Genomic DNA, 40,467 nt, shown 5'->3' with positions numbered 1-40,467 from the left:
GCGCGCGGTCTGCTCCGCAGACACGACGCGCCGCCGCTACGCGGCGGGTGATCCCGCGCTCCGCGCGGGATGCCGGCGGACTCCGTCCGCCGAACGGGCCCACTCCGTGGTCCCGTTGGCCCGGCTGTCGCCGGGCCTGTTCCGTACCGGCCTGCTCCGCAGTCCAGTACGGAACCTGACGCGCGCTCCGCGTGCGTCAGGGCCGGCAGCAGGAAGGGGGTGGGTGAGTCGCGTGCCGTTGCTCCATCAGCCGTCGCACTACCTAGCGGTGGAGCATCCCGACCCCAGAACCTGATGGACCGTCAACCTTGCAACTTCCGACCGAAGCGGTCATGCCCTCGTTCGCTCGCTTCCGGACGCTTCCTGTCCTAGTGTGTGCGTCACTTTCATAGCGGGCTGAGTTTTGGGATGATGACAGGGTGCCTCTCCTCCGAGTCGCCCCTTCTGGCTTGACCGGTGTAAGCGTCTGTCAGTAATCCAGTAATGCGCCCGATGAACGGTTTCCGGCGGCTGCAGGACAAGAACGCGGGTGCCTTGGAGGAGGACTATGTCAGCAGGCACGCCTTCCGGGCTGATGTAGGCCCCCTGGCCGTCGAAGAGGCGGAAACAGCGGATCGCTGGGTCGCCGGGGCCGAGGTAGGGGTTGCCGCTGGTCGCCGCATCGACCCAGGACCGCGCTGGGCGAGCCCCAGCGACCAGGCCTTGTCCGGGGTCTCCGACGAGCCGATCGGCCAGGAGGGTGTGCAACTGTCCATCCGATCCCATATTGCATCAGTGATCACTAAACTCCAGGTCGGTGCTGCGGCGGCAGAGCAGCAGCGGCGGCGCGCAGCGGGGGCAGGGTCTGGAAGTCGATCTCCCCGCGCGTCTGGATGCGCGCGAACGTGCCGTCGATCGTTCGCCTACCCGGACAGTCCGGAGTGGGCGACGCACGCGCGGGCGCTCGGGGCGGCTGCCCACATGGCCGGCCTGGACCCGCAGGCCGCGCTGGCGCTCGCCGCCTGGCTGGAGGCGACGGCCTCGGTTGCGGACCAGGCCGAAGAGGTCGGAGGCGGTCCGGTTGCGGTGCCGCTTGCAGATACGGCGGTCCGGTTCGCTCGCGTCTACCTGCGGACGACGGCCCCGTAGCGTGGGTGGGGGTCTAGGTCCGTCTTCATACGGATCTTGCCCAGAGCTGGAACGACACATAAAACTGACCGCTGCCTCGTAGGAAGAGGCGGTCTTTTCGTATCTGGTATCTCTTTTTGCCTGCCGATGGGGGCCAGCGTGTCATGGGGCGCCGACGTTGTCTCGGGGAGATCCTGGGGGGCACTGGTGATTGCCGGGGGCAGCCAATGAGAAGGGTCCGGTGATGCGGGAGTCGTCGCAGGGCGTTACGGTCGTGGCTCTCCTGGCGGATCCGGACGCGCCGACGGCGATCGCGCAGCACATGGCCCGGACACTTCCTGCTCGGCTCGCCGACAGATCGGGCCAGGGGCGGCGGTTCGATGTGGAGGTGGTCAGTGAGCCCTTCACCGCAGGGACCGAGGACGTGTCCACGTTGATGTGCCGGATCATGGAGCGCGGGCGGGCGGAGAACTGGGACGTCGTCGTGGCCCTCACCGACCTTCCGCTGCACTCGCACGGGCACAAGCTCGTTGTGGATCTGAGTCATGAACACGGCTTGGCGCTGCTGTCCCTTCCTCCGCTGGGAGGCCTGCGTCTTCAGACGAGAGCCATGCGGGCGGTGGAAGAAAGCGTGCTCAGCTTGGCCAGTCCGCGAGCCGCTGAGCAGCCTCGCCGGCCTCAGCCGCTGGGACGCTTCGTGAGTCGCTTTGCGCCGATTCACCCGGGCCCGATCGGTGAGGAGGAGACCGCTGATCTGCGGTACGTCGTCAGCGGGCCGCGCGGTTACCTGAGGGTGCTCGGCGGTATGGTCCGCGCCAATCGGCCGTGGCGGTTGGTGCCGGGCCTGTCGAAAGCCCTGGCGGCCGCACTGGCCACGGGAGCCATCGCCACCGTGAACTCCACCATCTGGAGCCTGTCCGAGGCCCTGAGCACGCCGCGTCTCGTGATCGCTATGGTGGGGTCTGTCACGCTCATGATCGGCTGGCTGATCGTGGATGCGCACCTGTGGCATCGATCAACAGACGCATCGGCGGAGGAGAAGAAGAGGACGAGCCTCTACAACGCCTCGACGGTCATGACCGTGGGGATCGGGGTGATCGTCTGCTACGGCGGCTTGATCGTCATCAATATGGTGTCGGCGCTGTTCATTCTCAACGACCGCGTGTTCGCCTCCATGACGCGATCCCCGCTGCACGCCACGGAGTACTGGACATTGTCCTGGCTCGTCACTTCGATCGCCACCGTGGGCGGCGCGCTGGGATCGGGCGTCGAGAGTGACGAGGCGATCCGGGCAGCCGCCTTCTCCAAGCGCGAACAGGAACGTCGTGACACGCTCCACGACGACCACGGTGACCAGCCCCCGAAGTAAACCGACACCAATGCAATGGTTCCCGGGTGTGCCTGCCTGCCGGCACCGCCGCTCACCGCTGGCGGGCTGCCCGGTGGTACCGGCTGCACGCGGCGGTCGTTCAGACCAGCCCACGCCCGTTGAACTAGGTAGTTCGCTGGAATGAGCTGATCGAACGGTACGCAATTGTTTCGCGTCGGGGCCGGCGGGGACCCGCACCGCACGCCGTCGGAGCGCCGAAGCTCCGCCCGGCGGGCCGACGGCCCACACCACCGTTCCACCTGATCCGGGGGGACGGACCGCAGAGGCGTGCCGCAGCCACAAACTCCGTCGTAGCACTTTCGAGAGTCAGGCTCTACGTGCCGTCTCGTCATCGCCGTGCCGCAGTCATGCCGCGGCACCGAGGGAAGTCGTCATGAAAGCAGCGGTATACGAAGGACCGCGAACGGTCACAGTGAAGAACGTACCGGACGCGAAGATCGAGCATCCCTGCGACATCATCGTCAAGATCACCGCTACCAACATCTGCGGTTCGGACCTGCACATGTACGAGGGCCGCACCTCGTTCGAGTCCGGCCGCACCCTGGGGCACGAGAACCTGGGGCAGGTGGTGGAGGTCGGACCGGCCGTCCGTAAGGTGCAGGTCGGTGAGTATGTGGTCCTGCCCTTCAACATCGCCTGCGGCTTCTGCAAGCAGTGCGAGCAGGGTCTGACCAATTACTGCCTGACCATGCAGCCAGAACCCGCCCTCGCGGGAGCTGCCTACGGATTCGCCGAGATGGGCCCCTACCAGGGCGGCCAGGCGGAACTGCTGCGCGTGCCCTACGGCGATTTCAACGCGCTGCGCCTGGGCGAGGACGCCGCCGAGCGGCAGACCGACTATGTGATGCTCGCCGACATCTTCCCAACCGGCTACCACGCCACCGAGATGGCCCACGTCAAGCCGGGCGACCAGACCATCGTCTTCGGGGCCGGTCCTGTCGGGCTGATGGCGACCTACTCCGCTCTCCTCAAGGGTGCCGGCCGGGTATGGACGGCCGACCACCAGCCCGACCGGCTGCGCATGGCGGAGGAGATCGGGGCCATCCCGATCAACACCGCCGAGCAGGACCCGGCGGAGGTCGTCAAGGAGGCCACCCTCGGGCTGGGGGCCGACAACGGCTGCGAGTGCGTGGGCTATCAGGCGCACGACCCCCAGGGACACGAGGACGCCAGCCTGACGCTCAATGGCCTGATCGACTCGGTCAGGTTCACCGGCCACATCGGCGTGGTGGGCGTGTTCCTGCCCCAGGACCCCGGCGGCGCGGAGGCGCAGGGTGAGCTGGAGGCCCAGGGCAAGGTCCCGATCGACTTCGGAATGATGTGGTTCAAGGGCCAGCACATGGGGACCGGGCAGGCGCCGGTAAAGAAGTACAACCGGGCGCTGCGGGACCTGATCGCCGGCGGGAAGGCGAAGCCGAGCTTCGTCGTGTCCCATGAGCTCAGCCTGGACGAGGCGCCCACCGCCTACGAGCACTTCGACGCCCGTGACGAGGGCTGGACCAAGGTGGTCCTGCATCCCAACGGGCACGGCAACGGCCACAAACAGTAAAGGCCCTCTGAGCCGCCGTCCGCCCGCTGTCCCGGGCATAGCCATTCCGCGAACGGCGTCCGGCCCGGCAGGGCGGACGGCGGACCCGCTTGACGGCGCGCGTTTTTCGGCTGGCCGGATCTGCATCCGCTTGTGAAGTAATGCCGTGGATGCGCTGGTGATGACACTCGTCGAGCCCATAGCGCGCGTCACGTTCACGCTGGCACCGGGCGGCAGCCCTGATCAGCCTCTCACTGAGGGGATGAGGACGATGGCATACGAACTTCGCGGGCGGAAGGTCGCGATCCTGGCCGCCGACGGCGTCGAGCGCATCGAACTCGAGCAGCCGCGCGGCGCCCTCCGCGTTCGACCCGAAGAGGCTTACTGCGGCCCCCGGAGACATCATCGAGTTGGTCACCAACAAGCTGTCCCCGCACAACGTCGTCTTCGAGGCCTCGGGTATCCCCAACCGGGACAAGACGATGGCTTCCTCGCTCAGCTGCACCAAGCTGATGCTGAACCCGGGTGAGACGCAGACCACGCAGACTCCTGCGGACGCACCGGAGGCGAGTGCCACTTCTACTGCGCGCCCCACCGTGGTGCCGGCGAGGCAGGCAAGCTCATCGTTCAGGCCTGGACCGAAGAGGCCTGAATCTCCTCGTGTGCAGAAGGGCCCGTCTGACCGGCACACGGTCGACGGGCCCACCGGCGACGGCTACTTCGACACGCGCGAGCATGGCGCGGACGACCAGCAACTGCGCAGCTCCTCGGTGCCGGCCAGCCAGCGGCTGATCGCCAGCGCGGTGGGCCGGCCCTGCCGTCCAGAGCGGACCTGCCACCGTCCGCGACGAACCCGTCAGCGACGTCCGCCACGAGCCCCACACCGTCGTCCGTGACAAGCCAGGCGGAGTCGCCGAGCGCGTCCCCCGCGCCCGCACCTCGGACACGTCCGGACCCGCGAGCCCCAGCAGCTCGAGCCAGCCGACCGCACCGCAACACAGCAGCCCGCCGCCTGAGCCCCAGGCTCCGACGGTGACCATCCAGCAGCCGGCTGGGGGCTCCAAACTGCGGCGCGGCTGCCAGGAGGCGTTCGCCGGTACCGCCCGAACGCGCCCGGGCGACCAGCTCATCACCGATCCGCAGGCCACCACCTGGCAGATCACCGGACCGCACGGACCGGTGACGCTCGGCGCCGGCCCATCCGGCAACTTCACGGTCCCGATGCTGGCGGACGGGACGTACCCGCTCGTCTTCACTGCCACCGATCCAGCCAGCGGACTGACCGGCATGGCGTAGATCTCGATCCACATCGTCGGCTGCCTCCGCTGGTGCTGTGACCGCATAGGTTCGCCGGGTGGGGTCACAGCACTGGGCACCTCCCGACCTACGAGATCAGCTTGGAAAGGCTCTGTCGGGATCACCATGTGACTCGCGAGGATGAACGGGGGCGTGGCCACCGGCAAAGCAGGGTGCCGCCCACAACCGGCGTAAGAAGCCCGAGAACCGGTCACGCCAGCCCTTCGACCTGCCACTTCACGTTGCGGAGGCTCGGCGCGGTGCACACTGCTCCGCACACATCGGCATCCGGCTGTCGCGCGTCTGCATCGCACGTGACAGTGATGTACTGAACATGTCACAGGACTCGTACCGGAACGTGCCGCCGCTTCCCCCAGCGCCTCAACGGATGGGATGTTTTCCAGCCGGAGCAGCCCGTATCGGGCCGCAGGGAGGGAACGGGGTGGACACCTTGACGCGCCAACAACACCGCACCGGTATCGGCAGAACCGTCGCAGGGGCTCGGACATTTGGCAGAGTCGGCGGAAACAGCACAACGCGGGGCCGCCGGGTGGCCGTGACCGCCGCGGCGCTTGCCATGGCCGTACCGCTGACCCTCGGCGCCGCAGAAGACGCGGGGGCGGCGGGGGAACACCCGATCGTCTTCGCCCGCTACACGGCGGCAGCGCCCATCGAAGACCTCTACGCGATCTCCTCCAGCGGCGGCACGCCCGTCAAGCTCACCCATACCCCCACCGTCAGCGACGTGATGCCCAGCTGGTCCCCGGACGGCAAGCGGGTGGCTTTCGTGCGCTATGGATCCGGTGGCGCCATCGACGGCGTCTGGACGATGAAGACCACCGGCGGCGACCTGAAGGCCGTACCCGGCACCAAAGGCGCCTCCGACCCGGCCTGGTCCCCGGACGGCAAGCGGATCGCCTACGCCAAGCCGGTCGGCACCCAGCGCGAGATCTATGTGGCTGACATCGACGGCACCCCCGCCACCCGGCTCACCCACACCACGGCGGACGACCTCCATCCGACATGGTCCCCGGACGGCAAGTACCTGGCGTTCAACCGCGCGGACGCCAGCGGACACAGCAGGGTGATGCGGATCCGGCTGTCCACCCTGGCCCAGACGGCCATCACCGCATCCGGCTCCCACGATTGGACGCCCGACTGGTCGCACCGCAACCGGATCGCCTTCAGCCGCGTGGACTCCTCGGGCTTCGCCCACCTCTACCTCGTCCGCCCCGACGGCACCGGCCTGCACCGCATCACCGCAGCCCGCCTCAACGACAAAAACCCCTCGTGGTCCCCGGACGGCAATCGCCTGGTCTTCAGTAGAGGCGGTACCGACGACGCGGACCCCGAACACCTCTACCTGGTACGGCCTGACGGCACCGGACTGACTCAGCTCACCAAAACCGACTCCCATGACCTCGAGGCGGACTGGCGCCCATAAAGCGCACGGCAGCAACCGGCAGCCTGCCCGGGGCCGGCGAGCACACCCTGCGGCCAGGTGCGCTGTTCGTGCAGGCTGGTGACAGCCAACCAGCCTCGCGAACTGGTCCATACGCAAGCCCGTGATCGTCTCGACCGACCGGCTCGGCCCTCAACACCCCACCCATACGGGCGAGATGCCCGAACCGAGCCTTCTGCAACACCCTTTAGGGCGTGTGTCGGAGGAGCTCCAGGTTGGCTGACGTGAGTGGGCGGGGGCGGGGTTATCGATATGTCGGGCCGGTCGAGTTGAAGACTGCCGTCCAGCCTGGTGACGGCGGGCGTCGGATCGGCTCGGCGGCTGACTTCGGTGACTGGATCGTGGAGCAGCCGGCGGCGGCGCCGGCCGAACCGTTCACCTTCGTGGTCGGTATGGATGGTGTGCTTCGGCTTGCGCCGCGGCGAAGCGAGCACGTGGCCTGTGCCGGCGGAGACATGGTCCTCAGCGCCGGCGAGATCAGCTTCACACGCGAGGCAGGCCGGTGGACCGTGAGCGAGGGCAGCAACCAATCCACCGGGTACTGCCCGGACGTCACCTCCTGGGTCGAGACAGCCCGCGCTCTGGATGCTGTAGAGCTTCAGCGGCCCTGCGGCTTCACCCACGAGGTGGTGTTCCGGCGGTGCCCCGACTGCCAGGAGCACAACATCGTCCGTGAGGACGACTTCGTCTGCGTCTTCTGCGGCAGCGATCTGCCGACGGCGTGGAACGCGGATCCCGCCGCGTGACGACCGAGGGCCACAGCCACTCGCTGATGGCCGCAACGAGGACGGTCCCTCAAAGCGGACGGCTGAGCTTGTCGTAGCACGTGGCCACGGCCCCGACGACGCTTCAGTCGGTTGATCCCGCACTCGACCGCGTGGCGCTCGCGGTAGTCCGCCGGGTCGAAGCGCGGCGGCCGGACGCCGCGGGAGCCCAGCTTTCGGCGGTCGCGTGCCTGGTCGACCTTGTCGGGGCTGGTGCAGCGGGAGCCCGCGGCGGCGCAGGTAGGCACGGTTCTTCCGGGAGGCGTACGCCTGTCCGTCCGTACCCGGTCGGGACGAACGCGTGGTCGGCCCGGCCCGATGCGGGGCACACGAACCTTCTTCAGCACGGGTTCGAACTGCGGCGAATCTCCCCACTGCCCGGCCGTCACCACGATCACCATGGGCTTCTGGCCCTGCTCGACGGCCAGGTGCAGCTTGATGCTGACCGCCGCGCGAGCGGCCCGACCCGTGGTCACAAGGCTCGGCGAACACGCCCCCCCGGAGGCTCCTTCTGCAGATCCCCCCTGCTCGCGGGCCCCGGCCGCATGCAGAGGGGAGCGGCAGGCCGTGGAGTCGACGTCCAGGTTCCACGTGATCGCATCGTCCGCATCGGCCAGGGGCCGGAGGCGGGTGAGGACGCGGTGCCAGGTGCCGTTCCGCTGCCATCGGCGGAAGAGGCCGTAGACCCGGTTCCAGGGCCCGTACTCGGCGGGGACGTCTCGCCACGGAACACCGGTCCGGATCCGGAATCGTATGCCGTCGATCAGCTGCCGCCGAGGCCGGTCGCCGCCCTCCTGCCTGCGGGTGGCATAACCGGATTGTTGGGGAACCCTTACCGGTGCCTTCCCGGTCGTGAATCTTCGGCCCGTACCGTTGCGGTGGTGCGGCGGCCGCCCGCCGCAGGCCTTTTTGACCAGGTGGGAGTGTGGATGACGACGGGTCGCCGGGCCGTGCTGGCCGCCATGGCCGGTGGCGTGCTCGCCGGATGCGCGGGCCCGAGGAGCGCGACGAGCGGCGCCACGTCCGGGCCGCCCACGGTGCCCGCACCGAATGCGACGCCCGCGCCGAACGCCGCCGCGGACGCTCCGGCATCCGCCCCCTCGGCGACGGCGCTGGCGATCCCCCGTGCCGAGATCGTGGCCCGTTACCGGCATGCCGTGCCGCGCTCCTGGGGCTTCGACGGCCCCGGCGTGGTGCACGCGCTGCCGAAGGGGAAGCGTGAGATCGCATTGACCTTCGACGCCTGCGGCGGCCCGGGCGGCAGCGGTTACGACCAGGCCCTGATCGACTTCCTGCGCAAGCGCGAGGTACCGGCAACCCTCTTCATCAACTCCCGCTGGATCGAGGCCAACCCGTCCCTCTTCCGCCGACTGGCCGCCGAGCCACTGTTCGAGATCGCCAACCACGGCACCCGGCACCGTCCGCTGTCGGTCACCGGACGCTCCGCCTACGGCATCCCCGGCACCCGTGACGCCGGGGAGGTGTACGACGAGATCGCCGGCAACCGCGCCGAGCTCACCCGGCTGCTCGGCGCCCCGCCGCGCTTCTTCCGGTCCGGCACGGCGTACTGCGACGACGTCGCGGCACGGATCGTCACTGATCTGGGAGAACGCTTCGCGAGCTTCTCGGTCAACGGCGACGGCGGCGCCACCTTCACCCCCGAGCAGGTCCGCACCAGCGTGGCGTCCGCGCCCGGCGGCTCCATCGTCATCTGCCACATGAACCATCCCGAGGGCGGCACCGCCCAGGGCATCGCCGCCGCCGTACCGAAGTTGCTGGCGAGAGGTCACACCTTCGTACGTCTTTCCGACGCGGTGCACTGACCATCGGCCCCAACAGACGATGCTTGCCTGCCAAGGAGCCTGCCGGTCGTCGCGACGAGGTGAACGCCGCCTGTCGCGGACCGGCTCCGCCTGACACCACCGAGGCGATCAACTGATCCGCGATGGGGGGCAGTACGACTCGCGCTCCCGGGCGTCGCACAGCAGCACCGGGGCGTACCCGGGCAGCGCCAGGGCGTCCCGTGTCTCCTCGGGCGGGAAGGGTGCCGGCCGTGGAAGCCGTTGGCGGGGAACACGAAGGGAATGCCGCGGACCGCGACCGCCAACCACCCGTTCTTTGTCCAGGGCCGCGGCTGGATCGACTCGTTCCAGCTCACCCCGGGCTCGCGCCTGGCCAACCCGACCGGGTTCGCACCCACGGTCACGGCCACCAGCCGCACGCAAGCGATCCGTACCGTCCTCGACCTGACCGTCGCCGGCAGCCACACCTACTTCGTGACCACCGACGGCCGGTCGGCGCTGGTCCACAACTGCGCCCATGAACGTCGGGGCGGTCAGAATCTCCTGACCGCCCCGACGCGTAGCTGCGTACGCCGACCGTCAGGCATCAGGCCTCGGGCGGCCCGGCCTCGGGCATCAGGCATCAGGCATCAGGCATCAGCCGTCAGCAGAACTCCTCGACATACAGCAGAATGCGGCCGTCCTCGGAGCGGAACTCGTACGCCTGGTACGTCCATGTCCCCGACCCGGCCGTGTCGAGTCCGTCCTTGATCAGCGCCCACGCAGCCTCGCGCTCCACTCCCGGCACGGGCCGCAGCACCTCTCCGGCCCCCTCCCCGACGATCACCTCGTCCGCGCCCCGTACGAGCCGCTTGACCAGCCGGACGTCCAACGGCCCCCGGCTCTTCGTCCACAGACAGCCCCGCTCGTCGACAAGCTCACCCGAACTCGCCGGGGAGCGCCCGCCCTCCACCGGACCGGACCCTTCCTCGGCTTCCATGGCGGCCACCACGTCGGCGAAGCCCTTGTCTGACGTTCGCTTCTTCGGCATGAGACCAGTGTGACCGCCGACGCGACGCGTACGGTGATCGGTTTCCGGCGGCCACGGCAGTGACGTCACCCGGCTGATCCGGCTCCTTAAGCCGTGCCATCACTTGGTGCAGGCGCTGCCGGTGGTCGGCCGATCCTCGACCTCGTCATGCGGGATCCAGTCCTTGGGCGGCCGGGGCCGATCGGCCCGCTGCATGCACACACCGTTGGACACCGGCTGCGCCGCCACCACCGCTGTCAGGCCCGCGTCTGCCTCCCTGCGACCGCGCCGGCCACCCCGCCACGCTTGGTGCCTTCCGCCACCTCCTCAACCGCCGACAGCGTCCTCGCCAGAGCGTGCGGAATCAGGGAGGCAGCCAGCTTCGTCAGCACCCCGTCCGCGTCACGCAACCCCTCGTCCACCCTCATGAACCTTCGGTACCCGAAGTCAGCCCTTCGTTCCGGGCCGGATGCTGGCGCGTTTTCGCTGGCGGCTTCCGTCATGCCGTTATAGCGTTGTGATCAGCAGTCGTGGTTCCGAAGTTCCGTTCGCCCGTGATCGCCGTCACGGGCGTTCTTGCTGTTCAGCGCTCTCCGGACCAGGGCGATCACCTCCCGGTCGCGCAGGGTGCGTGCCCGGTTTCCCCTCGAAGGAGACAGTCATGGCCAAGGGCACAGTGAAGTGGTTCAACAGCGAGAAGGGCTTCGGCTTCATCGAGCAGGAGGGCGGCGGCCCCGACGTCTTCGCCCACTACTCCAACATCGCCAGCCAGGGCTACCGTGAGCTGCAGGAGGGCCAGAAGGTCGAGTTCGACGTCACGCAGGGCCAGAAGGGCCCGCAGGCGGAGAACATCCGCCCCGCTTGATCTCGCGCCTCGGTAAGGGCCCGGCATCCCGGCTTCGGGACGCCGGGCCCTTGCCGGCGGCACAGACCTTTTGGCACCTACCGCTGGGTGGTCGAGCGAACCATCACCTGGCTCCACGGCTTCCGGCGCCTGCGGATCCGCTGGGAACGACGGGCCGACATCCACGAAGCGTTCCTCAGCTCGCCTGCTGCCTGATCACCCACAACTCGACTCATTGTGTTGGCCGTTGGCGGGCGGGCACGCATCCGTTGCCGTACCGTCGCCAGCGGCTCGAGAGAGCGGGCGAAGGGGGCGGCCGAGACGTTGACGTAACCGCACTCCGCGGTGACCGGGTCCACGGCCCACAGCGCGCCGAGGACGTTCGGCTCGCCGACGTTACTGGATCGAGAGCATGCGGGTCGCTGGGTCACGTGGTCACGTGGTCACGTGGGAAAGTCGCCGGCGCGTCCGCGTTTCAGCAGGTACTTGGGGATGTAGCCGGACTCCACTTCGATGGGCACACCACCGTCGAAGGCGAGGCAGGTCATGGCCAGCGGGCCCAAGGCGACGAGTCCGCTGACCTGCGCGGTTGAACGGCGTCCGCCGCTTCCTGCGCGACCTGATCGACCGCGTGCTGTCCGGCGGGATCCAGCCGGGCAGGTCTTCGGGACCTCACCTCACCCTGCCTCTGGACCAGGTCGCCGGGCCACCGGGCGATGGACGAGCGCCGCGCGGTCAAAGCTTTCCTTGAGCCCTGACCGCGCGACCGCGGGGGGAGTTACTGTCCGACCGGGTTGAGGTAGGTGCCCGGGTGGGTAGCACCGTCCTGCTTGAGGATCTGCCCGCCGAACGGCCACTGCAGGGTGAAGTGCTTTGTCTCGTTCGGCGGGGTGACCAGGAACGTCGCGGGGACGAACTTCTTCGTCTGCGGTGTGGACCTGGCAACGGGGAGCAGGTTGATGCTGAAGTCCGTCGTGTCGCCCCGTCCCAGGGTGATCTTCGTGGGCCTCTTGGAGGAGCGCACGAGAGACCAGGTGCCGTCGGTCCTCTGGGCGCCGACCATGTCGACACCGGCGAAGCCGGACAGGGTGCAGGTGCGGTTGCTCTTGTTGGTGAACCAGATGAACGCCTGTGTCTGCTTCCCGGTCCGCCCCATCTCCGGCTTCGCGTCGTCCCCGGTCGCGAAACCGGCCTTCAGGTCGGCGGTGTGACAGCGCGTCGGCGCGGTCGTGGCGGTGGCGGCCGAGGCCGGGACGGCGGCGACGGCGGTTCCGGCGGCGACAATCGCCGCAACGGCCACGGCGGTCATTTTGGTCTTCATGACGTGTTCGGTTCCCCTCGAATACGACTCGGTGCGCGAGGTCAGTGCGCACCCACGCACCAGTAGACGCTCGATGTCCGGCGAAGGTTTCGTTGCGCCGGGCATCCTTTGACCTGGCCAGAGGTTGTCCCCCAGCAGGCCAAGTCTCTGGAGAGCGCCAGGTTGTGGAGCCGGGCGATGCCGAGCATCGCTTGGTGAACGCCGTGGCCCTCGGGTCGGCGGTCCGCCGCGTCTCGTACAAGGTGAAGGGCCTGCCTGCCCAGGTTCGACCAGCAAGCGCAGCCGTGGACCTTTCAGAGCGGCGCGTGGAAGTACGACGCCTGCTGACCGTCGCCGCTCATAGTCCAGTGCGACTTCGTGATCTTGCATGGACGAGGCTGTTCGTCGCGTCCGCTCTTGCCGGACCGGTGTGGAAATCAGGTCGCCAAACGTGGGAGCCGATTACTACGGTGTGGCGCCATGCCCCTGCAGATGAAGCTGACCGCGATAACACTTGACTGTGCCGACCCCGAGGCGCTGGCCGCGTTCTATCAGCATGCCACCGGGTTCGAGCTTCACCCCAAGTCGGACGGCGATTTCGCTGGTCTCACTCGCGAGGACGGGCTCTTCATCGGCTTTCAGCGGGTTGATGACTACCGGGCTCCGCAGTGGCCCGACCAGACCGCGCCGCAACAATTGCACCTTGACTTCGCGGTTGACAACCTGGATGAGGCCGAGGCCCTGCTGCTGGAGCTGGGCGCGACCAAGCCGGAGTGCCAACCGGGGGGCGACAGGTGGCGGGTTCTCACCGACCCGGCCGGTCATCCCTTCTGCCTGACCAGGAGCCGAGCTGTGCCGCAGCCTACGCTCGATCAGCCGCACACTTCGGTGTGACCTTGCGATCGCGTCCGACCCGCGCGACGGCTGGAACGGCCATCGCGTGATCATCGGAGGTTGTGTGGACTCCCGAATGAAGATCGTGCGATGGCCGCGGGCCACAGCACGGACGCCGCCTGTTGGCGGGCGCTGTTCGACCGGGCCATGGCCCGGATCGCGGGCCGGTTTCGACGGGTGGAACCGCGGGCGACCGCCCGCCCAAGGCGTCACAGGAGCTCACGGGCCGGCGCCCATCGCCTGAGCGTGGACAGCGCCATCCAAAGGGGAACACCCAGTACTGGGCGCGGGCGGGCGAGCGGTGCCCCGTTGCCCTCCCGGCCTGCCCACAGGGGCGCAGGGTGGCGTCCCCGGGTGAAGGAACCGCTCCTGGAGGGCATGGGGATCCCGGCTCACCGTCCTGACAGGCGGGCGTAGATGATGATGTTGTCGGGTCGGTGACCGTGGACGATGTCACCGCCGCAGGTGATCAGGCGCAGTTCTGGGTCCCTTGTCGTGCCGTAGACCTTCTGGGCCGGGAATGCCTTCCAGGGGGACCTAGAAAGGCTCAATCGCTCTGAGGCGTAGTCTTCGATTCTTCGCGAGTGCGGGGCCGTTCCGACTCGTCCTCTTCGGCGGCCAGGTCGGCTTCGTCCGAAGCGCCACTGTTCCACGCGACGGGTGGTGTCGGCGCCGTGATCGTCTGCGGTTCGTCGGAACCCGGGCGGACGCTCGGCTGGGAGCCCGGTGCGTGGGATGTCTGCGCTTCATCATCGGAGTTCGTCATGGAGTCTGTGTTCCCGTCGTTCTCGATCCAATCCCCTCATCGCTCTCCGGCACCCGGATCACCGACCGCAGCACCTCGAGCAGCGGACACTGCAGCGCCCCGGACGCAAGCGGATCCGAGGCGCTGCTGTTTGATCAGGCTTCGACGTACGCGACGATCGTGATCGACCTCAAGGCGGTGACGTAGGAGATCACGCGGACAAGCAGGGTGCCGGGGCACCCCTCCAGGACCGAGGCGAGGGTGTCGACCTTCGCGCGCTGGTCGGCCGCGTACGCACGGACCGATTCGGCGGCGTGCTCATCGAGGGGCTGGCGGGCGGGCGCGGGGGACGACGAGCCCATGTCCGAGGTCGACACGGTTCCCGAGGAGCTACCTCCGCGCGCTCGGGGACGACAGGTGGCATGGTGGTGGGGCTCCCGCTGTGTGGGAGCTACCCCGACCTGGGCGAGGATCCCGAGAGCGAGATGCGCCGCCGCATCATCGACCAGGTCTTGGAAGCCAGTGCCCGGATGAATAACGGCGCCACCGGAGAAGAACCACCGCCACCGACGAAGCCGAAGGCGAGGAATAGGCGCACTACGGCGTCCCCGTCGCTGCTGATCAGCTGCGCGCTGGACTCCCGCTCGGCCGGCCTGGCATACGCACTGCGAGTCCTTGGCCAGTCATACGCCGAACACCCCACCTACCAGCAGGAACGGCGCCCACAGCGCCTCGAAGAGACAGTCCCTGGGGCATGCCGGTGAAGTCCCGGAAGTGCGCCGACCGCCTGGACCCGGTCGTCGAGCCCGATCCGCCTCCGCCGGAGAACGGCAGCCGTCCCCGATCGGCCCTGGGCGACACGGCACCGGATCGCACCAGAAGCTATCGATTTACTTAATAGTGGAGAAAGGGTGTATAGCGCTAAAATCCCGCAACCTACAACGTGGGGAGGGCCCGGGCATGCGGCGGTGGGCCGAGTTCGTTCTGAGGCATCGCAAGGCGGTAGTGGCGTTCTGGGGACTGGTGCTCGTCGCCGGCATCCTCCTGGCCGGCCGGACGACGCACCGGCTGACGATCGACTTCTCCCTGCCCGGCCAGCCCGGCACGGTGACGGCCCACCGCATCGAGCGCGCCTTCGGCAGCGGCGGTGACACGAACCCCTATCTGGTCTCGGTCACACTCCCCGCGGGAGAGACGGTCACCGGTCATGAGCAGGACGTCGGGCGGGCGTTCGCAGCCGCCGGCACAGCCGCCCCCGGCCTACGGGTGATCGACGAGGCGAACACCGGGGACAAGGCGTTCCGAACGAAGGACGACCGCACGGCCTACGCCCTGGTCTTCTACCGCTTCAACCCGTCACCCAGCCAGAGGCTGCTCACCGATCCCATCCGGTTGGCGGCGCAGCACGCCGTGCCGGCGGGGTCAGCGGTCGGCGTGACGGGGGAGGACGTGCTGGCCTCCGGCGGCAACAACGGAGGTGGCCCGGGCGTCCTCGGGGAGACACTTCTCGGCGCCGTCGGCGCTCTGGCCGTACTCGCCTTCGTGTTCGCATCCTTTTTGGCCCTGCTGCCGCTGGTGGTGGCCGCGGTGTCGATCCTCGCGACCTTTGTGATGCTGTTGCCGCTCACCTACGCGACGGATGTGTCGTTCATCGTGCAGTTCCTGGTCGCCCTCATCGGCCTGGGCGTGGCGATCGACTACTCGCTGCTGTTCGTCACCCGCTGGCGCGAGGAGCGCGACCACGGCCGGGACAATCGCGACGCGGTCGTCGTCGCGATGGAACACGCCGGGCACGCCGTGCTGTTCAGCGGCGTCACCGTCGCGATCGGCCTGCTGGCGCTGGTCGTCCTGCCGGTCCCGTTCATGCGGAGCATGGGCTACGGCGGAGCCCTGATCCCCCTGGCGAGCGTGCTGACGACGCTCACGCTCACCCCGGCGATCCTGGGCGGCATCGGACCGAGAGTCGACTGGCCGAAGATCCGGCACGAGAACCGGGCCAGCCGCTTCTGGACCCGGTGGACCACTGCTGTGGTACGACGCCGCTGGATCGCCGCCGCGACCGCGCTGGCCGCACTCTTCGCACTGACCGGAGTCTTCCTCGGCGTCAAGATCGGTCTCGCCTCGTCCGAGTCACTGGCCAAGAGCGGCCCGGCCTACGAGACCCTGCAGACCCTGGAGCGCGGCGGTGTTCCAACCGGCGTTCTGACGCCCATGGAGGTCCTGGTCCGCACCGACCAGGCCCGCACGGCCGCCGCCAAGTTCGCCGGCATCGACGGTGTGAGCAGCGTGTTCGTGCCGTCCGGACCGGCCGGCAACCGCGCCGGGCAGAGCATCGTGGTCGTCATCCCCGACCACGAGACCGTGAACTCCAAGAGCGTCGGCGTGGTCAAACGGGTCAAGACCGCCGCGGACGGTCTGCCCGGCGTCCTCGGTGTCGCGGGCGTCGGCGCGGCACAGATCGACTTCCTGCATGCCGTCTACGGCAACTTCCCGCTGATGCTCACCATCATCGCCCTGCTGACGTACGTCCTGCTGGTGCGCGCATTCCGCTCCCTGCTGCTGCCTCTCAAAGCGGTCCTGCTGAACCTGATCTCCCTGTCGGCGACCCTCGGCGTGATGGTGATCTTCTGGCAGGACGGGCACGGCTCCGACGCGGTCTTCGGCATCGCGGCCACCGGCGCGATCACCTTCTGGATCCCGCTGATGGTCTTCGCGTTCCTGTTCGGACTGTCCATGGACTACGAGGTGTTCATCCTCTCCCGCATTCGAGAGGAGTACGACACCGGCCGCTCCACCGACGCCGCCGTGATCGAGGGCCTCGGCCGCACCGGCCGGCTGGTCACCAGCGCCGCGCTGATCCTCTTCCTCGCCTTCGCCGCGCTCGCCTCCGGCCCGGGCACCGATCTGAAGACGCTGGCGACGGGTCTTGGTATCGGCATCCTCCTGGATGCGACCATCGTGCGGATGTTGCTGGTTCCGTCGCTCGTCTCGCTGTTCGGCCCGTGGAACTGGTATCTGCCCAGCCGGGCGGCCCGCCTGCTGCGGGTGGCCCCGTCGCATGCGCACCCGGAGACGGTGACGCCCACGGCGCAGCGGCGTACGGGCTGACCGCGCCGGAGCAGTCGGCCGCCGGTGACGGCTGGCGCTGTTGCGCCCCGCAGCGGCGTACGGGCTGACCGCGGCGGAGCAGTCGGCCGCCGGTAACGGCTGGCGCTGTTGCGCCCCGAAAGGACCCCTGATCGCCATGTCCTGGCGCAGCCGCACGAACCGGACCGGGTGGCGCCATGCCCCGCGCTCCCGCGCCCTGTGGACTGCGATCTCGGCGACCAGGCCCGGCTCGACCAGTGTCACGGCGGGTCGGCGGAGAGGGTCGAGGCGATCATGGGTACGCCGGTGCGGGCGGCGGCGCGTGCGGTAGCCAGGTCGCCGTGTCCGTCGCGGGCGCAGATGCCCAGGACCCCGACCGGGGCCATGAACAGCGGCGAGGGCAGCTTCAGACCAAAGAGGTCGACGGAGAGGTCACGCTGGTCCGCGCCGACGAGCATGCGCGGGACGAGGCCCCAGTGCGCGAAGGCCGCTCGGTTGGCGTTCTGTGTGTGCTCGTCGCCCGCTCCACCGGCGACGTACGACCACACGGCCGGTGGCATGGCGTGCCGGGCTCGCTCCTCCCATTCGGCGAATTCCATGGGGTGTTCCGGGACGACGCCGGACAGTCCGTCGAGGTAGATCTCGTTCTGATAGGCGGCGTAGGGCTCTTGTGGCGCTGTCGGGTGGGGCATGGTGAGAGGGCCATCCTGTCTGGCGGTCAGGACCAGGTCTGTCGTCCGCCGAGGTACGTGGCAGTCACGGCGACCTCCTCCTGGAAACGGTCAGGGTTCGCGGTGCGTGGGTCCGTGGTCAGGACGACGAGGTCGGCGCGCATTCCGGCGCGGAGCATCCCGATCTCGTTCTCCAGGTGCAGTTGCCAGGCGGGGGCGGTGGTGACGGCGTGCAGGGCCTCCTCGACGGTGAGGCGTTCGTCGGGCCCGTGGACCCGGCCGCTCGGGTGGCAGCGGCGCGTGATCGCGGTGGCGACGCTGGAGAGCGGGTCGGTGGGCGAGCAGATGCCGTCGTTGTGGAGCGAGACACGATGGCCGGCGTCCACGGCGGACCGTGCGGCCATCCAGCGAGAGGCGACGTCCGGGCCGAACAGGTCGTCGGCCAGTACGTCTCCCCACCACCGCACGTGGTCCATGAACAGGCTGACCGTCGCGCCGAGCCGGGCGGCACGACGGTACTGGTCCGCTGTGACGGCGCCGCAGTGTTCCAGGCGCGGTCTCAGCGCGCGCAGCCCCTCGGAAGCGGCGGCCGCCTTCTCGTAGGCGGCCAGGACGGTCTCGAAGGTGACGTCCCCGTGCACATGGCATGCCACAGGGAAACCTTGGGCCGTGAAGGCGGAGGCGAGGTCGGTGAGTTCGTCGGGCCCGTAGTTCATGGTGCCGTGGGCGCATCGGTCGAGGCCGATACGTGCGGTGGCGTCGTTGCCCTGGAAGGGGAAGCTGGTGGCGATGCTGCCCTGCCAGGGGGTGCCGTCGGCCCACAGCTTCATGCCGGAAACACCGAACATCTCGTGTGCGGGGGCGTGTCCGGCGAATTGCCGGTCGGGGTCGGCGGCCAGGTCGGGGGTGCCCATGATGTAGGCGCGGACCCGCACGTCGGCGTCCGGCTGTTCGGCGGCGGCGCGCAGGGCGGGCAGCAGGCGGGGTTCGGCGGCCATCTCGGTGACCGTGGTGATGCCGACCCGCGCGTGCCGGCCGAAGGCCCAGCGCAGGGCAGACTGGACATGGTCGGCGTCCAGGCGGTCCTCGGCGACGGTGTTCATCAGCGCGATGACGGCCGCGCTCTCGTGGGCCTCACCGGTGGGTTCGCCGTGGGCGTCGCGGACGAAGCGGGCACCGGGCGGGTCGGGCGTGGCCGCCGTGATCCCGGCGGCACGCAGGGCGGGGGTGTTCCCGTAGGCCGCGTGGCCGCTGTTGGAGACCACCACGAGCGGGGCGTGCGGGCTGATCTCGTCGAGCAGCGCGCGGGTGGGCAGGGCGAGATCGCGTTGGAGCAGCAGGTCGATGCCGTAAGCGCCGACCGGCCGGCCCGGTGCTGCGGCGACGGCCGTGCGGATCGTGTCGTAGACCTCGCGTCCGGTCGGCACGGTGAAGGGTCGGACGTCCAGGGCGGGCGGGGCGAGGGCCAGGCCCATGAGGGTCGGGTGGCCGTGGGCCTCGATGAACCCGGGCAGCAGGGCCTGTCCTTGGAGGTCCACGACGTCGGTGCCGGGACCGCGCAGGGCGAGTACGTCGCGGACGGCGCCCACGGCGGTGATGACGCCGTCGCGCACGGCGAGGGCCTCGGCATCGGGAGCGGCGGGGTCCATGGTGAGGATTGGGCCGCCGGTGAAGATGCGTTCGGGAGTCTGGGCCATGGGTGCGCTCACTTCCCCTCGGGGTTCAGCCATGCCGCGGCTGCCAGCAGCAGATGACGCACGCCAAGCTCGACGGCCGACTCGGGGGTCGGTGCGAACAGCGGGGAGTGATTGTGGGGGATCTGCGACGGGATCCCGTCCGCCTTGAGGTCGACGCTCCGGAAGGCGGACGGGTCGAGTCCGCCGAAGATCCAGTACACCGAGGGGGCGCCGAGGCCGGTGCCGAAGGCGCTGAAGTCCTCGCTGCCCGTGAGGGGATGGTCGAGGTCGATAACGCGCTCAGGTCCGAGGGCTGCCCGGAAGGCGTCCTGAACGGTGGCCGTCGCATCGGCGTCGTTGAGGGTGGGCGGCATGCGGTTGATGACGCTGATCTCCGGTTCCTTCGGCGCTGCCGAAGCTGCGGCCTCGGCGCGCACGATCCGCTCGACGGCGTCAAGGAGCTGCCGGCGCATCGCGGCCGTCGTGCTACGAATGTTGACCGTGAGCTCGGCAGTGTCCGCGATGACGTTCTCGCGGGTTCCGGCGTGCAGCGAGGCCACGGTGATGACGGCCGACTTGTCCGCTGCCACCTCCCGGGCGACCACCGTCTGCAGGCGCATCACGGTCGCGGCGGCCATCACCACCGGGTCCACGCCGGCCTCTGGCGTCGCCCCGTGCCCGCCCCTGCCGTGCAGGCGTACGGCGAGACTGTCCGCGGCAGACATGATCACACCGGGGCGGATACCGACCAGCCCCGCGGGGGCCGGAGCCACGTGCTGGGCAAGGCAGACATCGGGGCGGGGGAAGCGCTGGGCGAACCGGTCCGCGACCATCGCAGGGGCCCCGCCGACCTCCTCCGCGGGCTGGAACACGGCCACGACCGTGCCCTGCCAGGCGTGCCGGTTCGCGGCAAGCAGGGCGGTCGCGCCGAGCAGGCAGGTGACGTGCACGTCATGGCCGCAGGCGTGCATCACGGGCACTTCCTGGCCAGAGGCGTCCGTCGCGGTCCGGGTCGAGGCGTAGGGCAGACCGGTCGCCTCCTGTACCGGCAGCGCGTCCATGTCGGCCCGCAGCAGGACGACCGGTCCGGTCCCCGAGGTGAGGACCCCGACCACGCCCGTGCCCCCGACGCCCTCGGTCACGGTCCAGCCCTGCTCCCGCAGTCGGGCCGCGGCGATCCCGGCGGTGCGGAACTCCTGGTGCGAGAGCTCGGGATGGGCGTGCAGGTCACGGTAGAGGTCCAGGAGCGCGGGCAGTTCACGGTCCAGGCCGTCGAGGAGAGCGGTGGGTACGGCGGTCATGATGACTCCTTTGCCGTGGGGAGGGGGACGGGCGGCGCGGGCCGGTGGAGTTTGGCAGTGAAGGACTCCGTGTCCTGCGGAGTGAGCATGGCGAGTACGGCCGCGATGACCGGACCGATGGCGAGGAGGGCGAAGGCGGCTTCGAAGGAGACGGCGTCCGCGATCACGCCGAGCGTCGGGGGCACGACCATGCCGGCAACCTGCCCGCCGAAGACGATGACGGCACTGCCGACGCCGACCTTTTCGGGGGCGAGGCTACGCAGTGGCACGGCGAAGACCGGCATGTAGCACAGGGTGGCGGCGAAGACGGCGACCGTGCCGCAGACGACGGCGCCCGCGATGCTGGGCGAGAGCGCCATCAGGCACAGGGCGGGTGCCGCGACCGACATGGCGGGCACGATCACCTTGCGGTGGTGTCCCTCGAACCGGTCGCACAGCCGCCCGCCCAGCAGCGTGCCCACCGCGCCGGCGAGGGAGGGCACCGCCACGAGGGCGCCTGCGGAGGTGAGGGAGAGCCCGCGTTCGGTGCTGAGGTAGGTCGGGATCCAGGTGCTCAGCCCCCACATGAGAGCGGAGTAACCGAAGAGCATCAGGGAGAAGCGCCACAGCACGCGCATGCGCAGGATGCCGCCCAGCCCGACGCCGCCCGCGGCGGTCGGCGTGCCCTTGGGCCGCTCGAGCGGGGTCGGCAGCCACAGCTGCACCGCGAGATAGACGAGAATGCCCACCCCGGCGGAGAGGAGGAAGGCCCAGCGCCAGCCGACCACCGCCGCCAGCGGTGGAACGGCCAGCGGCGCGGCGACGGATGCGAGGGTGTTGGAGCTCATGACCAGTCCGTGCGCGCCCATGCGCTCGGCGACCGATGTCCGCTCCACCAGGGCCTTCATGGAGGCGGAGGGGAAGATGCCCTCGGCCGCCCCGAAGGCGAAGCGCACCAGCAGCAGGGCGCTGAAGGACCAGGCGAGGCCGGTGAGCGCGGTGAAGAGCGACCAGGCGAGCAGCGCCCAGCAGGTGATCCGCTTGGCGCCGAACCGGTCGGCCAGTATGCCGCCGGGTATCTGGACGGCGGCGTAGGCGACGAAGAAGACGGACACAATCAGCCCTTGACGGCCGAGGTCGAGGTCGAACTCCTCACCGATGGTCGGGAGGATCACGGAGATGGCGAGCCGGTCGACGTAGTCGATGAACCAGGCCGCGAACAGCAGGACGACGGTGGTCCTGACCGGCTTGCTCATCTTCGGCCGCGACACGGCTGAGGGGGAACGGAGGAAGGGCACGGTGGTCCTCTCTGAGATTGCCGCGACAGTGCCGGGGCTCTGCGATCCGTGCTCCGTCGGTCAGTCGAAGAGGTCCGGCTGCTCCTCGGTGATCTGGTCCCACAGGGGCCGGAGCTGGAACCATCCCGACAGCGGGCTGCCGATCTGCTCACGTACCTGGAGCGCGGTCTCCCGGTCGATGAGGAACGGAGTGCCGGCCGCCATGGCCAGCAACTGCGCCTGACAGGAACGCTCCATGGTGATGAACCACCAGGCGGCCTCGGCGACGGTCCGGCCGACCGTCAGCAGCCCGTGGTTGGCGAGGATGACCGCCTTGTGAGGGCCCAGCGCTTCGCCGATCCGCCGGCCCTCCTCCGTGTCGTTGACGACGCCGCGGAAGTCCTCGTAGAGACCGTGATCCTCGAAGAACGCACAGGCGTCCTGAGTGAGAGGGTCGAGGCGGCGGCGCAGGGCCGAGAACGCCTTGCCGTGCACGGAGTGCGCATGCGCCGCGGCGACCGCGTCGGGGCGGGCCCTGTGGACCTCGGAGTGGATGCAGAACGCGGCGCGGTTGACCGGGTGACGGCCCTCGACGACGTTGCCGGCGTGGTCGACCAGCACGAGGTCCGAGACCCTGACCCGGCTGAAGCTCATCCCGAAGGGGTTGACCCAGAACCACTCGGGATTCTCGGGGTCGCGCGCGGTGATGTGGCCCGCGACCCCCTCGGCGAACCCGAGCTTTCCGAAAAGCCGGAACGCGGCGGCCAGTTCCTGCTTGCGGTGCAGCCGCTCCTCCTCCACCGAGTCGAAGTCGGGCGGGAGCATCGCCTGGAACCCGGGGGGCACGGGTCCGACGCCGATGTGCGGTGCGGTAGTGGACAACGCGGCACTGCGTAGTCCCGCAGGGCACCTTGGGAACGGTACCGCCACTGTGCAGGTGTTCACCCGAGGCGGCGCGAGCACACGCCCATCCGGCGCGACGGCAGATGCCAGCGGCACCAGCAAGATGCCAACCTGGCACAGCGCAGCTCTCACGCGCGGCGGGCACGACGCTCGGCATACGGAACGTGCAGCAGCTCGCCGCCCGCTTTGACTGCATAAGTGTCTCTGGTTCCCGTCCCTGCCTAGGAGGCACTGCCCGTGGTGCGCACCGCTGTTCGCGCCGCCGCCACAAAGGCTGCGATCGCCGGGTGGGTGCCGCCGCCCGCCCGGAAGGCGACTCTCGACCGGCGGAAGAGCGGCAGCGGGGTCAGGATCACGCCCTCGGGGGCGTGCGCGGTGGCCATCTCCGGTACGAATCCTGCACCTTGCCCGATGGCGGCCAGTGCCAGGACCGTACGGAAGTCGTTGACCTGGTGGCGGATGCGCGGCTGGAAACCGGCCGCCAGACAGGCTCGTACGGCCATCGCGTGGCCGGTCGTGCCGTCCCGGGCCGTGATCCATGGGGACGTGGCCCACGGTCCGAGCAGCTCCGCCAGCGTGTCGCCGTGGGCGGTGGGACCGGTCACGGACGCTCTGTCGGCGGCGCCGGTGGCCAGGTACATCGACTCGTCCAGCAACGGCACTTGGTCGATCGTGCTGTCCGGTGACGCGGGCACGAAGTCGTAGTCGTGGACGAGGGCCACGTCGAGTTCGCCGGCGCGCAGACCGTCGGAGACTCGTGCCGAGTCGATCTCCTGCAGCATCGGTTCCAGCGCGGGATGCCGCCGGGCCAGTTCGGCCAGCGTGGCGGGCACGATCGCGGGGCCACCTGAGGGAAAGGTCCCGATCCGCAGCGGCCCGCCGATGCCCTCGCGTGCCCCGGCCAACTGGGAGACCGCCAGTTCGAGGCGTTCGAGGACGGCGTCGGCGTGGGTGACGAGGGTGCGGCCCGCAGGCGTGAGCACCACCCTTCTGCCACTTCGTTCCAGCAGGGGCACGCCCGCCTCGCGCTCAAGCACGCCCAGCTGCTGGGAGACGGCTGAGGCCGTGAAGGACAGTGCCTGGGCGACGGCCGCGATGGTGCCGCGTCGTTCCAGTTCGCGCAGCAGGTGAAGACGTCGAACATCGAGCATAAGTTGATCTTAGGTGTGAGTGTAGAAACATGAGCTGGATCTACTGGGTTTGGGGCGGTCAGGCTGGGTGCATGAAGCCCGAAGCGAATCTCTCCGGCCTGTTCGTCCCCTTGGTGACTCCGTTCACGGACGACCTGCGCCTCGACCCGGACGCGCTCGCCTGCCTCGCCCACGAGGCGTTGTCGGCCGGCGGCGCTCGCGGACTCGTCGCTCTGGGCACCACCGCGGAAGCGGCCACGCTGACCACCGAGGAGAAGCAGGCCGTGGTCCGCATCTGCTCGGCCGCCTGCCGGGCCCATGGAGCTCCGCTTGTCGTCGGCGTCGGCACCAACGACACCGCCGCCGCCATCACGACAGTGCAGGAGCTCGCTCAGAGGGGTGACGTCACCGCGGCGCTGGTACCCGCGCCGCCCTACACCCGGCCTGGTGAGGCGGGAACGCTGGCGCACTTCACGGCACTCGCCGAACACGGTGGCCTGCCGCTGGTCGTCTACGACATCCCGTACCGCACTGGCCAGACCCTCAGCACCACCACGCTGAACGCACTCAGCCGCCTGCCGGAGGTCGTCGGGGTCAAGTACGCGACCGGTGCGATCGACGCGACCGCGATGGAACTACTCGGCTCGTCGGCGCCAGGCTTCGCGGTGCTCGGCGGCGATGACGCCGTCATCTCGCCGCTGCTCGCGGCGGGCGCCCGCGGCGGCATACTGGCGTCGGCCAATGTCCGCACCGCTGACTACGCCGAGCTGATCTCCCTGTGGCAATGCGATGCCGCCGGACCGGCCCGCAGGCTGGGGGCCGAGCTGGCCCGGCTGTCCGCCGCCCTCTTCGCCGAGCCGAACCCGACCGTGATCAAGGGGGTACTGCACGCCCAGGGCCGTATCCCCAGCCCGGCCGTCAGACTGCCGCTGCTGGCCGCCTCCGCCGACTCGGTCCGGCGGGCGGCGGAGCTGGCCACGCCCGGACCCACCAGGCCCGCCAAGAGGCCGTGGCCTGAACGACCGGGTCGGTCAATCACAGGGACCTGGCGACAGCTTCAACAATGAGATCGGGACGATGCCCGCATGACTGATGAGATCAGAGAGACATACCTGCAGGCTGCCGAGAAGGCGGTGCATCTGTTGGCCACAGAGCAGGTGGCCCGACGCTGGGGGAGCGAGTCCGTGCTCCCCGGGATGTCAGTGGGTGGGCTGGTCGGCCACCTCGCGCGGAGCGTCCTCCAGGTCTAGTGGTTCCTGGACGGGCTGGACGGGGCGGCCGATTCACACCGCGCCAAGATAGCCCGGATCAACGCCATCGAACTGCCGACATGAGTCCCGAGCGACGCCAAGCAGCTCCCTCGTGGATACGGCGCGGCGGCTGGTCGCGGAGACGTCCTGGCGCGCCTCGGCAGACCACGACGGTGGAAACAGCGACAGGCCCTGCTTACCGTCCAGCGCCCGGACCTCCTCGTGCCAGCCGGACCAGCGCAGATCAGCGTAGAACTCATCGAGTGCCCCGGCCACCAGCCAGGCCAGCCAAGTCGAGTGACCGACACCCAAAGCCTCCCAGCGCAGGGAATCTGGGGCGAAGTAGACAACCTCGCCGGGCTGGCCGGCACTGGCAGGAGCAGCGCCGTTGAGAGCGAAGACGCCGCCCAGCACGTCGTGCGCCAACACCAAGCCCGTCTCAGGCCGCCACGCCGGGTCGAAGGTTTCGGGGAACTGATTCACGCGAGCCAGGCTCGGCACCCCAAGGGCAGCCCCCACTCACGAGGCTGCCGAAGAAGACCCGCAGCCATCCGTCATCAACGAGCAGACCGCAGCAGTGCAGCGCCACCGCACCCAGGGCCGGTTCCTCGACATCAATCAGCTGGCTCAACTCACGCATGCCCGCATCGTCGCACCCACACTGTGCGTCCCAATCGGCAGGTCGCTTCGACGAGCCACCCGCCTATCGAGATGACCTCTTACTGATCATTTCAGAATGAGTTTGGCTCACTGGCTTGGCAGTTGGGCTGGTGGGCGGCAGAGTTCTGCGGGTGTCGGATGATCTTGTGCCTGATGATCTGTGGGATTGTGTCGCTCCGCTGCTCCCGCCTCGGCCACCGCGGCGTCGACGGTATCCGGGCCGGCTGCCGGCGGATGACCGTGCGGCTCTGCGCGGGATCGTCTATGTGCTGCGCGCAGGTGTCACCTGGGCGGACGTGCCGACCGAGGCGATCGGCTGCAGTGGGGTGACGTGCCGGCGGCGCCTGCGGGACTGGACCGAGGCCGGCGTCTGGCCCCGCCTGCACGAGATCCTCCTCACGGAACTCCGCAAGGCCGGGTTGCTGGACATGGAGGACGCCGCGGTCGACGGCTCGCATGTCCGGGCCTTGAAGGGGGCTCACACCGGAACTTCGCCGGTCGACCGCGGCCGCCGGGGCAGCAAGCATCATCTGATCACCGACCGGCACGGAACACCCCTCGCGGTGTCGTTGACCAGTGGAAACCGTCACGACGTCACCCAACTCATGCCCCCGCTGGACGCGATCCCCCGCATCCGCGGCCTGGTGGGCCGGCCGCGTCACCGGCCACGGCGGCTGTTCGCCGACCGTGGCTACGACTACGACAAGTACCGGCGGCTCCTCCGCGCTCGCGGCGTTCACGCCGAAGATAGCCCGCAAGGGCACCGCCCACGGATCCGGCCTGGGCAAAACCAGGTGGGTCGTCGAGCGGACCTTCGCCTGGCTCCACCAGTTCAAGCGCCTACGGATCCGCTACGAGATTACGAGCCGACCTCCACCTCGGACTGCTCCAACTCACCTGCAGCATCATCTGCTTGAGACGACTCCGGACCTCATTCTGAAATGATCAGTTAGCGCGACTGATCGTCTCGGACCTTACGGTCAGCAGGTCCACCCCGAGCCGGCTTCGTCGTCGCACCGCGGTGACGGCTCCATCGGGCAATCCGTGACAGCGAGGCCCGCGTCAGCCGTCGGCCGGCCGACCTCACTGCTGCCGTCGGAATGCTGAGCCGCGCAAGCACTCATGCCTCATGGACCGTGTCTGGCCCGGCTCAGGAACCCTTAGGGAGTGTGGACCACATCCATGGTGGTCACCTTCGCGCAGACCGCGAAGGCCTGAAGCGTGCCCGGGTTGTTGGGGTCGCTGTTCGTGGCGTACGCCCACCACGTCTCGTTACCGATCGGCCTGCTGGCCGCGAGGTTGTAGCGCTGGACGTACGAGTTACCGGCTTTCACCTCGGCGCCGCCGCCCGTGAGAACCTCCCCCGCCGGACACGTGGCCGAGGCCGCCGCATCACCGGCGTAGCCGTTGCCGGGCGATACGGGCAGCGTGACGACCTTGCCCTCGACGATGTGCATCGTTCCCGTGCCGGCAGCGGTCGCGAAGCCGGACGGACCGACCAGCATCACCGCAGCCGCTGTTGCCACCAGACCGCATTTCACGGCGCGCTTGACCATTGAAGCCTCCATACGTCCGTGGCGAGAAGGGAGAGCCCCCTCCGCTCGATGACCATGCTCGCGCCAACCATGACCGACACGCCCGAATGGAGAAGAGAACGGCTCTTTCCATGGAATCAGCAGGAAATCCCGCTTAAGTCTCCAATTGAGTGGGGATCCTTACACGTCGTCCGGACATCTCCACCGGACGGCAGTCGTAACCCCCTGCACGCAGGGAGCATCAGGCAGGGCACGCGTGAACATCCCAACCTCTGCGGACGCGAATGAGCCCCGGCCTTCGCAGCTTCTGGGGCTCACAGCGTTGTCGACGCCCCTGCGAGTGGTAGAACTCGTTCATCCGCGCGGCCACCCCCTGATCCTGCACGGGCCGGCGCTTCCGCCACGGTCGCCATCCACCTCGCAACATCCGCACAGCATGACGGGCAGTCGAATACGTCGTCCAGGTCTGCCGGCCCTCGCCGCCCGGCCAAAACCGGTCTGCGACTACAGGTCGAGGACGGCGCGCAGCGCCTGGTCCACGCGGGCCATGGTCTCGGCGGGGACCTGGCCGCGGCAGGTCGCGCCCTCGAAGCGCGTACTGCGCAGCTGCTATAGGTTGACAGCGACGGCGGTCGCCGGAATGGGATCGCCCACCACGCCGGACATGGCGGTGTCGGGGTAGCGGCCCGAGGGGTGCAGGACGATCGCGAGTACCGCGCCGTAGGCCTCCTCGAGTCCGGTCAGGGACACGATTCGCACGTCGCGGCCGCCAGGAAGGCCGCGCCTCACGGCAGCGTGTCGCCTTCGTCAGCCAGGGCTCCTGACGATGTCATCCCCCTGCGCGGAGCGCCAAGGGCCTGGGGAGTGCCACAGAGTGGCGGTCACCGCCAGTGCGGAGCGCTGGCTCCCCAGGGCGGAGCCCTGGGATTGGCGGTCGGTGCCGCACCCCGCCCCGCCCACCCCGAAAAATGGGGCTGTGCTGCGCCCCGCGCGCGTGAAAGCGGCTGCTGTGTCGGGGGTATGGCTGCGCCTCAGGGGCGGTCAGAGGGGGCGCTGAGGCTGTCTTTCGGGTGTCAGGCTTCGCCGCCTGCTGCCATGTCGTGCTGCGCCTCGGCGACGGTGGGGTAGGCGCGCAGCAGGGTATCCATTCCGTCCGCCGCCCGGCAGGCCATCGGCCGGCACACCACCTACGCCGGCTGAGCACTCAATCCGCGCGCCGGAACACGATCAGGGCCCTGAAGATCGGGCTTGAGCCGCTGGCCTCAACGGCGAACGGGGAAACCTGCTCCAACGTCCAGCCCTCGTCTTCGAGGACTTGGATCACCGCGGAAAGATCATCCTCGATGTCCCCCGGCTCATGATTCGCGTACCCGGCCCATACGGCTCCGCTCAAGGGCATGCTGGCGGAGAACACACGCCACCCCTTCTTCCGCCGCTTCTGAGCAGCCGCCTTGATGAACTCGACGAGATCCACACCGCCCACCGACCGGCCCTCTCTCCGGACGAAACCGTGCCCGGCAGCATCCCACAGGGAACGACTCCGCGGGGCGTGCCAGGGACGATCTGCCGGTCCGGAGCAGGGGCTGCCCCGCGGGCTGGGAGGTCGGCCTGCGCCGTGCTGATGCCCTGAGCGGAGGTCCCGGGGCCGGTGCCAAGGGGCGTCGTCACAGCGCAGTTGAGCCGTCATCTGCCTGTCCTGTCGCGGGTGGCCCCTGGTCTCCACGGGGGTGGGGAGAGAGCAGGGGCCACTGGTGACAAGGCGGTCACCTTCAGGGTGCCGGTTGCGCCGCTCCGCTCATCGCCGGGCGGGGAGCGTGGCGCTTTTGCCTCTGCAGGTGCGCTCGACGCGCGGTGCCCTAAAGGGTGTTGCAGAAGGCCTGGTGGCGACGTGTCTGGGTGATGGCTGACCCTGCTGATTCACCCTGTCATGGCGAGGTTGTGCATGGTGGCGACGGCCTGGACGGCGTGGTGGAGGCCGTCGCCTTTCTGGCGGCAGTCGCGGAGGATCTTCCAGTTCTTCATGCGTGCGAAGGTGTGCTCGACGCGGGCTCGGACCCGGCGGTGTTCGGCGTTATCTTCCTCCCGGCCGCGCAGGAGGGGTCGTCCGGCTCGTCTGCGGTGCGGGACGATCAGGCCGGTACCCAGGTAGGCGCCGTCCGCGATCACCGTCGTCCCGGCCGCCGCGGCCGGCAGCTCCGACTCCCGCCAGACGTGGGCATCGGCCTTGTTTCCGGGGGGACTTCAGCAATTTCGCTCAGCCCCCTCACCAGCCTATGCCCGCGAGGCTCTCCAAGGGCGATATCCACCAAAGGAAGCCGGTCGGGTGACGTAGTGGCACACCGGGCGGCGGCCACCTACCGTCATCATCGCGTGCATGGAGACGCCTTACGCCTGTTACCTGCGACCGATCACACCGAGGTCGCGGTGGTGAAGCTGGACGTCGACGCGAACCAGGAGACCGCCGCTGCGTACAACGTCATCTCGATCCCGACCGTGAACGTCTACAAGGGCGGAGAGCTCGTCAAGACCATCGCTGGCGCCAGGCCCAAGGCCGCCCTCGAAAGGGAGTTCGCCGAATACTTCGCCTGAGGACCCAGCCCCGGAACGTCCGTCAGACGTCGACATGACATGACCGCAGCGCCATCGCGATACGCCAACCGCTGCCCCACACACAACATGGCAGCATTGGCCTGCGTGCTCGGCAGATGCCGTGTCGCGTCGACCATCGACGCGCACCCGGCGGCCTCCGCCTAGGGCGCTCCTTCCGGATCATGGTTCGGGCGGACTCGACCCTGTTGCCCGCACATCCATTGGCGAAATGGACGAAGCCGAGGCGAGCGGTCAGGTGTGGAGGGACGAGGTCCGAGCGCGTCCGACAGCTGAGCAGGATCGGGATGCCCTGGCCCGGCTTGTCGAGGTGGACGCAGACCCTTTCGAGGTTGAGCTGTACGAGCACGCTGCAGATCCCCAGGTGCTTTCGATTGATCGCGCCCAGAGGTCTCATGCTGGGCAATACGCCAGGCATGTGAAGAGACTTCGAGAGAGTCAGCAGCGCCAAGGAAGTTGAGCAGTAGCCTTCGGATCATCTGATCGGTTGCACTTCTTTCGGCTCACCTCGCCGTCCACCCGCCGTCTCCCCGTCGCAGGGGACGGGGCCCTCCCCCGGCCTCCCTTTGCACGCGAGATCGTCACTCGTGCGGATGTACCGACTGCGGAAATGATCACGCAGCTGCCGGGGCGCCGTAACTTCAGATCAGTGTGCAGTCAGCCGGCCTCACCTGACGGAAGAGGAGTCAGAAGCTATGAGCGATCACGAAAGCATCGGTGGGGCCGAGGACGACGGTCCGGTCGATGAGACGGGCATCGACCCCAAAGACATCGATCTGATCATGGCGCAAGTCAATTGCAGCAGGAGCAAAGCCGTCAAAGCGTTGCGTGAGTCCGGTGGGGACCTCATCAACGCCATCATGGCAGCCTCCGAATAGTGGCCGTGGGCCGTGAGCGCGCGCATGGGGCAGATTCCAGGAACGGCCTACTACGTAAAGTAAGGGATATGCGTAAGCCGATGGTGCTCCTGGTGGGCGTTGTCAACCCCAATTCGGACACGCTATGTGGTTGGCTGCCCACCCCGCCACCAGCAAACGAGCACCCCGGAGGGCAGCACACATGAGCCAGGCCACCACGGAACTGATCATCACGGCGGATCCGGAGGACGTCTTCGACGCGCTCGCGGACTACTCAGGCACCCGCCGGAAACTGCTGCCCGAGCACTTCAGCGACTACGAGGTTCGCGAGGGCGGCGACGGCAAGGGCACGCTGGTGCACTGGAAGCTCCGTGCCGCCAGCGTCCGGGACTGCCTACTGGACGTCGACGAGCCATCTCACGGCCAGTTGGTGGAGAAGGACCGCAACTCCTCGATGGTGACCACCTGGACCGTCACCCCGGCGGGCGAGGGGCGGGCCAGGGTCGTCGTCAGCACCACCTGGCAGGACACGGACGGACTCGACGGGCTCCGCCGCATCCACGACGCATTCCTCGACAACCTCGCCGAGCACGTGCAGAAGTGACGGAGCGCGGGGGAACACGGCCTCCGATCCGAGCGCTGAGCGGATCGGAAGATGGCGCATGGTTCGTTGCCGAGCAGCATCAGGCGCGTTTCTCGCCGGCGCCGCGCCAGGCACTGGGCACGAGTCCGGGCATGCGGTGGGTCTTGGGGACGGCCAGTGCGTAGCCGATGCCCGACTGCTCCAGCAGCCGTGGGAAGCGGTTGTCCTGACCGTAGGCGGACTCCGCGGTGACCCAGGTAATGGGCAGCGGCGACGCAAGGGCCCGCAACACCATGTGCCGGACCGGTTCGCCCTTGGTGGCGAACTCCGGCTCGTCGGGGACCCTTGCGGTGCGGCAGCGTTCCCGGTCCTCGGTCCAGGACTTCGGGAGGTAGAGCTCGCGGTCGAGAGGGCCCTGCCGCGGGTGGTGGCGTGGGCGGCGAAGACGCCGATCTGGCAGTTCCCGGTCCGGCCGGCGGTTTCCGGATGGGGCACCGGCCGGCCAGGTCGGATCTGGCGTGCGGGACCGGGGCCGGGCAGAGGCGTCGCCGGCGTCGTCCTGGAGGACGGCGGGCGGCAGATCGCCGTCCTCCGCAGTGGCGTCTCGGTCGCCGTGCGGGTGAGGCCGGGGGCGGGATTGCGACGTGGAGGTTGCGCGGGTTCCTGGCGCGCATGTCCGCCCCGCCCCCGACTGCACCACACCTACCCCGGATTCCCTTTCGGACCCCTTCGCGTGACGCGGCCGCCCGGCAATCCGCCGGACAAGCGGGCAGGGCCCGGCCGATGTCTCGGCCGGGCCCTGCCTGGGGGGATGGGTGTGCGGTGTCAGGTCACCATCGGTACCAGCGGCCGCGGCCGCCGCCTGCGTTGGTGGACCGCATCACGAAGCCGAGCAGCCACACCACCAGGACGACCAGCGCCACCCACCACAGGATCTTCAGGGCGAAGCCTGCACCGAAAAGGATGAGCGCCAGAAGCAGAACGAGCAAAAGGGGAACCATTGATATCGACCTCCTGACCGCCGTGTTCCCTGCATTGCTGTGCGCACTCCCCGCTGACGCCCTTGTTTGTGGCAGGAAAGCCGGGGCACGAGAGCGGTCACCGCAACAACGAGCACAGACTTCGAGGAGGCTGTCTTTCATGAGTGCCGGCGAGAAGGCCAAGGCGAAGACCGAGCAGGCCAAGGGCAAGGCCAAGGAGGCCGCGGGCAACGCCCTCGGCAACGACCGCATGGCCGCCGAAGGACAGGCCGACAAGAGCACCGGCGACGCCCGCCAGGCCAAGGAGAAGGCCAAGGACGTCTTCAAGCACTGACCCCCAGCCCTCAACTCAAGGGACCCGCAGGACAAGAGTGGGTGTCCGCCCGGCGCGCGGACACCCACTCATCTCTGCTGCCACCGGTCAGGTGATTCCCGCTCTCCGCGAAATGGCCGTTCGGGCGCCGAAGGCCGCCACGGTTCGTGCGGAAGCCCGGGCAGCGGCACCACGGGAGCGCCGTCCGCGCCGGGCGGTGCCGGGGTAGCTTATCCAGCAGAAAGCCCCGGACGAAGACGTCCGGGGCTTCCTGGTGCCGGGTCGCGCCTGTTACATCGGCAGGACGCCCGCGATGGGAGACAACAAGCCCAATGCGGGGTCGAGCGCCTGAGAAACGTGGCCCGGGCTGGCCGCTGAGGCCGCCAGCAACTGCCCTCTACCGGGGACTTAGCTCAGCGAGCAAGCTGTCAGCGGCCTGCCGGTATCGCCTGCTGAGATGGAAGTGCCTCCTCGTGCCGTCGTCCAACGTCACTGTCACCTGCATCGAGCGCGGACCTTGCTGAAGAGCGTGTCGTGGCCGGTCGAACCAGATGTCCCCGACGGATTGCGGTTCCCAGGAGAACAGCGCCGCCGGACTCTCCCGCTGCCTGATCTCGATGGCGCACAAGTACGCGCCGCACACCGCCGTGGGGCTCCACCTCACCTGCTGGGACTGGCAGACCAACACCCAAAGTTGCGTCAAGGACTACGCGAGCCTCGGGGCACGAAACGCCGACTTCCTTGGTCACCGACGTGTCGGACCGCGACGCAGGCTGGTATGCACAGCCGGCCCACGGCGGCCGTGACACCTTCTGGAGCGACCGGAAGGCCGCTGACTCGCTGAGGTTCTACAAGACGATGGCCGAGTCCGTGGGCAAGCCGGTGGTCCCGTGGCAGATCCCCGTGGGCAACATGGCGCAGAACAACACCGTCAACCATTACCGGGACGACAAGGTGGACTGGTTCTTCGCGCACATGGGCCAGGTGGCGAACGCGCATGTCGCCGGCCTGCTGTTCGGGCCAGGGCAGCAGGAACAGACTTCGGTCGAGACCGACGGCAAGAACCTGATCGACAAGACCATCGCCTACCACAACTCGGGCGGCGCAGCGCTCGAGTAGGCAAGGGTTTCCCCGCCCTGCGCGGAAGAGAGGAACCCCAGGCGACGCACGGCTGGGGTTACTCAGCGTGTGCTTGCGGGTCAGCGCTGCAGGGTGAGGAGACCCGGCCGCCACGGCAGTCGCTCGTAAGGGCCGCTCGCCGTCGGGGGCTTGCCCTGGTAGAGGAACTGCAGGTTGCAGGGGCCGATGGTCATGGTCTGGTCGGGGTTGTTGCGGACCAGGTCAGTGCAGGATGCTGACGGCTCGGGCGATCACGAGGAGCGAGGTGAACAGGGCGGAGACGCTCTGGATGCTCATCAGGAGCTTTGCGCGGGTGGACAGCGGCATCGTGTCGGTCGGGCTGAACGCCGTGGAGTTCGTGAGGGAGACGTAGAGGTAGTCCGCGAGGGTGGGGACCCAGTCCGATGTGCCGCTGGCGCCGTCGGCCACTTCCTGGATGGCGTCGTCGTTCTCGTCCTGCGAGAAACGGAAGTCCGCCAGGGGCAGGGCCGAGCGGGGGGCTTGGGTGCGGGTGACCGGGCCGCCGCGGTCCAGTTCCCAGTAGGCCAGGCCGAAGACGATGATGTTGGTGAGCCACACCTGCAGCGCCGCCACGAGCAGGGAGCGGCCGTCCTTCACCCCGGCGTACAGCAGTTCGTGGATCAGGATGACCAGCGCTGCCAGATTGCTGACGGCGATGAGCGCCACGAGCGTGAGGGACAGCACCCGGAACGTCTTCGTCTGCCGGGTCAGACGCTTGGGGTTGATCGCGATCAGCGGAACGAGCAGCAGGCACTCCAGGGCGGGCAGCACATAGCGCGGAGCGATCAGCAGCCGTTGCGGAAGGAACAGGTACAGGGCGATCGCGGCGAGCGTCGCGACGACCGCAGGCAGCCGAACTTCACCTCTGCGCTGGTGCCGGGGGTGTCTGGTGCTCGCCTCCGCACGCGTACGTGCCATATCGACTGGTCCTTCCGGTCGCCGCCACTGACAGCGCCACGACGTCTGCATCCTTTGCATCCTTCAGTGGTGCAGGCCACCGGGCACCTCCAGCATCTACCCCCAGTACCGCTCCCCCGCCCATGGTGAGGCTGTTGTTCCTACGGCAGCCGTGTGAGTCAGGGGCCTGTCAACGGCGCTGGTGTGGGCCGAGATTGTGCAGCACCTTGCCGAGCTGGTCGGCGGTGATGGCCGGCGTGGGCAGAGGGGGTGCGGCGGGGTGGGGGCGGAGGCCGTCGAGGAGCAGGGCGAGGGGGCGGTGCCAGGCGTCGGGGGTGAGTGTGGTGAGTGCGGGGACGGCTCTGCCCAGTGCTGCCAGGGCGAAGAGCAGGTCCTCGGTGGTGAGGTCCGCACGGATGGTGCCTTGTTCCTGTCCGCGCCGGAGCAGTTCGTCGATGGTTTCGCGGTTGTGGGCGTGGATCGCCTGTAGGGAGGTGACGCCTTCCAGGTTCGTGGTCATGAGGTCGTTGGTGCCGCGGTCCGCGGCCAGGCCCGCGAACACGGTGTGCAGGTACTGCGTCAGTGCCGTCCATGCGTCCTCGGCGGTGCGTGCCCGTTCACCTGCTTCCGCGGTCTCGGTGAGTGCGTCCTGGAAGACTGCGTCGACGAGCGCGGCGCGGGTCGGGAAGTGGCGGTAGAGGGTGGCGTTGCCCACGCCCGCCCGGCGGGCGATGACGTCGAGCGGGGCGTTGAGGCCTTGTTCGGCGAAGATTTCGCGGGCCGTGTCCGTCAGCTGTTTCCGGTTGCGCAGCGCATCGCGGCGCCCCGCCGGCGAACGGTCGCCCATCGAAGTCTCCCTCTTCTCGCCTCGTATCGGGGAGCGTTCCCCGGTACGGATGTTATCGTCGACCGCGTAAACGGGGACCGCTCCCCGCTTTGCTCGACCGTGGGTGGGCCGTCCGCGGTCGCTCACGGAGAGGGGGAAGCGTGTCCGGCAGTGCACTCGTGCTCGGCGGCGGCGGACCGGTGGGCGGCGCCTGGATGACCGGAGTCCTCGCCGGACTCGCCGAAGCCGGGGGCGATCTCGGCGGCGCCGACGTCGTGATCGGCACTTCCGCCGGTGCCGTCTTCGGGTCCCGGCTGCGGTCCGGTGTCCCGGCCGCGGATCTCTACGAGCGCCAGCTTTCCGGAGCGGACGCGGTCCGTCTGCCGGTCACCGTGCGCCAGACGGCGCGCTTCCTCGGGGCGGCCCTCGGCTCCCGCGATCCCCAGCGCTCCGTCGAACGCCTCGCCCGGGCGGCGCTGCGGGCCCGGACCGGGCCGGAGTCGGTCGTCTTCGACACGGTCGGCGCGCTCCTGGGCGACGTACGCGACTGGCCCGAGCGGGACCTGCGGATCACCGCGGTCGACGCGCGGACCGGACAAGTCGAGGTGTTCGACTCACGCTCCGGCGTGACACTCCTCGAAGCGGTCTCGGCGAGCTGCGCCGTGCCCGTCGTGTGGCCGCCGGTCACCGTGGCGGGCCGGCGCTGGATGGACGGCGGCAGCCGTTCGACCGCCAACCTGCAGCTCGCCCGCGGGTGTGGCCGAGTGCTGGCCATCGTGCCGGTCCCCCGGGCGGTCGGGCCGCATCCGAGCGCCTGGCGGCAGGCCGCGGAACTGTCCGACGACGGCACGCGTGTCATCCTGCTGTCTCCCGACCGCGCCGCACGCCGCGTGATGGGCCGCAACTTGACGGACGACACACGCCGGGCGGCTGCCGCCCGCGCGGGCCATGCCCAGGCCAGCGCGCTGGCCCCCACGGTGGCCGACGCCTGGCAGCGATGACCCGCGCCAAAACGCCCGCTTCCACATACCCCTGAGCCTTGGGAAGTCGATGTCGTCGGCGCCGTGAGACGGCGCAACCCCCCGCAGGCAGACCCCGGCCCCACCGTCACCACGGGCGGCGCGTCTTCGCTCAACCGTCGGCTGCCGAAAAGTCCGGCTCCGCCCGTGTGTCCACGGCAGCGGCCGGCAGTCCCTGGCTCAGTGCCGCGAAACCGGAGCAGAGCAGGCGGATGCTTCGCACGAACTTCTCGTCCTGGCTCAGCCGGGGCATCAAGTCGCCCATGACCAGCGGGAACCGCTCGCGCAGGTCGGCGTAGCCCTCGGCGGTCACGGCCGGCGGGGCGGTCGGCTGGTTCTGCTCCTGGAGGACGAAACCGGTGACATGGCTGAGCAGGGTGTCCGCGGCGATGGCGCAGTCGCCGGCCGGAAGGCCGCCCTCGATCAGGGTGCGCAGCAGGCGTTCCATCAGGGAGAGGGCGCCCGCGCTGAGCGTGCCGGGGCTCTCGGCGAGGAGCTGGGCGCCGCCGGGGTGTTCCCTGATGGTCCGGCGCAGCGCGCCGGCCTGGGTCTGGACGCGGTCCTGCCAGGTGGCGGCGGCGGGAAGGGCGGCCAGGGCGTCGGTGCCGGCGTCGTACGCGCTGCGGCACACCCGGTCGGCCATCAAGGCGAGCAACTCGTCCTTGCCGCGCACGTGGTAGTAGAGGCTGCCCGCGTGGACGTCCAGGTGATCGGCGACCTGGCGCATGGACAGATTCTGGTAGCCGACCCTGGCGAAGACGGCCATGCCCGCTTCGACGATGCGCTCCTTGGTGAGCTTCATGGCTCCACCGTACAACTTTTCCAACACTGTTCGAAAACTGTGCTAGCTTGGCGCCGCCGAGTTTTCGAACGGCGTTGGAAAAGACTCGAATACGGGGGAAGGGGCTGGCATGGGGGCGATCCTGTTCAACGTGACCACGGCCGCACTGATGGTCATGATGGTCAACTGCGGGCTCGGCGTGACCGGCCGCGACACCCTGCGGGGACGGCCGCTGCCCTGGGCGGCGATCACCCTGACCGCGCTCGCCGCCGCCGGAATCCTGCTCCAGCTGCTCTGGTCCGGCGCCATGGACACACTGGACGCCGACCCCGCCAAAACCGGCTGGTGGCGCGAACTCACCTCGGTGTTCATGCAGAACGGCGGCTTCTTCGGCGGCCTGTGGAACCTCGTCACCCTCGCAGCGGTCGCCGCGCTCGCCCAGTGGTACTGGGGCGGCCCGCTCACCCTCGCCTTCTTCCTCGCCGGCATCCTCCTGCCCGGCCGCATCGACGACCTGCTCGGCATCGGCGACGGCCCCAGCACCGACCCCCGCAACTTCGCCGGCAGCTCCGGCGCCACCTACTTCCTCGGCGCCACCCTCGCCCTCGCCCTCATCACCCGCACCCGCCTGCCCAAACAACTCGCCCTCGCCGTCGGCGTCCCCGTACTGGGCCTGACCATGTGGCTCACCCAGCACAACGGCCACGGACTCGTCACCGTCTACGGGTTCGCACTCGCCGCAGCCGTATGGGCGATCCGCCTCGCGGTTGTTCAGCGGTCACACAGGTCTGGTGCTCAGCAGTGGCGGGGCGGCGCGGGCCGCCCGTGAGGCCGAACTCGCGGGCAGCAACGGCCAGTACATCCGCCTGCGCATCAGCAACCACGGCCGCCACCACCTCCTCCCCGGCGACAAGCCCCGGGCACCCGCCGGCGACACGGAACAGACCAGGAAGGAAACCTTCGCGGCAGCCAGGGGGCGTTCTGGTGACAGCCCCTTCGAGGACCCCGACGTCATGCACTCCGACTACACCGAGTGGCGCGGCGGCCCGGAGGTATGCGGATAGGAGCCCGGTCAGGGGCTGGGGTATGAGGCGGCCTGCACCTTCCAGCCACTGCCGGTGCAACTGTCGTGCGGGGACGGGAACCGGCGTCTGTGAACTACGGGGTGACTGACGCGGTGATCTCCGCCTGCCGCCTGCGGCACCCTGGGAGATGGCTGCGGTCCCGTTGTCAGAGGCAGTTGGCAAGATCGCGGGCATGAAGTTGCCGTGACGCACGACCAGGCGAGAGGGATGGTCGAAACCCTCCGCGACTATTCAAGTTTGACTACACTGCCCGTATGAGGGAGACGACCATCCCGATCCTGCCGTGCCGGACCATCCAGCAAGTTGTCGACTTCTACACCGTCCTCGGGTTCGCGGTTACCTTCCAGCAGAAGAGTCCCAACCCGTACGCGGTCGTGGAGCTCGGCGGCATTCAGCTTCACTTCTTCGCGTTGAAGGGGTACGAGCCGGCCGAGTCATACAGCACCTGCCTTGTCCGCACCGATGATGTCGACGGGCTGCACGAGGCCTTCCGTGCCCGGCTCAAGGCAGCGTACGGAAAGGTCCCCACCCGTGGGCTGCCGCGCATCGGGCCGCTCAGGGACACGTCCTTCGGTACGCGGCAGTTCCTTGTGACCGATCCGGGTGGCAACTGCCTGCGCATCGGGCAGCCGACCAGCCAGGACCAGCGCCACCGGCCTGCACCCGCGGAACCGTTTGCCCGAGCCCTCCATCACGCCTCTTTGTTCGCGGACTCCAAGGACGACCCCGAAGGTGCCGCGAAGATCATCGATCGGGCTCTCCGCTTGGAAGACCAGCAGCCCACGCCCGTGCAGTTGCTTCGACTGCTGGTGCTGCGTGCGGACGTCGCCGGGCGACTCGATGACGAGGACACCGCGAGGGCCGCGCGCAGCCGAGCCATTGCCATCCAGCTCACCGACCAGGAGAGGGAATCGGTCCGTGACGACCTCCGCCGCCTCGGAGAGCTACAGGCCTGATCCCGTTACCCCTTTTTGCGGGCCCCTCAATGAAGGCGGCGCCAGATACGCGGTCACCGCCTCCTCCGTGTGCGCTCGGCGAGTACGCCTCGGCGAGGATCTGCTTGCCCGTGCAGTGGTCACGGAGCTCCGAGGGGATGTTGCCGGCGTGGACGACCAGCCGGTTCACGTGCGACGCGACGATCGCGCCCTGCAGGATGTTGGCCACAGGTCACATCGGAGCACCGAAGACGGTTGGCCAAAGATTGCAGGCGACCGAGGCGATCTGCTCGGTGGGGTGAGTCCTGCGCTGGGGTTGGCTCACGGATGTCGACCACGCTGTCAGGACGGGTTGGCTGCCTGCATGATCGCGTGCCAGGGGGTGGCGTCGAAGATCAGGCGGATGGTGTCGATCCGGCCGTTGGTGAGGTGGAAGTTTTCTGCCGTGCGTTGAGTGCCGATGGCCGGGACGGAAGTGTGAACGTCGTAGATCAAGGTCGCTTCGGTCTCGCCGTACAGTTCGCTGACCAGATCGACGGCGGTGACGATTCCCAGGAACGCGTCCAGGCCGGTGAGGTGCTCGTGCGTACTGTCGGAGGTCAGCAGGGGGCTTTGGAAGTGGAAGGGTTCGCTGAGGGTTCGGGCAGCGGCCGGGATGTCGCCCTGGAACCGGGCTTGGTGGTAGGCGCTGACGGTGGTGCGTGTCGTGGCCGTCGTCATCAGGGGTTGGTCCCTTCGGTGGCAGCGAGGTGGGTGGCGATGCGCTGCTGGTTCTGAACAAGCCGGAGGCACAGGTGGCGGAGTTGGTGGAGTTCGGTGTCGGTGAATCCGTGG

At 68.9% G+C, this 40,467-nt stretch carries 41 protein-coding genes and 9 pseudogenes (1 of these 50 only partly in view); 24 read left to right on the top strand and 26 right to left on the bottom strand.

All coding sequences use genetic code 11. From position 1 onward, the window contains the following. Window positions 1-1,351: 1,351 nt before the first annotated feature. The 6 genes from ACZ64A_RS34740 to ACZ64A_RS34715 all read left to right on the top strand — a co-directional run bounded on the left by ACZ64A_RS34740 (window position 1,352) and on the right by ACZ64A_RS34715 (window position 7,529). Window positions 1,352-2,476, top strand: coding sequence for a hypothetical protein (locus ACZ64A_RS34740; protein WP_469815925.1), 1,125 nt, complete (start codon window positions 1,352-1,354; stop codon window positions 2,474-2,476). Window positions 2,477-2,870: 394 nt separating this feature from the next. Next, a complete protein-coding gene (locus ACZ64A_RS34735; protein ID WP_469815917.1) occupies window positions 2,871-4,046 on the top strand; it encodes a glutathione-independent formaldehyde dehydrogenase in 1,176 nt (391 codons plus the stop codon). A gap of 389 nt (window positions 4,047-4,435) precedes the next feature. After that, window positions 4,436-4,921, top strand: a complete 486-nt coding sequence (locus ACZ64A_RS34730; RefSeq protein ID WP_469815916.1) for a cupredoxin domain-containing protein — start codon at window positions 4,436-4,438, stop codon at window positions 4,919-4,921. Between the two features lie 136 nt (window positions 4,922-5,057). Beyond that, window positions 5,058-5,321: a hypothetical protein gene (locus ACZ64A_RS34725; RefSeq protein ID WP_469815915.1), complete on the top strand. Its 264-nt coding sequence runs from the start codon at window positions 5,058-5,060 to the stop codon at window positions 5,319-5,321. Between the two features lie 550 nt (window positions 5,322-5,871). Continuing rightward, on the top strand, window positions 5,872-6,765 hold the full coding sequence (locus ACZ64A_RS34720) for a hypothetical protein (protein ID WP_469815914.1): 894 nt from the start codon (window positions 5,872-5,874) through the stop codon (window positions 6,763-6,765). Between the two features lie 242 nt (window positions 6,766-7,007). Next, a complete protein-coding gene (locus ACZ64A_RS34715) occupies window positions 7,008-7,529 on the top strand; it encodes a hypothetical protein (protein ID WP_469815924.1) in 522 nt (173 codons plus the stop codon). A 152-nt stretch (window positions 7,530-7,681) separates the two neighbouring features. On the opposite strand, the pseudogene ACZ64A_RS34710 reads toward ACZ64A_RS34715, so the two are convergent. Next, window positions 7,682-8,290, bottom strand: a pseudogene (locus ACZ64A_RS34710) (transposase); the annotation flags it as partial. 186 nt (window positions 8,291-8,476) lie between these two features. Here ACZ64A_RS34710 and ACZ64A_RS34705 point away from each other — a divergent pair. Together ACZ64A_RS34705 and ACZ64A_RS34700 are read left to right on the top strand one after the other, a co-directional pair. Further along, the gene (locus ACZ64A_RS34705; protein WP_469815913.1) at window positions 8,477-9,370 is read left to right on the top strand and encodes a polysaccharide deacetylase family protein; all 894 of its coding nucleotides are present in this window, start codon (window positions 8,477-8,479) and stop codon (window positions 9,368-9,370) included. A 261-nt stretch (window positions 9,371-9,631) separates the two neighbouring features. Further along, a complete protein-coding gene (locus ACZ64A_RS34700) occupies window positions 9,632-10,099 on the top strand; it encodes a polymorphic toxin-type HINT domain-containing protein (protein ID WP_469815912.1) in 468 nt (155 codons plus the stop codon). Here ACZ64A_RS34700 and ACZ64A_RS34695 read toward each other — a convergent pair. Together ACZ64A_RS34695 and ACZ64A_RS34690 are read right to left on the bottom strand one after the other, a co-directional pair. Continuing rightward, on the bottom strand, window positions 9,993-10,379 hold the full coding sequence (locus tag ACZ64A_RS34695; RefSeq protein WP_469815911.1) for a hypothetical protein: 387 nt from the start codon (window positions 10,377-10,379) through the stop codon (window positions 9,993-9,995). The genes ACZ64A_RS34700 and ACZ64A_RS34695 overlap by 107 nt on opposite strands. 236 nt (window positions 10,380-10,615) lie before the next feature. Continuing rightward, window positions 10,616-10,786 carry a hypothetical protein gene (locus ACZ64A_RS34690; RefSeq protein ID WP_469815910.1) on the bottom strand — a complete coding sequence of 57 codons (171 nt, stop codon included), beginning with the start codon at window positions 10,784-10,786 and terminating at the stop codon, window positions 10,616-10,618. A gap of 233 nt (window positions 10,787-11,019) precedes the next feature. Between ACZ64A_RS34690 and ACZ64A_RS34685 the strand changes: the two genes are divergently transcribed. Together ACZ64A_RS34685 and ACZ64A_RS34680 are read left to right on the top strand one after the other, a co-directional pair. After that, window positions 11,020-11,223: a cold-shock protein gene (locus ACZ64A_RS34685; RefSeq protein WP_014670069.1), complete on the top strand. Its 204-nt coding sequence runs from the start codon at window positions 11,020-11,022 to the stop codon at window positions 11,221-11,223. 72 nt (window positions 11,224-11,295) lie between these two features. Next, window positions 11,296-11,400 (top strand): annotated as a pseudogene (locus ACZ64A_RS34680) (transposase); the annotation flags it as partial. Between the two features lie 245 nt (window positions 11,401-11,645). On the opposite strand, the gene ACZ64A_RS34675 reads toward ACZ64A_RS34680, so the two are convergent. After that, window positions 11,646-11,750: a hypothetical protein gene (locus ACZ64A_RS34675; protein ID WP_469815909.1), complete on the bottom strand. Its 105-nt coding sequence runs from the start codon at window positions 11,748-11,750 to the stop codon at window positions 11,646-11,648. A 50-nt stretch (window positions 11,751-11,800) separates the two neighbouring features. On the opposite strand from ACZ64A_RS34675, the pseudogene ACZ64A_RS34670 reads away from it, so the two are divergent. Beyond that, window positions 11,801-11,960: pseudogene (locus tag ACZ64A_RS34670) on the top strand (IMP dehydrogenase); the annotation flags it as partial. 20 nt (window positions 11,961-11,980) lie between these two features. Here the strand turns inward: ACZ64A_RS34670 and ACZ64A_RS34665 are convergent. Beyond that, window positions 11,981-12,523 (bottom strand): DUF4232 domain-containing protein, encoded by a 543-nt coding sequence (locus ACZ64A_RS34665; protein ID WP_469815908.1) that lies wholly within the window; start codon window positions 12,521-12,523, stop codon window positions 11,981-11,983. 459 nt (window positions 12,524-12,982) lie between these two features. Here ACZ64A_RS34665 and ACZ64A_RS34660 point away from each other — a divergent pair, with 459 nt between their 5' ends. Beyond that, window positions 12,983-13,396, top strand: a complete 414-nt coding sequence (locus tag ACZ64A_RS34660) for a VOC family protein (protein ID WP_469815907.1) — start codon at window positions 12,983-12,985, stop codon at window positions 13,394-13,396. Window positions 13,397-13,788: 392 nt separating this feature from the next. On the opposite strand, the pseudogene ACZ64A_RS34655 reads toward ACZ64A_RS34660, so the two are convergent. Next, window positions 13,789-13,917 (bottom strand): annotated as a pseudogene (locus tag ACZ64A_RS34655) (class F sortase); the annotation flags it as partial. A gap of 379 nt (window positions 13,918-14,296) precedes the next feature. Beyond that, on the bottom strand, window positions 14,297-14,518 hold the full coding sequence (locus tag ACZ64A_RS34650; RefSeq protein WP_469815906.1) for a hypothetical protein: 222 nt from the start codon (window positions 14,516-14,518) through the stop codon (window positions 14,297-14,299). Window positions 14,519-15,101: 583 nt separating this feature from the next. Between ACZ64A_RS34650 and ACZ64A_RS34645 the strand changes: the two genes are divergently transcribed. Continuing rightward, window positions 15,102-17,249 (top strand): MMPL family transporter, encoded by a 2,148-nt coding sequence (locus ACZ64A_RS34645; protein WP_469815905.1) that lies wholly within the window; start codon window positions 15,102-15,104, stop codon window positions 17,247-17,249. Window positions 17,250-17,494: 245 nt separating this feature from the next. Here the strand turns inward: ACZ64A_RS34645 and ACZ64A_RS34640 are convergent. The 6 genes and pseudogenes from ACZ64A_RS34640 to ACZ64A_RS34615 all read right to left on the bottom strand — a co-directional run. Next, a pseudogene (locus ACZ64A_RS34640) lies at window positions 17,495-17,920 on the bottom strand (alpha-hydroxy-acid oxidizing protein); the annotation flags it as partial. Between the two features lie 26 nt (window positions 17,921-17,946). Next, entirely contained in the window at window positions 17,947-19,596 is a 1,650-nt protein-coding gene (locus tag ACZ64A_RS34635) for an amidohydrolase (RefSeq protein ID WP_469815904.1), read from the bottom strand. Window positions 19,597-19,604: 8 nt separating this feature from the next. After that, on the bottom strand, window positions 19,605-20,876 hold the full coding sequence (locus tag ACZ64A_RS34630; RefSeq protein ID WP_469815903.1) for an amidohydrolase: 1,272 nt from the start codon (window positions 20,874-20,876) through the stop codon (window positions 19,605-19,607). Continuing rightward, window positions 20,873-22,111, bottom strand: a complete 1,239-nt coding sequence (locus tag ACZ64A_RS34625) for an MFS transporter (protein ID WP_469815902.1) — start codon at window positions 22,109-22,111, stop codon at window positions 20,873-20,875. Before ACZ64A_RS34625 ends, ACZ64A_RS34630 begins: the two co-directional genes overlap by 4 nt. A 102-nt stretch (window positions 22,112-22,213) precedes the next feature. Continuing rightward, window positions 22,214-23,014, bottom strand: a complete 801-nt coding sequence (locus tag ACZ64A_RS34620; protein WP_469815901.1) for a class II aldolase/adducin family protein — start codon at window positions 23,012-23,014, stop codon at window positions 22,214-22,216. A gap of 242 nt (window positions 23,015-23,256) precedes the next feature. Further along, window positions 23,257-24,186, bottom strand: coding sequence for a LysR family transcriptional regulator (locus ACZ64A_RS34615; RefSeq protein WP_469815900.1), 930 nt, complete (start codon window positions 24,184-24,186; stop codon window positions 23,257-23,259). A 29-nt stretch (window positions 24,187-24,215) separates the two neighbouring features. Here ACZ64A_RS34615 and ACZ64A_RS34610 point away from each other — a divergent pair, with 29 nt between their 5' ends. Beyond that, window positions 24,216-25,232 carry a dihydrodipicolinate synthase family protein gene (locus ACZ64A_RS34610; RefSeq protein WP_469815899.1) on the top strand — a complete coding sequence of 339 codons (1,017 nt, stop codon included), beginning with the start codon at window positions 24,216-24,218 and terminating at the stop codon, window positions 25,230-25,232. A 216-nt stretch (window positions 25,233-25,448) separates the two neighbouring features. Here the strand turns inward: ACZ64A_RS34610 and ACZ64A_RS34605 are convergent, their stop codons facing one another. Beyond that, a complete protein-coding gene (locus tag ACZ64A_RS34605) occupies window positions 25,449-25,898 on the bottom strand; it encodes a DUF2625 family protein (RefSeq protein ID WP_469815898.1) in 450 nt (149 codons plus the stop codon). 308 nt (window positions 25,899-26,206) lie between these two features. Between ACZ64A_RS34605 and ACZ64A_RS34600 the strand changes: the two are divergent. After that, window positions 26,207-27,015, top strand: a pseudogene (locus ACZ64A_RS34600) (IS5 family transposase). 220 nt (window positions 27,016-27,235) lie between these two features. On the opposite strand, the gene ACZ64A_RS34595 reads toward ACZ64A_RS34600, so the two are convergent. The 4 genes and pseudogenes from ACZ64A_RS34595 to ACZ64A_RS34580 form a co-directional block, all read right to left on the bottom strand. After that, window positions 27,236-27,631, bottom strand: a complete 396-nt coding sequence (locus ACZ64A_RS34595) for a hypothetical protein (RefSeq protein WP_469815897.1) — start codon at window positions 27,629-27,631, stop codon at window positions 27,236-27,238. Window positions 27,632-28,219: 588 nt separating this feature from the next. Beyond that, complete coding sequence (locus ACZ64A_RS34590) at window positions 28,220-28,360, bottom strand: hypothetical protein (protein ID WP_469815896.1); 141 nt, start codon at window positions 28,358-28,360, stop codon at window positions 28,220-28,222. A 454-nt stretch (window positions 28,361-28,814) separates the two neighbouring features. Next, window positions 28,815-29,084, bottom strand: a complete 270-nt coding sequence (locus ACZ64A_RS34585; protein WP_469815895.1) for a hypothetical protein — start codon at window positions 29,082-29,084, stop codon at window positions 28,815-28,817. A 443-nt stretch (window positions 29,085-29,527) separates the two neighbouring features. Further along, window positions 29,528-29,845 (bottom strand): annotated as a pseudogene (locus ACZ64A_RS34580) (transposase family protein); the annotation flags it as partial. Between ACZ64A_RS34580 and ACZ64A_RS34575 the strand changes: the two are divergent. From ACZ64A_RS34575 to ACZ64A_RS34565, 3 genes are all read left to right on the top strand, one after another. Further along, window positions 29,729-30,199, top strand: a complete 471-nt coding sequence (locus ACZ64A_RS34575) for a thioredoxin domain-containing protein (protein WP_469815923.1) — start codon at window positions 29,729-29,731, stop codon at window positions 30,197-30,199. The pseudogene ACZ64A_RS34580 and the gene ACZ64A_RS34575 sit on opposite strands and share 117 nt — an antisense overlap. Window positions 30,200-30,912: 713 nt before the next feature. Next, window positions 30,913-31,095, top strand: a complete 183-nt coding sequence (locus ACZ64A_RS34570; RefSeq protein ID WP_469815894.1) for a ubiquitin-like domain-containing protein — start codon at window positions 30,913-30,915, stop codon at window positions 31,093-31,095. A 181-nt stretch (window positions 31,096-31,276) separates the two neighbouring features. After that, a complete protein-coding gene (locus tag ACZ64A_RS34565; protein ID WP_469815893.1) occupies window positions 31,277-31,678 on the top strand; it encodes an SRPBCC family protein in 402 nt (133 codons plus the stop codon). Between the two features lie 124 nt (window positions 31,679-31,802). Here the strand turns inward: ACZ64A_RS34565 and ACZ64A_RS34560 are convergent. Together ACZ64A_RS34560 and ACZ64A_RS34555 are read right to left on the bottom strand one after the other, a co-directional pair. Beyond that, a pseudogene (locus tag ACZ64A_RS34560) lies at window positions 31,803-32,137 on the bottom strand (transposase); the annotation flags it as partial. A gap of 350 nt (window positions 32,138-32,487) precedes the next feature. Then, complete coding sequence (locus ACZ64A_RS34555) at window positions 32,488-32,658, bottom strand: hydrophobic protein (RefSeq protein WP_469815892.1); 171 nt, start codon at window positions 32,656-32,658, stop codon at window positions 32,488-32,490. Between the two features lie 139 nt (window positions 32,659-32,797). Between ACZ64A_RS34555 and ACZ64A_RS34550 the strand changes: the two genes are divergently transcribed. Further along, entirely contained in the window at window positions 32,798-32,971 is a 174-nt protein-coding gene (locus tag ACZ64A_RS34550) for a CsbD family protein (protein WP_469815891.1), read from the top strand. Window positions 32,972-33,691: 720 nt separating this feature from the next. Beyond that, window positions 33,692-34,069, top strand: coding sequence for a hypothetical protein (locus ACZ64A_RS34545; RefSeq protein WP_469815890.1), 378 nt, complete (start codon window positions 33,692-33,694; stop codon window positions 34,067-34,069). A gap of 80 nt (window positions 34,070-34,149) precedes the next feature. Here ACZ64A_RS34545 and ACZ64A_RS34540 read toward each other — a convergent pair. The 3 genes and pseudogenes from ACZ64A_RS34540 to ACZ64A_RS34530 form a co-directional block, all read right to left on the bottom strand. After that, window positions 34,150-34,293 (bottom strand): annotated as a pseudogene (locus tag ACZ64A_RS34540) (non-reducing end alpha-L-arabinofuranosidase family hydrolase); the annotation flags it as partial. Beyond that, entirely contained in the window at window positions 34,292-35,008 is a 717-nt protein-coding gene (locus ACZ64A_RS34535) for a hypothetical protein (protein ID WP_469815889.1), read from the bottom strand. The pseudogene ACZ64A_RS34540 and the gene ACZ64A_RS34535, both read right to left, overlap by 2 nt. A gap of 169 nt (window positions 35,009-35,177) precedes the next feature. Then, the gene (locus tag ACZ64A_RS34530) at window positions 35,178-35,834 is read right to left on the bottom strand and encodes a TetR/AcrR family transcriptional regulator (protein ID WP_469815888.1); all 657 of its coding nucleotides are present in this window, start codon (window positions 35,832-35,834) and stop codon (window positions 35,178-35,180) included. Window positions 35,835-35,974: 140 nt separating this feature from the next. Between ACZ64A_RS34530 and ACZ64A_RS34525 the strand changes: the two genes are divergently transcribed. After that, complete coding sequence (locus ACZ64A_RS34525; RefSeq protein ID WP_469815887.1) at window positions 35,975-36,814, top strand: patatin-like phospholipase family protein; 840 nt, start codon at window positions 35,975-35,977, stop codon at window positions 36,812-36,814. A 130-nt stretch (window positions 36,815-36,944) separates the two neighbouring features. On the opposite strand, the gene ACZ64A_RS34520 is transcribed toward ACZ64A_RS34525, so the two are convergent. Continuing rightward, a complete protein-coding gene (locus ACZ64A_RS34520) occupies window positions 36,945-37,634 on the bottom strand; it encodes a TetR/AcrR family transcriptional regulator (RefSeq protein ID WP_469815886.1) in 690 nt (229 codons plus the stop codon). Between the two features lie 109 nt (window positions 37,635-37,743). On the opposite strand from ACZ64A_RS34520, the gene ACZ64A_RS34515 reads away from it, so the two are divergent. The 3 genes from ACZ64A_RS34515 (at window position 37,744) to ACZ64A_RS34505 (ending at window position 39,654) form a co-directional block, all read left to right on the top strand. Then, on the top strand, window positions 37,744-38,442 hold the full coding sequence (locus ACZ64A_RS34515; protein WP_469815885.1) for a hypothetical protein: 699 nt from the start codon (window positions 37,744-37,746) through the stop codon (window positions 38,440-38,442). After that, complete coding sequence (locus ACZ64A_RS34510) at window positions 38,405-38,677, top strand: hypothetical protein (protein ID WP_469815884.1); 273 nt, start codon at window positions 38,405-38,407, stop codon at window positions 38,675-38,677. The genes ACZ64A_RS34515 and ACZ64A_RS34510 overlap by 38 nt, the downstream gene beginning before the upstream one ends. Before the next feature lie 275 nt (window positions 38,678-38,952). Beyond that, entirely contained in the window at window positions 38,953-39,654 is a 702-nt protein-coding gene (locus ACZ64A_RS34505; RefSeq protein ID WP_469815883.1) for a bleomycin resistance protein, read from the top strand. A 321-nt stretch (window positions 39,655-39,975) separates the two neighbouring features. Here the strand turns inward: ACZ64A_RS34505 and ACZ64A_RS34500 are convergent, their stop codons facing one another. Beyond that, window positions 39,976-40,353 (bottom strand): hypothetical protein, encoded by a 378-nt coding sequence (locus tag ACZ64A_RS34500; RefSeq protein WP_469815882.1) that lies wholly within the window; start codon window positions 40,351-40,353, stop codon window positions 39,976-39,978. Further along, window positions 40,353-40,467: the end of a MarR family winged helix-turn-helix transcriptional regulator gene (locus ACZ64A_RS34495; RefSeq protein ID WP_469815881.1), read on the bottom strand. 470 nt of this gene lie beyond the right edge of the window; 115 of the gene's 585 nt are visible here — the last part of the coding sequence; its start codon lies off the right edge, out of view; the stop codon is at window positions 40,353-40,355. The genes ACZ64A_RS34500 and ACZ64A_RS34495 overlap by 1 nt, the downstream gene beginning before the upstream one ends.

Source organism: Streptomyces sp. NPDC104814 (assembly GCF_055583185.1).
This window is presented reverse-complemented; position numbering and strand designations above follow the sequence as displayed.

Bases quoted from the DNA above. Each gene is read 5' to 3' on its own strand.
- ACZ64A_RS34505 (WP_469815883.1), top strand. From the start codon at position 38,953: ATGAGGGAGACGACCATCCCGATCCTGCCGTGCCGGACCATCCAGCAA.
- ACZ64A_RS34595 (WP_469815897.1), bottom strand. From the start codon at position 27,631: ATGGTCAAGCGCGCCGTGAAATGCGGTCTGGTGGCAACAGCGGCTGCG.
- ACZ64A_RS34690 (WP_469815910.1), bottom strand. From the start codon at position 10,786: ATGAGGGTGGACGAGGGGTTGCGTGACGCGGACGGGGTGCTGACGAAG.
- ACZ64A_RS34665 (WP_469815908.1), bottom strand. From the start codon at position 12,523: ATGAAGACCAAAATGACCGCCGTGGCCGTTGCGGCGATTGTCGCCGCC.
- ACZ64A_RS34565 (WP_469815893.1), top strand. From the start codon at position 31,277: ATGAGCCAGGCCACCACGGAACTGATCATCACGGCGGATCCGGAGGAC.
- ACZ64A_RS34735 (WP_469815917.1), top strand. From the start codon at position 2,871: ATGAAAGCAGCGGTATACGAAGGACCGCGAACGGTCACAGTGAAGAAC.
- ACZ64A_RS34660 (WP_469815907.1), top strand. From the start codon at position 12,983: ATGCCCCTGCAGATGAAGCTGACCGCGATAACACTTGACTGTGCCGAC.
- ACZ64A_RS34610 (WP_469815899.1), top strand. From the start codon at position 24,216: ATGAGCTGGATCTACTGGGTTTGGGGCGGTCAGGCTGGGTGCATGAAG.
- ACZ64A_RS34705 (WP_469815913.1), top strand. From the start codon at position 8,477: ATGACGACGGGTCGCCGGGCCGTGCTGGCCGCCATGGCCGGTGGCGTG.
- ACZ64A_RS34630 (WP_469815903.1), bottom strand. From the start codon at position 20,876: ATGACCGCCGTACCCACCGCTCTCCTCGACGGCCTGGACCGTGAACTG.
- ACZ64A_RS34695 (WP_469815911.1), bottom strand. From the start codon at position 10,379: ATGCCGAAGAAGCGAACGTCAGACAAGGGCTTCGCCGACGTGGTGGCC.
- ACZ64A_RS34615 (WP_469815900.1), bottom strand. From the start codon at position 24,186: ATGCTCGATGTTCGACGTCTTCACCTGCTGCGCGAACTGGAACGACGC.
- ACZ64A_RS34570 (WP_469815894.1), top strand. From the start codon at position 30,913: ATGAGCGATCACGAAAGCATCGGTGGGGCCGAGGACGACGGTCCGGTC.
- ACZ64A_RS34685 (WP_014670069.1), top strand. From the start codon at position 11,020: ATGGCCAAGGGCACAGTGAAGTGGTTCAACAGCGAGAAGGGCTTCGGC.
- ACZ64A_RS34625 (WP_469815902.1), bottom strand. From the start codon at position 22,111: ATGAGCAAGCCGGTCAGGACCACCGTCGTCCTGCTGTTCGCGGCCTGG.
- ACZ64A_RS34550 (WP_469815891.1), top strand. From the start codon at position 32,798: ATGAGTGCCGGCGAGAAGGCCAAGGCGAAGACCGAGCAGGCCAAGGGC.
- ACZ64A_RS34700 (WP_469815912.1), top strand. From the start codon at position 9,632: ATGCCGCGGACCGCGACCGCCAACCACCCGTTCTTTGTCCAGGGCCGC.
- ACZ64A_RS34535 (WP_469815889.1), bottom strand. From the start codon at position 35,008: ATGGCACGTACGCGTGCGGAGGCGAGCACCAGACACCCCCGGCACCAG.
- ACZ64A_RS34520 (WP_469815886.1), bottom strand. From the start codon at position 37,634: ATGAAGCTCACCAAGGAGCGCATCGTCGAAGCGGGCATGGCCGTCTTC.
- ACZ64A_RS34530 (WP_469815888.1), bottom strand. From the start codon at position 35,834: ATGGGCGACCGTTCGCCGGCGGGGCGCCGCGATGCGCTGCGCAACCGG.
- ACZ64A_RS34555 (WP_469815892.1), bottom strand. From the start codon at position 32,658: ATGGTTCCCCTTTTGCTCGTTCTGCTTCTGGCGCTCATCCTTTTCGGT.
- ACZ64A_RS34740 (WP_469815925.1), top strand. From the start codon at position 1,352: ATGCGGGAGTCGTCGCAGGGCGTTACGGTCGTGGCTCTCCTGGCGGAT.
- ACZ64A_RS34645 (WP_469815905.1), top strand. From the start codon at position 15,102: ATGCGGCGGTGGGCCGAGTTCGTTCTGAGGCATCGCAAGGCGGTAGTG.
- ACZ64A_RS34500 (WP_469815882.1), bottom strand. From the start codon at position 40,353: ATGACGACGGCCACGACACGCACCACCGTCAGCGCCTACCACCAAGCC.
- ACZ64A_RS34515 (WP_469815885.1), top strand. From the start codon at position 37,744: ATGGGGGCGATCCTGTTCAACGTGACCACGGCCGCACTGATGGTCATG.
- ACZ64A_RS34635 (WP_469815904.1), bottom strand. From the start codon at position 19,596: ATGGCCCAGACTCCCGAACGCATCTTCACCGGCGGCCCAATCCTCACC.
- ACZ64A_RS34675 (WP_469815909.1), bottom strand. From the start codon at position 11,750: ATGACCTGCCTCGCCTTCGACGGTGGTGTGCCCATCGAAGTGGAGTCC.